Genomic DNA, 54,989 nt, shown 5'->3' on the forward strand with positions numbered 1-54,989 from the left:
CGACGTGGTCGACGCCATACCCATTGAGCTCCGGCGCATTGACGTTCTCGAAGGAGAGCTGGACGTGATAGTCCATGTCGAAGCCACGCTGGGCCTGCCGGATCAGGCCGAGATAGGAATTGTTCACGACGACGTGGATGTAGGGCAGATTGAACTGCGCCCCGACCGCGAGCTCCTCGATCAGGAACTGGAAGTCGTAGTCGCCGGAGAGCGCGACAATCTCACGATCCGGACACGCAGCACGGACGCCGAGCGCTGCGGGCAAGGTCCAGCCGAGCGGCCCGGCCTGCCCGGCATTGATCCAGTTGCGCGGCTTGTAAACACCGAGAAACTGCGCGCCGGCGATCTGCGACAGGCCGATCACCGTGACATAGGTGGTGTCGCGGCCGAACGCCTTGTTCATTTCCTCGTAGACGCGCTGCGGCTTGATCGGGACGTTGTCGAAATGGCTCTTGCGCAGCATCGTCTTCTTGCGGTCGCGGCAGGCAGCGGGCCACGCCTGGCGTTCGCGGAGCTTGCCTGAGCGGCGCCACTCCCTGGCCACGGTGACGAACAGCTCGAGCGCGGCCTTCGCGTCCGAGACGATGCCGAGATCGGGATTGAACACGCGCCCGATCTGGGTCGGCTCGATGTCGACATGCACGAAGGTGCGGCCCTTGGTGTAGGTCTCGACCGAGCCGGTGTGACGGTTGGCCCAGCGGTTGCCGATACCGAGCACGAAGTCGGATTCGAGCATTGTCGCATTGCCGTAACGATGGCTGGTCTGGAGACCGACCATGCCGGCCATCAGCACGTGGTCGTCGGGAATCGCGCCCCACCCCATCAACGTCGGCACGACGGGTATATTTGCGATCTCGGCGAATTCGACCAGCAGATCGGAAGCATCAGCGTTGATGATGCCGCCACCTGCGACGATCAGCGGACGCTCGGCAGCGTTGAGCATCTCCAGCGCCTTTTCGACCTGCTTGCGCGTGGCGGTGGGCTTGTAGACCGCCAGCGGCTCATAGGTCTCGTCGTCGAACTCGATTTCGGCGAGTTGCACGTCGAGCGGTATGTCGATCAGCACCGGCCCCGGCCGGCCGGAGCGCATCACATGAAAGGCCTGGCTGAACACGCGCGGCACCAGCGCCGGCTCGCGCACCGTCACCGCCCATTTCGTCACCGGCTTTGCGATCGATTCGATGTCGACAGCCTGGAAATCCTCCTTGTAGAGCCGCGCGCGCGGCGCCTGCCCGGTGATGCAGAGGATCGGAATGGAATCGGCGATCGCCGAATAGAGCCCGGTGATCATGTCGGTGCCGGCGGGCCCCGAGGTTCCGATGCAGACACCGATATTGCCGGCCTTGGCGCGGGTGTAGCCCTCAGCCATGTGCGAGGCGCCCTCGACATGCCGTGCCAGGATGTGCCGGATCGAGCCCCGCTTCTTCAGCGCCGAGTAAAGCGGATTGATCGCGGCCCCGGGAACTCCGAAGGCGGTCGAGATACCCTCCTTCTCCAGAATTCGCACGGCAGCATCGATAGCTCGCATCTTCGCCATATCGGACCTCGCTCAAATTGCGTCAGCGAGCGAGATCATCGGGCGTGGAAGCTATGATCTCAACGAGATCGATTTTATTTTCCACGATGCGGCAGCCGCAGGAAAAACGTGGCCGTCTCAATAGGTTAGATCGAGATGCACGTGAAAGCAGGTCACTCGAACAGCGGCGCCAGCTGCATCTGCGGGACCAGCACGAGGCCCTTGTCGGTGATGCGAATTTCCGGAATGACCGATAGGGGAATCAAATTGAAGCCCATGTAAGGGATGGTGCAGCCGGCCTCGGCCCATTCCTTCTTCAGCACCTTGACCTGTTCGGCCACCTCGGTGACGCGCTTGTCGGACAGCAGGCCCGCGATCGGCAGCGGGACGAGCGCCCTCACCTGGTCGTCGGCGACGACGCAGACGCCGCCCTGCTGTGCCTTGATGGCCGATATCGCCACCTGCATGTCGCCCTCGTTGGTGCCAGCGACGATGAGGTTGTGACTATCGTGTCCCACGCTGGAGGCGACCGCGCCGCGCTTGAGGCCAAAATCCTTCAGCAGGCCGTGGGCGACGTTGCCCGCCGATTTTCCGTGACGCTCGACCACCGTGACGAAGCACAGGCGGTAGCGTGCGAACAGCGACGGCCAGTCCTTTACCGGCTCGATCGCGACCTTCTCGTGGATCAGCGTGATGCCCGGCAGCGCCGTCTTGATCGCGTTGACCGTGCAGGCCTTTGACGGAAGCTCCGGCGTCAGCTTCATCTTCTCTGGCAGCTTGACCGTCGCATAAGCCGCCTTCGGATACTGATAGCGCTGCGACAGCGCCTGATCGAGCAGCGGCGTGATCTTGCCGCGCTCGACCACGAGCTCGCCGCCATACCAGGTGCATTGCGGCTTGAGCTGATCGTCCATCAGCACGAGATCGGCGCGGCGACCGCCGCCAAGCCCGCCGATGTCGCCATCCATGCCGAAGCGGGTGGCGCCGTGCAGCGAGCCCATTGACCAAGCCTGCTCCGGCGACATGCCGGCTTTCACGGCTTCACGCACCACCCAGTCGAGACCGAACAGCAGGAGATCGTCGGCATCGCGATCGTCGGTGCACACCGCCGTGCGCTTGTGCGAGGCCCCGAGCTCAGTGATCGTGCGGATCGCCTGCGGCAGCGAGTGCCAGGGCGTCGTCGGCGGACCGCCACGCAGAAACACCCAGACGCCGGCGTCGAGCAGGTCGTCGGCAATGTCGCGGTCGATCGCCTCATGGGTGTCGGTCACGCCGGATGCCGCATAGGCCGCAACAAATTCGCGGCCGTAGACGTGGCCAGAGACAGGACGGCCACGCTTCAGGGCGGCCGCAAGGATGGCGTGACTACGCTCGTCGCCCATCGCAACGGGCACAAAGTCCATCTTCTCGCCCAGCGCGACAGCCTCTGGCCAGCGATCGAACAGGCCGGCGATCTTGTCCGGCGTGAGGTCGCCCCCCGCCGTCTCCAGTTCCGCCGAGGTCGCCGGCACCGTGCTCGGCACCGTCAGGAAGATCGACAGCGGCGCTTGCCGCGCGTCCTCCAGCATTGCCTCAACGCCGGCGACGTCCATGACGTTGCCGATCTCGTGGCTGTCGCAGAAGATCGCGGTGGTGCCGTTGAGCAGCGCAGCTTCCGCGTAGGCGCAGGCCGTCACCATCGAGGATTCGATGTGGATGTGCGGATCGACGAGGCCGGGCGCGATGATGCCGCCGGCGGCGTCGTAAATCGCGACATCTTTCCAGGCCTTTTTCGCCGCGCCGGCAGGCTTCACCGCAGCGATGCGGCCGGCGGTGATCCATATTTCCCGACCGGGATGGATGCGCTCCGAATAGGTCGAGAGCACCCTCGCGCCCGTGACGACGAGATCGGGCGCGAGGCGCGCGGAGGCCACATCGGCCAGACGCCGGGTCATCGCGTGCAGCGGCTCGACGGCAAAGCGGGTAAGTCTGGTCATCGGGACCCTCCCGTGGCGTTGCGGCCCAGCGATGGTTACGCCGTGCGCCAGACCGGGCAAGCTCAAATATAGCAGCACGCCGTGCTTACGCTTTAGGCGTCGAACCGCCTGCTGTTGCTGCCCTCCTGCGCGAGTTCCGCGCTCTCGAAGTCGGTGCGGCAGCGGGCTTGACCCGAATCCGCATTGACCGCCCTTTTTGCTCATCAATCTCGAAGGAGTTTGTCTTCCGCACGAGATCGCTCAGCTTCCGGAAGCCGTAAGTCCTCGGATCGAAATCGGACGCGAGATTGGCAAGCTGCCGGCCGACTTCGCCGAGCGCGACCCAGCCGTCCTCGCTCTCCATCTGGGTGATGACCTTCTTGATGATGGGCGTGGCCGCATCGGGCGGCTGAAGCGGCGCCGACCTCGAGGTGGCGTCCTGCGTATTCGCCGCTCCGGCAAGGAGGTTCTCGGTGTAAACGAATCTGCGGCAGGCCTGGCGGAAGCTCTCCGGCGTCTTCTGTTCGCCGAACCCAAAGACGTCGATGCCCTGCTCCCGGATCCGGGCGGCGAGACGGGTAAAGTCGCTGTCGGACGACACCAGGCAAAATCCGTCGAACCGGCCGCTGTGAAGCAGGTCCATCGCATCGATGACCAGCGTGATGTCGGAGGCGTTCTTTCCCGTCGTGTAAGCGAACTGCTGCTGCGGGATGATGGCGTGCTTCGACAGGATGTCGGCCCAGCCCCTGGATCGCGCGTTGGAGAAGTCGCCATAGATGCGGCGGACGCTGGCCTCGCCGATCTTGGCAATCTCCTCGAACAGTCCGTCCGCGATCTTCGCGGAGGCATTGTCGGCATCGATCAGAACCGCGAGACGGGGCGAGCGGAGCTCAGAAGGCATGACAATTCCCCACCAGTGGACGCGACACGAGAAGACAAGTGCGTCGGGAGCGCTAGTCTAGTCCTCGTTCGCCTTGAAGCGTCCCATCCCCTTCAGCACAAAGGGGGCCAATAGCGCAACCAGCGCGATGCCGAGCAGCGTCGCCGAGATCGGGCTTTGGAGCAGCGTCATGGGATCGCCGAGGCTGATCGCCAGCGCGCGGCGCAACTGGCTCTCCGCGATCGGGCCGAGGATCAGGCCTACGACCACCGGCGCGATCGGAAAATCGAACCGGCGCATCAGGAACCCGAGCACGCCGAAGCCCGCCAGCATCGACAGCTCGACCACCGATGGCTTTGCGGCGATGGTGCCCATGGTCGCGAACACGAGGATGCCGGCGTAGAGCCACGGTTGCGGGATCGCGAGCAATTTCACCCACAGGCCGACCAGCGGCAGGTTGAGCACCAGCAGCATGACGTTGGCGATGAACAGGCTGGCGATCAGGCCCCACACGAGGTCAGGCCGTTCGGCGAACAGCAGCGGCCCCGGGTTGAGGCCGTATTGCTGAAAACCCGCCAGCATCATCGCGGCCGTCGCCGAGGTCGGCAGGCCGAGCGTGAGCAGCGGCACCAGCGTGCCGGCGGCGGAGGCGTTGTTGGCCGCTTCCGGCCCCGCCACGCCCTCGATCGCGCCTTTGCCGAACTCTTCGGGATATTTCGTCAGCCGCTTCTCGGTCGAATAGGACAGGAAGGTCGGGATCTCTGCGCCGCCGGCCGGCAGCGCGCCGATCGGAAAGCCGAACATCGTGCCGCGTAGCCACGGCTTCCACGAGCGCTTCCAGTCTTCCTTTGTCATCCATAGCGAGCCGCGCACCGGCTCGAGCTTCTCCTCGCTGTGGTGGCGGCGCGATGCGACGTAGAGCGCCTCGCCCAACGCGAACAGGCCGACTGCGAGCGTCGTCACCTCGACGCCGTCGAGCAGCTCGGGCACGCCGAACGCAAGCCGCGCCTGACCGGTCAGCTTGTCGATGCCGACGAGGCCGAGCGTCAGTCCGATGAACAGGCTGGTCAGGCCGCGGATAGGGGAATCCCCGAACGTCGCCGACACCGTGACGAAGGCGACGCACATCAGCGCGAAATAGTCCTCGGGGCCGAAGCGCACAGCGAAATCGACCAGCCAGGGCGCGAGAAAGGCGAGACCGATGGTGGCGATGGTGCCGGCGACGAAAGAGCCGATCGCGGATGTCGCCAGCGCCGGCCCGCCGCGGCCGGCCTTGGCCATCTTGTTGCCTTCCAGCGCGGTCGCCATCGAGGCGCTCTCGCCGGGCGTGTTGATCAGGATCGCGGTGGTCGAGCCGCCATACATGCCGCCATAGTAGATGCCGGCGAACATGATCAGCGAGCCGCCGGGGTCGAGCTTGTAGGTGACAGGCAATAGCAGCGCGACCGTCAGCGCCGGACCGATACCGGGCAGCACGCCCACGGCCGTACCGAGAAACACGCCGATCAGCGCGTAAAGCAGATTCATCGGCTGGATGGCGACAGCCATTCCGTGGGCCAGCGCCGCAAAAGTGTCCATCACAGCAGTCGCTCCAGAGGTCCGGCCGGAAGGCTCAGCGTCAGCAGGCGGTCGAATGCGAGATAGATCAGGGTCGACATCACCAGCGCGATGATGCTGTCGACAAGGACGGCACGTCGTCCGAACGCCGCCGACGTCGTCACGAACAGCGCCGACGTCGCCAGGATGAAGCCGCCGCCGAAGCCGATGATGGCAATCAGCAGCGCAAGACCAATCAAGATCAAGACCACCGGCACGGGATCGGAACTCTCGCGGGCGGGCAGATTGCCGCGCAGCGCATCGACGAAATTGCCGATCGCGAGCAGCGCCAGGCCGATGGCGATCACGACCGGCATCGCCTCCGGCCCCATGCCGTACATCGCGGTGGATTGCAGGCCGCGCGCGTCAAAGACCAGCACCGCGGCGAGCGCCGCGAGCAAGGCGGCGATGATGATGCCGGCGCGATCGACGCGCCGCGGCGGCTGGGCGGGATCGCCTGAGGTCATGATTTGACGAGGCCGACCGATTTCAGCACGTCGGTGACGCGCACCGTTTCCTTCTTCAGGAAGTCGGCGAAGGCGTCACCGCCGAGATAGGCATCCTCCCAGCCCTTCTGCTTGAGGATCTCCTTCCAGGCGTCCGACTTCACCATCTTCTCGACCGCATCGCTCAAGGTCTTGCGTTGCTCAGGCGTGATGCCGGGAGGCGCGACCACCGAGCGCCAATTGGCGATCACGAGGTCGATGCCCTGCTCCTTAAAGGTCGGGATGTCGCTCCCCGGGATGCGCTTCTCCGAAGTCACGCCGATCGCGCGCAGCTTGCCGGACTTGATCTGCCCTTCATATTCGCTGAGACCCGAAATGCCCGCGGTGACCTTGCCGCCGAGGATCGCGGCGAGCGACTCGCCGCCGCCGGAGAACGGGATGTAGTTGATCTTCTTGGCGTCGGCGCCGACGGCGCCAGCGAACAGCGCCGCCATCACATGGTCGACGCCGCCGGCCGAGCCTCCGGCGAAGGTCACCTTGGCGATATCGGCCTTCACCGCGGTGGCGAGATCTTGCGCGGTCTTGATCGGCGAATTCGCGGGAACCACGATCACCTGGATTTCCTCGGTGAGCCGCGCGATCGGCGTCACCTGCTCCAGCGTCACCGGCGACTTGTTCATGGCGAGCGCGCCCACCATGACGAAGCCGTTGACCATCATCTGGTTGCCATCGCCCTTGGCGCCGTTGACGAACTGCGCGATGCCGACGCTGCCGCCGGCGCCGGGTACGTTGGTGACCTGCACGCTGCGCGCAACGCCCGAAGCCACCAGCGCCTGCTGCATCGAGCGCGCGGTCTGGTCCCAGCCGCCGCCGGGCGCGGCCGGCGCCATCAGCTTGAGCTCCATCTGCTGGGCAAGGGAAGGCGTCGCTGCCGCAAGGGTCAGCGCGACGGCCGCGCCGACAAGGCGCGCGGGAAATCGATACATGGGCATCTCCAGGCTCATGCGGACGTTTGCCGCATTGTGTCGTTTGGTCGCATATCAGCCAAAACAGCCGATGCTGTCCAGTGACATCCCCGGGCTCGCGGCTAGCGCGGCGTCGGCATCGTCCCGCCAAGCGCAGCCGTCAGTTCGGCGGCGACGTCCCGCACGATTTGTCCGATTTCCGGCAATCGCTCGTCGGTGACCCGGCTGGTCATGCCGGATACGGAGATCGCGGCCAGCGGTTCGGCCAAGGCGTTGTATACCACGGCAGCCACGCAACGCAGGCCGATCTGTGCCTCCTCATCGTCGATCGCAAAGCCCTCCTTGCGGATCTTTCCAAGCTCCCTGAACAGATCGCTCGGCCGCACGATCGACTTCTCGGTCAACCTGGGCATGCCGTGGTGCCGGATGACGGCGCTGACGTCCTCGTCGGAATAGGTCGCGAGCACCGCCTTGCCGACGCCGGAGGTCACCATGGGCACGCGGCCGCCGACCTTGGTTAGCGAGCGCATGATCTCGCGGCTCTCCATCCGGGTCAGGACGATGATGAACTCGTCGTCGACGACGGCGAGATTGGCGGTCTCGCGGGTGAGATCCCGCAGCTTGCGCAAATAGGGAATGGCCTGTGCGGAGAAGTTACGCCGCCGGGCAAAGCTCGCGCCGACGGTGAAGCTGCGCACGCCGACATGCCATTTGGATTCGGCGCGGTCGAACTGCACGAACCGGCGGCTTTCCAGCGTTGCCAGCAGGCGGTGCACGGTCGAGGCCGACAGGCCGGTGCGGACGGCAAGATCGCTGAGGCGGTAGCCCTCGTCGTCCTCGGCCAGCGTTTCGAGGATCGACAGCGCGCGGTCGACAGACTGCACGCCGCCGTCACGCGCCTCGTGGTCGGCGTCCGATGCCGACCTAGGCTCGAGAGATTTACGCCGGATCACGTTCCTGCTCATCGCGGCCTGCCGCTTGTGCGTCCGTCATTCCGGATTGGTGCGCCGGGACTGCGCGTAGCGCGGGCCTGGCGTACCAGACCTCAGGTGCGCAATTGCGCACCGGGGAATCTCGAGATCCCGGGTTCGATGCTCCGGGCCGCGCTTGCGCGGTCCCGTTGCATCGCCCCGGGATGACAGGAGCGATAACGCTCAGAGCAGCCCTGCCCCGCGCGCCCACTTGTACTTGGCGCCGAGGACCTCGACCGGCAGTTCGGTCGAATAGGCATAGGCCGGGATGCCGTTCTGGTACAGATATTCGGCAGCCTCCTCGACCTCGACGTCGCCGGCCAGTGACGCCACGATCGGCTTCACAAAACCCTTGGCCTCCATCTCCTTCTTCACCTCGACCATATTGCGGGCGAACACCATCGGCGGGGTGACAATGGTGTGCCAGTAGCCGAGGATCAACGAATGGATGCGTTCGTCGGAGAGCCCGAGCTTCACCGTGTTGACGTAGGTGATCGGCGGCTCGCCGCCGGTGATATCCACAGGATTTCCGGCCGCTCCAAACGGCGGGATGAACTTGCGGAAAGCCGCATCCAGATCCGGCGGCATCGACATCAGCGACAGGCCGTTGTCGACGCAGGAATCCGACAGCAGCACGCCGGAGCCGCCGGCACCGGTGATGATCAGCACGTTCTCGCCCTTCGGCGTCGGCAGCACCGGCACGCCGCGGGCGAATTCGAGCAGCTGCCGCAGCGAGCGAGCCCGGATCACGCCGGACTGCGCCAGGACGTCCTCGTAGATCTTGTCGTTGCCGGCGAGCGCGCCGGTATGCGAGGACGCCGCCTTCGCGCCGGCAGAGGTGCGGCCGGCCTTGAGCACGACGACCGGCTTCTTCTTGGAGACGCGCTTTGCGGCTTCGGCAAAGGCGCGGCCGTCCTTGAGGTCTTCGCAATGCTGGGCAATGATCGAGGTGTTCGGGTCCTGCTCGAAGAAGGCGAGCAGATCGTCCTCATCGATGTCGGACTTGTTGCCGAGGCCGACGATCGCCGAGACGCCCATCTTTGCCGAGCGTGAGAAGCCGATGATCGCCATGCCGATGCCGCCCGACTGGGACGACAGCGCGGCCGAGCCCTTGACATCGTAAGCCGTGCAGAAGGTCGCGCAGAGATTGGCGGGCGTATAGTAGAAGCCGTAGATGTTCGGCCCCATCAGTCGGATGTCGTATTTCTTGCCGACTTCCACGATCTCGGCCTGCAGTTCGGGCGCACCGGCCTCGGCGAAGCCCGACGGAATCAGCACCGCGCCCGGGATTTTCTTCTCGCCGCATTCGGTCAGCGCTGAGGCCACGAACTTCGCAGGAATCGCGAACACCGCGGTGTCGATCACGCCCGGCACGTCCTTGACGCTCTTGTAGGCCTTGTAGCCGAGGATCTCGGCGGCCTTGGGATGGATCGGATAGATGTCGCCCTTGTAGCCGCCGTTGATGAGGTTCTTCATCACGGAGTTGCCGATCTTGCCGTCCTCGGCGGAGGCGCCGACCACGGCGACCGCCTTCGGCTGCATGATGCGGTTCATCGACGCGACGATCTCTTCAGTCGGGCGCGGCTTCGGCTTCGGCACGTAAGCGAAGTCGACGACGATGCGCACGTCAGCGGCGATCGCGCCCTTCGCCGTCGCGAACACCGGGTTGAGGTCGAGCTCGACGATTTCAGGGAAATCGGTGACGAGCTGCGAGACCTTCACGATGACATCCGCAAGCGCCGTGCGGTTCACGGGCTCGCCGCCGCGAACGCCCTTGAGGATCTCGTGCGCCTGGATGCCGTCGAGCATCGAGAGCGCGTCTTCCTTGGTCGCAGGCGCGAGGCGGAAGGTGATGTCCTTGAGAACTTCCACCAGAACGCCGCCGAGGCCGAAGGCGACCAGCTTGCCGAACGAGCCGTCGGTGATCGAGCCGACGATCACTTCGGTGCCGCCGGCCAGCATCTGCTGCACCTGAACGCCCTCGATCTTGGCGTCGGCCTTGTACTTCTTGGCATTGCCGAGGATGGTCTCGTAGGCCTTCTCGGCCTCGTCGACCGTCTTGAGGCCGACGATGACGCCGCCGGCTTCGGTCTTGTGGAGAATGTCAGGGGATACGATCTTCATCACGACGGGGAAGCCCATCGAGGAGGCCATCTTGCCGGCCTCGCCGGCCGACTTCGCCACGCCCTCCTTCGGCACCGGAATGCCGTAGGCGTCACAGACCAGCTTGCCTTCCGGCGCCGTCAGGCTGGTGCGGTTGTCCGCCTTGACCAGGTCAAGCACCTTGCGGACGGCATCTTTGGAATTGGACATGTGGGTTCTCCCTTGACCTCAGTTCGTTCTTTTCAAAGCGCGCGTGGTTGCGGCTGCCCGTGATGCTTGCCATTCGCGGCGCTCTGTTCCATTTGGCGGAACGGAGCGGCCTCAAGCCTGAGTTTACTCCGCCGTCTTGGATCAAAAATGGCTGGCGATGGCATTTGGTATGCCAGAAGCCAACTTGTCAAGCTGCTGCATGCCTTAGAACGCCGCAAAAAATAGCCAGCTTGACATTCTGGCATGTGGTATGCCAAAAACTTTCCCGTTAATATCCTGTAAAAGACGACTCCCACTGGAGGAGATTCGTCGTGTCACTGCGGAAACCAACCAAGGCGTTGCCGAACATGGCCGAGGCAGATATCGCAATCGTTCGTATTGCCCCGGAGAGCAGCTTCAAGAACAAGGCGTATGACGCCTTGAAAGAAGCCATCCTCAGGATGGACATCTATTCGACGCCCGAGCCGGTGATGCTCGACGAGCGCGCGCTATCCGAACGCCTGGGCGTCAGCCGCACCCCGATCCGCGAAGCCATCGCGATGCTCGAGCAGGACGGTTTCGTGAAGACCGTGCCACGCCGCGGCATCATGGTGGTGCGAAGGACCAAGAGCGAGATCGTCGACATGATCCGCGCCTGGGCGGCGCTGGAGAGCATGGCCGCACGGCTCATCACGACCACCGCGCGCAAGAAGGACATCACGGCGCTACGCGACTATTTCAAGGAGTTCAGCAAGGATCGCCTGCCCGAGGATCACGTCGAGGAATATTCGCGTGCCAACATCGCCTTTCATCAGGCGCTGATCTCGCTGTCGGAATCGCCGGTGCTGGTCGATCTCACCAACGACCTCCTGCTGCACGTGCGCGGCTATCGCCAGCTGACCATCGGCCGCAAGGACCGCACCGCGACCTCGCTGCCCGAGCATCTCGGCATGATCGAAGCACTGGAGGCGCGCGACACCGAGCTCGCGGAAAAGCGCGCCCGCGACCACACCCTCGGCCTTGCCGCTTACGTCGAAGCGCACGGTCAGGAACTCTTCACCTAGCAACGTTCACCAGAAGGGCGAAAAACTCGCCCCGCTATCTGAGACCAGGGAGACAAGGCCCATGCTGAATACCGCGACCAAGTCCGAGGCACCGGGCACCGAGCAGGAGCTGACGGACGGCTTTCATCTCGTCATCGACGCGCTCAAGCTGAACGGCATCAACACCATCTATAATGTGCCGGGCATCCCGATCACGGATTTGGGCCGCATGGCGCAGGCCGCCGGTATTCGCGTGATCTCCTTCCGCCACGAGCAGAACGCCGGTTATGCCGCGGGCATTGCCGGCTATCTCACCAAGAAGCCCGGCGTCTGCCTCACGGTTTCGGCGCCCGGCTTCCTCAACGGTCTCACCGCGCTCGCGCACGCCACCACCAACTGCTACCCGATGATCCTGGTCTCGGGCTCCTCCGAGCGCGAGATCGTCGACCTGCAGCAGGGCGACTATGAGGAAATGGACCAGCTCGCGATCGCCAAGCCGCTGTGCAAGGCGGCCTATCGCGTGCTGCACGCCCAGGACATCGGCATCGGTTTCGCCCGCGCGATCCGCGCCGCGGTCTCGGGTCGTCCCGGCGGCGTCTATCTCGACCTGCCGGCAAAGCTGTTCGGCCAGGTCATGAGCGCCGATGCCGGCCAGAAATCACTGGTCAAGGTGATCGACGCCGCTCCCGCCCAGATCCCCTCGCCCGCTTCGGTCAAGCGCGCGCTCGATGTTTTGAAGAGCGCAAAGCGTCCGCTCATCATCCTCGGCAAGGGCGCGGCCTACGCGCAGGCCGACGAGGAGATCAAGAGCTTCGTCGAGAAGAGCGGCGTGCCGTTCCTCCCGATGAGCATGGCCAAGGGCCTTCTCGCCGACACCCATCCGCAGTGCGCCGGCGCGGCCCGCTCGACGGTGCTGAAAGAATCCGACGTCGTCATGCTGATCGGCGCCCGGCTGAACTGGCTGCTCTCGCACGGCAAGGGAAAGAGCTGGGGTGAAGCGCCGAAGAAGTTCATCCAGGTCGACATCGAGCCGCGCGAGATGGACTCCAACGTGGAGATCGTCGCGCCCGTCGTCGGCGACATCGGCTCGGTCGTCTCCGCCTTCAACCAGGCGATGGCAACGGGCTGGACCGCTCCGCCCGCCGAATGGACCAAGGCGATTTCGTCCAAGCGCGAAGAGAACGTCGCCAAGATGGCGCCGAAGCTCATGAACAACAAGTCGCCGATGGACTATCACGGCGCACTCGGCGTGCTGAAGAATGTCATCAAGGAGTACCCCGAGGCGATCCTCGTCAACGAGGGCGCCAACACGCTCGACCTCGCCCGCGGCGTCATCGACATGTACAAGCCGCGCAAGCGTCTCGACGTCGGCACCTGGGGCGTGATGGGCATCGGCATGGGCCAGGCGATCGCAGCCGCGCTCGAGACCGGCCATCCCGTGCTGGCGGTGGAAGGCGACTCGGCCTTCGGCTTCTCCGGCATGGAGGTCGAGACCATCTGCCGCTACAATTTGCCGATCTGCGTCGTCATCTTCAACAATGACGGCATCTATCGCGGCACCGACGTCAACGGCGCCAACGCGGATCCGGCGACGACCGTATTCGTCAAGGGCGCGCGCTACGACAAGATGATGGAAGCCTTTGGCGGCGTCGGCGTCAATGCGACCTCGCCCGACGAGCTCAAGCGCGCCGTCAACGAAGCGATGACCTCCGGCAAGCCGACGCTCATCAACGCGGTGATCGATCCGGCCGCAGGCTCGGAGAGCGGCCGCATCGGCAACCTCAATCCGCAGAGCGTCCTGCAGAAGAAGAAGTAGGGCATGATCCGGAAAAGTGCGCAGCGGTTTTCCGGAAAGATCATGCCCAACAAAAAGAGCTAAGGCGCCAAACGCGCTTCAGCCTCCACTCCTCAACCCTTAATTCCCTGCGGCTTGCGGGGGCAGACACAGAGTACGGAGCAACACGATGACCAAAGCGCTCGCGGGCGTTCGCATTCTCGACTTCACCCACGTTCAATCAGGACCGACCTGCACGCAATTGCTGGCATGGTTCGGCGCCGACGTGATCAAGGTGGAACGTCCGGGCGTGGGTGACATCACCCGCGGTCAGCTGCAGGACATCCCGAACGTGGACAGCCTGTATTTCACCATGCTCAACCACAACAAGCGCTCGATCACGCTCGACACCAAGAATCCCAAGGGCAAGGAAGTCCTCACCGAGCTGATCAAGAAGTGCGACGTGCTGGTCGAGAATTTCGGCCCCGGCGTGCTCGATCGCATGGGCTTCCCCTGGGAGAAGATCCAGGCGATCAACCCGAAGATGATCGTCGCCTCGATCAAGGGCTTTGGCCCGGGGCCGTACGAAGATTGCAAGGTGTATGAGAACGTCGCGCAGTGCACCGGCGGCGCCGCCTCGACCACCGGCTTCCGCGACGGCCTGCCGCTCGTCACCGGCGCGCAGATCGGCGATTCCGGCACCGGCCTGCACCTGGCGCTCGGCATCGTCACCGCGCTCTATCAGCGCACGCATTCGGGCAAGGGCCAGCGCGTCACGGCCGCAATGCAGGACGGCGTGCTCAACCTCGCCCGCGTCAAGCTGCGCGACCAGCAGCGTCTCGCCCACGGCCCGCTCAAGGAGTACAGCCAGTTCGGCGAAGGCATTCCGTTCGGCGATGCCGTGCCGCGCGCTGGCAACGACTCCGGCGGCGGCCAGCCCGGCCGCATCCTGAAGTGCAAAGGCTGGGAGACCGATCCCAACGCCTACATCTACTTCATCACCCAGGCTCCGGTCTGGGAGAAGATCTGCGACGTGATCGGCGAGCCCACCTGGAAGACCGATCCGAACTACGCCAAGCCTGCCGCCCGCCTGCCGCGCCTGAACGAGATCTTTGGCCGCATCGAGCAGTGGACGATGACCAAGACCAAGTTCGAGGCGATGGAAATCCTCAACAAGGACGACATCCCCTGCGGCCCGATCCTGTCGATGAAGGAAATCGCCGAGGACCAGTCGCTGCGCGCGACCGGCACCGTGGTCGAGGTCGACCACCCCACCCGCGGCAAGTACATCTCGGTCGGCAACCCGATCAAGCTATCGGATAGCCCGAGCGAGGTGGAGCGCTCCCCGCTGCTCGGCGAGCACACCGACGAGATCCTGCGCTCCGTGCTCGGCTTCAGCGACCACCAGGTCGCCGAGATCCACAAGTCCGGCGCCCTCGACCCGCCGCAGAAGCAGGCCGCCGAGTAAGCGGAGTGATCAAAGAAAGAGGAAGGGCCGCCGGTTTCGGCGGCCTTTTTTGTTGCCGCCGAGATGGACTGTGTCCCAAATCCGCACGCTTGCGGCCTCGAAACAGCTAAGGCGGAATAAAGACCGGCTTTTGGGAACCGATGCGGCAACCAGCTATTGTCATCTCGACCGGCGTGCCGTCAAATACGGGCATGCTACGACGACAGCGAGCAACTGAACGCCTCGCAAAAGACCTGCCCAATGCTGAAGAAGTCGGCGCCTCCTCCCTGGCGGGCGAGGCCTATGCGCGCAGCATGCGAAAGGAAAGGCGTCGCGTCCCGCTGGGACCACGAACGTTCATGAAAGTGAGGGCAAAATGTTGAAAGATCAATCATCTGATCGCGCCAAGCGTGAAGCCAATAAGGCATTCAAGCCTGCCAAACCTCAGAAACCGATCAACGACTATGCGAAGGACCAGAACTCCTTCAATGAGAATCGGGAGCGGTTGAAAGCGGAGCGATTGGCCCGCGAAGCCAAGCCGGGAAACCGCTCCGACTAGGACGCGCTGACCAGCTTCCGATCGCAACCGCACTGGAAGCCTGGCATCGAACTCAATACCTCTTCGACCTAGAGCATCGAAAGCACGACGATCCCGTCTTCGAGCTCGCCCGAGGCCAGCCGAGTCCGCGCGATGCGCTCGAATTCCGTTCGGTTCTTTTGAAGATAGCTGAAGGCCTGCTTCTGCGTCAGGAACGTAGTGGCAAGTCGGCACATTTGCCGTCCCGCGCCAAGCGCGAGAAAGAACGTGATTGTGCCACCGTTGTCCGGCTTGATTCTAGGCACGACCCGCACTCTTGGGCATGTGACCGGCCCTCTGCAGATTTTGTCGGCGCTATTGGCGCCTATGGCGGCAGCTTCTTCTTGCGCTTCGCCGGGGTCGGCGCCGGCAACGATGCGCGAAGATTTGCATCGGCCGCCTCCTTGGCTTCGCGCAGCTCTCGAAGCCGCGCCATGTTCTTGCGAACGTCGATCGCCCGCTTTGCCGCGTCCGCCGTAGCGCGCGCGCCCTCTTCGGCCGCCAGTCGCTGGCGGTTGGACCGCGCGATGCTTTCGGGTGACGGTTCTGCCGATTTCCTGGCGCTCATCCTTCACCCTGTATCGCAACGGACAAAACCCGCTCAATCCGGGGATCGAGCGGGCAGCGTGGCCGTTTCAGTACATCCGTGAAACGGCGCCAGGAGCTCAAGCCAGCGAGAGATTCTCGGCGCTGACCTTGCCCCGCATCTTATCGGTCTTGGCCTCGAAATTGACCTTCTGGCCTTCCGCGAGACCCGCAAGACCAGCCCGTTCGACCGCGCTGATGTGAACGAACACATCGCTGCCGCCGTCGTCGGGTTGAATGAATCCAAAGCCCTTTTGGCCGTTGAACCACTTTACAGTACCTGTCGTCATAGTCTTCTCCAAAGCGCATGCGCGCACGTTCCGCGTGATCGTCACGCAGGAAAAATTCAATTCGTCGATGTCTTCGGAAAAGGAGCCCGCGGGCGCATTCAACAAGGCACAGCGGCTGAACGAACGGATTCAAGGTACACCTCACCATCCTCACATGCAAGGCTCGGTGAGCGTTAATTGCGCTTGCGACCCCGGTGGAACATTTTCCAGGTCTGAGGCGACATCAACTGCGCGAATTCACCTCCCGCGAAACACTCAGCGACCACCGCCAGCAAGCTGCTCGCCAAAGTACTTCACCACCGCCGCGTTGAAGTCGCGGTGGAAGGCCACCCTGTCAAAGCCCGCCGGCACATCGGTGCAGATGCGCGGGACGGCCGCCGCAAGCTCTACCGAACAAGGCGCAAGGAAAGCATAGTGGCCAGCCGCAACAACGTGGATGTCGGGCTTGCCCGGCAGACTGTCCGCGACACGCGCGGTACCCGCGCCGTCGCCGACACCCGGACCGCCGAATTGCGACCGCCAGAACTGGAAAGGGATCTGGATGGCGGCGAGATTCTCCCGCGTGAGGACGGTCGGTGGAGGGTCGACGATTACTGCGGCGCGGATCCGTGCATCCGGCCGTGCGTCGGGCGGCATCTCTCCGTTGTGAAGCTCTGCGCAAGCGCCAGTCGTTTCCTTGCAAAAGCTGGCGACCCGCGCGAAATCCGGCTTGGTCCCCATCAACACAAGGCCGGTTGAGGCGCCGAGCGAAAAGCCGAAGAAGCCGACCTTGGCAGGATCGACCACCGACCTGTCCTTCCAGTCCGTCAGTACGAAATCGAGCAAACGCACGACGTCCGCCGGACGCGATGCCCAAACCGAGAGAGTGTCGCGCCTGGATGAGTCGCTATAGGTGTCGCCGGGATGATTGATGGCGGCGACGACGAAGCCGGCGTCGGCCAGTGTCTCCACGGTGTCATGGTGTTGGCCAAACCACCCGCCCCGGCCATGCGAGAAGATCACCAGCGGCAGCTTTGCGCCGGTGACGGGACAGTCCTTCGCGCCCTTCAGGTCGAAATCGGCGCCGACCGAAAGACTGCCAAGCGCCACATGCGTCGGCTCGGCCGCGCACGGATACCAGATCGCGCCCGACAGCGCCGGGCCGGATTCAAGGAGTTGAATGCCCGCAGCCTCCGCGGGCGAAGCAAGACAGCACAGAATGACGGCAAAAGCCCAAAGCGCGCTGCGCACCGGAGGTCCTCTAATTTCGCGCAGGAGTTGAACGAAGAACGGCAGCGGAATTGTGGCTTCCGTTGTGCGGCGTACGCATTGGGGGCTGATCCTGCTAACCGGGATGGAGGTCACCAAGTCACGACTGACAAGGCCGCCTTCGCGATGTGGAGCGTTCGCCCCGAGCAGCGCAGCGAGTTCGGCGATTGGATTTCACGCCGACGCCGCAGGATATCCGAGCCGTCTAAATAACCGGCCAGACAAACGTCCAACAAAATAATTCGACACTCCTGTCGGATCGGCGCGACCCCGGTCGTCCTCGTGACATGAATGGGCCATAGACGCGCATCTCGGGCCCATCGATCACTGAGGATAACAACCATGCCCAGCACTGTCCGCCTGCACCGCGTTCTCGCCACCAGCCCGGAGAAGGTCTATCGCGCCTTCCTGGAGGCCGATGCTATGGCGAAATGGCTTCCGCCGAACGGCTTCACCTGCACCGTGCACCATTTCGAGCCCAAGGTGGGCGGCACATTCAAGATGTCGTTCCGGAATTTCACGACGGGCAACAGCCATTCGTTCGGCGGCGAATATCTCGAGCTCGTGCCGGGCGAACGTCTTCGCTACACCGACAAGTTCGAGGATCCCAATCTGCCGGGTGAGATCCAGGTCACCGTGATCCTGAAGAAGGTCTCGGTCGGCACCGAGATCGACATCACGCAGGCCGGCATCCCCGACGTCATCCCGCCGGAGGCCTGTTATCTCGGCTGGCAGGAATCGCTGCGCAATCTGGCGAAGCTCGTCGAGCCCGAGATCAACCAATAGCGAGGAAGAAGCGCGGCCCGATGACAGGCTCCGCGAAGCAATCCAGGAGACCTCCGGGCAATAGCCTGGATTGCTTCGTCGCAAGAGCTCGTCACAATGGCAGAGAATGAGGACCGCTCCGGGAGACAACTCACTTCGAGGCTCTTGAGGCCTGTGCAGCCGAACGAATGCAGGTACAAGCGAGGCCGACACGAGTGGTTTGCAACGTCTGTTACGCCCCCGCCTTTGGCGTGATCCCCCCGCCTGCGGTCCATCTGTCCGGATCCGGGCTGTGTCCGATCAGCGCTAGGCCATAGGCGATCGACTCGAACTGGTCGCCCGACATCAGGCGCTCGTTGCCGAACCGCTCGGCGAACAATTTCCGGACGGCTGGCACAAAAGAAGTGCCACCGGTCAAGAACACCTTCTCCACCTCGCGCGCGGTGATGCCGGCCTCGCCGAGCACCTTGTCGACGGTGGCGCCCAGCCGGGCGATGTCGTCGGCGATCCAGGATTCGAAATTCTTCCGTGTGATGGCCGCGCCGATCTCGACCCCGCCGCCTCTGAAGCGAAAGTCGACTTCCTCCTGCGCCGACAGCGCCACCTTGGCATCGGATACCGCGCGGTACAGCGAGAAGCCGAGATCGAGATCGACGATGGTGATGAAATCCTCGAGCCGCTCCGGCTTCAGCGCGGTGCGCGCAAGCTCCCGCAGCTCGCGCAGATCGCCATTGCTCTTCATCATCGCCAACTGATGCCAGCGAGCGAGGTTGGTGTAATGGCCGCTGGGGATCGGCAGCACCTTGTCGAACGAGCGAAAGCTGGAACCTTTGCCGAGCCGCGGCGAGACCACGTGATCGACGATGCGATAATCGAACGTGTCGCCGGCGATGCCGATGCCGGCGTGGCCGAGCGGCTCGGCCCGCAGATGGCCGCCCGCGCGGGAAAAACGCATCACCGAGAAATCGCTGGTGCCGCCGCCGAAATCCGCGACCAGCACGGTGGCATCGCGCTCGAGCCTTCGGGCAAAGGAGAACGCCGCGCCCACGGGCTCGTAGACATAGCGGGCGTGGCCGGCACCCAAGCGCTCGAACGCGGCGCGGTAGCGCTGCATCGCCAGCGCCTCGTCGGGATTGCCGCCGGCAAAGCGCACGGGGCGGCCGACCGTGATGGTCGACGTCTCAAAGCCGAATTTGTCGCCGCCATGGCGCGCCAGCGTCCGCAGGAACGCCGCCAGGATGTCCTCGAACTTGAAACGCTGCCGGAAAACCTGCGTGGTGTTGAAGCTGCTGCTCGCAGCAAACGTCTTGAACGACTGGAGGAAGCGGTAGACGTGGCGGCCTTCGAGGAACTGCTCGATCGCCCACGGGCCGCCCTCGGCCTGGGCGCCGGCGCCCGGCCGATCCTCCCAGAAGCACAGCGCAGACACGTAGACGCTGTGGCGCTGTCCGCCATGGTCGAAACGGATGGCTTCGACCCGGCGGTCGTCCGCCGCGATGGCGACGACGGTATTGCTGGTCCCAAAATCGATGCCGATCGAGACGGCGGGCGAGGCGCTCGACATGAACCACTCTGATGGTTGATTGGATGAGGGGGCGGACCACTAGCGGCTTTGCATGTGCGTGCCAAGACCGCGCTTAGCGGTGCGGCCAGAACTGGGTCTTCCCCTGCGAAATTCTCGCATGGTGCAGCCCGCCTTCTGCGCTCTCGGGAAAGAAAGACCCGGCCAAGCCGCGGGGACGGGCAACTTTATGTCCGGAATGGCCCTTTAACCTAATATTTATGCTGCAATGCGAGAGGCTTAATGCTGCTATGCAAACAAGATCGTAGACATTGGCATCTGGCATACATAGGTTGCCCTCAGAAATGAGACAGCAAGGCTGACCGTCTCAAGAAAGGGATTCCCGATGTCCAAGACCGCTTCCGTTTTTCTCGCCCCGTCCTCCTCGCTGTTCGCCCGGCTGATGGCGACGATCGATAGCCTGCTGATGGCGAGCGCCGAAATTTCGAACCACAACGGCGATCTGCCGCGTTTCGGCCTATAAGCCGCACTTTGCCGCGGCCACCGCGCCGCGCGGCGGTTTCAGAACGATCCACATGCTACTTTTGATGAATGGCCCCGCAGGACGGGGCCATTTCTACTCGTGCTGTCCGAGTCACAGTTGCCGCTGAAGAAGGCTGCGACATTTGCGCACGGTGATCGGACAGCGCTTGAAGCTTGGCATAATGCATACAAGAATGCCTCTCCAGCGCTCGCGAAAATTAGAGGCGCCACGGGAGGCTTTATGACGGACATGGTGCAGGCAACGGCCCCTACAGCCGCGCGCGTTAGCGACACGTATCGCTGGGCGCAATTGGCGGTCGGTGTAGCGGCGATGGTGATGATCGCCAACTATCAATACGGCTGGACGTTCTTCGTCCCCGACATCCAGAAGAAATTCGGCTGGGATCGCGCGTCGATCCAATGGGCCTTTACGCTGTTCGTGCTGTTCGAGACCTGGCTCGTGCCGATCGAAGGATGGTTCGTCGACAAATACGGTCCGCGCATCGTCGTGCTGGTCGGCGGCGTGCTCTGCGCCATCGGCTGGGCGATCAACGCGCAGGCGACCACGCTAAACGGCTACTATCTCGGCATGATCGTCGCGGGCATCGGTGCCGGCGGCGTCTACGGCACCTGCGTTGGCAACGCGCTGAAGTGGTTTCCAGACAAGCGCGGTCTTGCCGCCGGCATCACGGCCGCCGGCTTCGGCGCAGGCTCCGCGCTGACCGTCGCGCCGATCCAGGCCATGATCAAGGACAGTGGCTTCCAGACCACCTTCCTCTATTTCGGCCTCGGCCAAGGCATCATCATCTGCATCCTCGCCTTCTTCCTGCTGGCGCCGAAAGCCGGCCAGGTGCCGAGCGTCGTGGCGAACGCAAATCTGCAGCAGACCCGCCGCAACTATCAGCCGACCGAGGTGCTGCGTCAGCCGATCTTCTGGCTGATGTACTTCATGTTTGTGATCGTCGGCGCCGGCGGCCTGATGGTGACGGCCAACCTGAAGCCGATCGCGGCCGACTGGAAGATCGACAATGTCCCCGTGACGCTGATGGCGGTGACGATGACCGCGGTGACCTTCGCCGCCACGATCGACCGCGTGCTCAACGGTCTGACGCGTCCGTTCTTCGGCTGGATCTCCGACATGATCGGCCGCGAGAACACCATGTTCATCGCCTTCGGCATGGAAGGTTTCGGCATCTGGATGCTCTACCTCTGGGGCCAGGATCCGCTCTGGTTCGTGCTGCTGTCGGGCTTCGTGTTCTTCGCCTGGGGTGAGATCTACTCGCTGTTCCCCTCGACCTGCACCGACACGTTCGGCTCCAAGTTCGCGACCACCAATGCCGGCCTGCTCTACACCGCGAAGGGCACGGCCGCGCTGCTGGTCCCGATCGGCAACTACATGCAGCAATCGTCGGGCAGTTGGGACAATGTGTTCATCATCGCGGCGGGCGCCAACATCCTGGCTTCGCTGCTGGCGATCGCGGTGCTGAAACCCTGGCGCAAGGTCGTGGTCGCGAATTCGAGCCTCTGACACGCGCCAACCAGTTCACCAAGCCAAACGCCCGGCCTTACGGCCGGGCGTTTTCGTCTGCGCCGGCCTTTGACCGACACGGGGAACCGCAGATTTACTGGAGGGAGCACCGAGTTAGGGCTTGCTTTCTGGAATATGGTATACCAAGCTCCGCGCCGCGCTTGCGACGATAAGCCACAACACTTGCGACACTGGCTCATCTTGCAATCCCAAGTCGCAATCAGTCAGGCGCGTTGGGAGGTTCTGATGATTTCCAGCACGGACGGCGCCGTCACGGCGGCGCCTCTTCGCTCCGGTTTCCGCTGGCTCCAGCTCGGCATGGGCATCGTCTGCATGGCCATGATCGCCAATCTGCAATATGGCTGGACGCTGTTCGTCGATCCGATCGATGCGGCCCATCATTGGGGACGCGCCGCGATCCAGCTCGCTTTCACCATCTTTGTCGTCACCGAGACCTGGCTGGTGCCGGTCGAGGCCTGGTTCGTCGACAAATATGGCCCGCGTATCGTCATCATGTTCGGCGGCGTGATGATCGCGCTGTCCTGGATCCTCAACTCCTACGCCGACTCGCTCACTTTGCTCTACACAGCCGCGATTATCGGCGGCATGGGCGCGGGCGCCGTGTACGGCACCTGCGTCGGTAACGCGCTGAAATGGTTTCCGGATCGCCGCGGCCTCGCAGCGGGCGCGACCGCCGCCGGTTTCGGCGCCGGTGCCGCGCTCACCATCGTGCCGATCGCGAGCATGATCGCATCGAGCGGCTATCAGCACGCCTTCCTCACCTTCGGCATCGGCCAGGGCGTGATCGTGTTCGCACTCGCCTTCTTCATCCAGCCGCCGCGGCTGTCGATCCCGCCGAGAAAGAAGCAGCTCAATCTGCCGCAGACCAAGATCGACTTCACTCCGCCGCAGGTGCTGCGCACCCCCATTTTCTGGGTCATGTACCTCGTCTTCGTCATGGTCGCCTCGGGCGGCCTGATGACGGCGGCACAGATCGGCCCGATCGCGCACGACTTCAAGATCGCCGACACGCCGGTCACGCTCGCGGGCTTCCAGATGGCTGCACTGACCTTCGCGATCTCGCTCGACCGCATCCTCGATGGCTTCGGCCGCCCGTTCTTCGGCTTCGTCTCCGACACGATCGGCCGCGAGCACACCATGTTCATCGCGTTCGGCACCGCTGCGCTGATGCTCTTGACGCTGTCGGCCTACGGTCACATTCCGGTGGTCTTCGTGCTGGCAACCGCGGTTTATTTCGGCGTGTTCGGCGAGATCTACTCGCTATTCCCCGCGACATGCGGCGACACCTTCGGCTCGAAGTTCGCAACCACGAACAACGGCATGCTCTACACCGCCAAGGGCACCGCCTCCCTGCTCGTTCCGCTCGCGAGCGTGATCTCGGCGGCCTATGGCTGGAAAGCCGTGTTCGTGGTCGCGGTGGCCTTGAACGCGACGGCGGCGCTGCTGGCGCTGTTCGTGATCAAGCCGCTGCGCCGCTCCTTCATCCTCGGCAAGGAAGCCGAGCGCGCTGAGGCCGCGACCGGCGGCGCCAAGACCGAGACGGCGTAACAGCCCGCACGCTTTCGCACGACGAGAGAGGGGCGCAGCGATGCGCCCCTTCTTTTTGTCTCGATGACAACCGTCAGGATCGCTGTCGCAAGATTTTTCGGGTCGCCCAAATCCAGTGCTTGACGATTGGCATTATGTATACCACACTTCCATCAACATTCACCCAGGGAGGTTGCAATGCTGGTCGGAGACATTCTGCGCAAGAAGACGCCGCGCGTCGTCACGCTGCGAATGAACGAAACGGTGGGTATCGCCGCCAAGCTGATGCGCGCCAACAACATCAGTGCTCTCGTCGTCAAGGACGTCGTCCGCTCCGAGGGCAACACCGCGGTCGGCATGTTCACCGAGCGCGACGTGGTGCGCGCCGTCGCCGAGCACGGCACGAATGCCGTCAACGTCAAGGTCTCGCAACTCGTCTCGGTCCAGCAGCTCGTGTCCTGCACCTCGAACGACACGATCGAGCACGTCCGCCATCTGATGAACATTCATCACGTCCGCCATTTGCCTGTGATCGACGATTACAGCCTCGTCTCCGTCATCAGCATGCGCGACATCGCAGCTGCCATGGACGAGGCCATCAACGGCAAGCCGCAAGCAGCCGCCTAGCGATACGACCCTTCCCCTGTGACTACCGGCCCCGGCTCGGATCCTTCCGAGCCGGACCGGATCTTTCGTCCCAAATTCCGGCTTCGGCTCCTTCGCGAGGACTTCATGAAGATCTGCATCTACGGCGCCGGCGCGATCGGCGGATATCTCGGGGTTCAGCTCGCTCGGACGGGCGCCGATGTCAGCCTCATCGCACGCGGCGCCCACCTTGCCGCGATGCGCGAGGGCGGCCTGACGCTGCTCGCGGGCGAGGAGAAGCACACCGTACATCCGCGCTGCACCGACGATCCCGCCGAGCTCGGCGTGCAGGACTACATCATCATCACGCTGAAGGCGCATTCGATCACCGGCGTGATCGAGAGGATGCAGCCGCTGCTCGGGCCACACACCCGCATCGTCACCGCCGTCAACGGCATCCCCTATTGGTACTTCTACAAGCACGGCGGCCAATACGAGAATTCGACGCTGGAGAGCATCGACCCCGGTGGGCGGCAGTGGCGCGAACTCGGCGCGGAACGCGCCATCGGCTGCATCGTGTATCCCGCCACCGAGATAGAGGCGCCCGGCGTGATCCGCCACATCTACGGCAACAATTTCCCCCTCGGCGAGCCCTCGGGCGAGATCACTCCGGACGTGCAGCGCCTCGCTGATCTCTTCGTCGCCGCCGGGCTGAAGGCCCCGGTGCTCGACCGCATCCGCGACGAGATCTGGCTGAAGCTCTGGGGCAATGTCTGCTTCAACCCGATCAGCGCGCTCACGCATGCAACCCTCGACGTGATCTGCACCGATCCGGCGACGCGCTCGTTGTCGCGCGCGATCATGGTGGAGACGCAAGGGGTTGCCGAGACCTTCGGAGTCAAATTCCGCGTTGACGTCGAGCGCCGCATCGAGGGTGCCCGCAAGGTCGGAGCCCACAAGACCTCGATGCTGCAGGATCTCGAACGCGGCCGTCCCATGGAGATCGACCCGCTCGTCACCGTGGTGCAGGAGATGGGCCGCCTCACCGGCATCGCTACGCCCGCGCTCGACTCGGTGCTGGCGATGGTGACCCAGCGCGCCCGCATCGCCGGTCTCTATGACGGCGTCTCGACGCCATCAGATCCCCGCGCATTGGCGGTGGCGTGATGACGACCGAGGTGAAAAACTGGCTGCGCTTCCGGAACAAGGGCACGACCGGTTTCGGCACGCTGACGCCATCGGGGATCAGCGTGCACGAGGGCGAGATGTTCGGCCGCAACACCGCGACCGGCAAGACTCTGGCGCTCTCGGACGTCGAGCTGCTCGCCCCGTGCGCGCCCAGCAAGATCGTCGCGCTCTGGAATAATTTTCACGCGCTCGCGGCCAAGCTCAACCAGCCCGAGCCGTCGGAGCCGCTCTATCTCCTGAAAGCCACCACCAGCATCACGACGCCCGGCGCCGTGATCCGCCGTCCCTCTTATTACGACGGCAAGACCACCTACGAGGGCGAGCTCGGCATCGTCATCGGCAAGACCTGCGCGCGTGTCTCCCCCGGCGAGGCCGACAGCTTCATCTTCGGCTATACCTGCGTCAACGACATCACCGCCAACGACATCCTGACCAGCGACCCCACCTTTCCGCAATGGGCCCGCGCCAAGGGCATCGACGATTACGGTCCGTTCGGCCCCGTCATCGCAACCGGCCTCGATCCCGCAAAACTCATCGTCCGCACCATCCTCAACGGCGCGGAGCGGCAGAACTACCCGATCTCCGACATGATCTTCTCGGCGCAGGAGCTGGTCAGCAAAATCTCTCACGACATGACCCTGCTCCCGGGCGACCTGATCGCCGTCGGCACCTCGGTCGGTGTCGGCGTGATGAAGGAGCCGGTGAACATCGTGACCGTCGCGATTGACGGCATCGGCGAGCTCACCAACGAGTTTCGGTTGTAGGTCTCCGTCCCGGCCCGAAGCAGTCGCGGACCCGGAATGAAGCTCTGTCGCCTTTTTTGCTCCGCACCGCAGCAAAATTGATCCTGCGCAAATCGGCGGCCGCGGCCGCCGCTATCCTTCCCGGCAAGACATCGATTTCCGATGCAAGGGAGGACGCCATGACGAATGCCACCAACGCACTTCTGTGGACGGCCCTGTACTTCGCTCTCTCGTTCGCCGCGATCTTCGCGGTCTGGTTCGCGGACAAGATGCGGTCGAATTTGCTGAGGAAACCCTAGCCGGAGGCAAGCTCGTTCGTCCTTGACGTTGGGCGGATGGTCTTGGTCCAAGCAAGCGGACCCAGCATACGCGCACGTCACCTGGCATGGCTCCGCTGCGCCTGGCCCTGACGGATCCCGGCGCTGCCCGCCCGGAACGTCGGCGAAACCCGGCTATGACCAAGCCGAATCCGGATGGGTCCGGCTCTTCCCGCACGCCCCTTAGCCAGCCGGCTCACGCGGCCGGCTGTGGATCGTCCGGCCGCAAACGCGCGGGGTCCCCGGCGCCCCTTGATCTCCGGTCCGCTCTTCAATAGCAACACAGGGATATCATGCGCCGGCGTGAGGAATTCACGATGTGGCTGTTTTTCCTGATTGCGTGGTTTGCCCTGCTCGCCGTCATTGGGATCGTCGCCCAGCAGGCGTTTGGTTATGACATCGCCCACCTGACTGCCTGGTTCGCGGGCCTGTCCCCGCCGCAGCGCATCGCGACCGGCGCGATCCTGGCCATCGGGTTTAGCCTGATCGGCGCCTCCGCCTGGCGGCTGTCCCGCCAGGACCGGCGCCTCGACACCCTGCGCGAGCGCCTCAAGAAGACCCGCGAGGACGTCGTCGTCGCCCATGCCCTGCAAAGCCACCTCGATGCCACTGTCCAACACCTGATCGAGAGCGATCCCAGAGAGGCCGTCTCCGCCCTCCACGACAAGCTGGGGGAGACCGAGCAGCGCGCGCGGCTCCAGCAGGGCCGCAACGAATCCACCGACATGCACGACCAACTCGCCGAGATCCGCCGCCGCCAGCAGACGCTGCGCGAGATGGTCGGCAAGGTCGCCGATCAGCGCCGCGCGGTCGAGCCTGTCTTCACCGAGATCCGCGACCGCCAGAACCAGCTCGAACGCTCGCTGCACGACCTCGAGACCGACGACCGCAAGAACAATCTCGCCGACCGGCAGAGGGACATCGCGCGCGACGTGTCGGCCCTGCTCGGACGGGTTAACGCGGTCCAGGAAACATTTGCGGCCCTGAACCAATACAAGGAAGATCTGGCGAAATCCCACGCCGAACTGGTGCCGCTGCGATCAACGGATGCCGGCATCAACGCCCTGATCAGCGAGCTCAGCCTCAGCCATGAGCGCCTTGCCAAGACCATCGACGAGCTCGATACCAGCGGCGAGGTGCCGCTCGGTACCCGCGTGGAAACGCTGTCGAAGAACAAGATCGGGATCGAGCAGCGCCTCGCCCGCATCGACGACAGCTTCAACATTCTCAACGCGATCCGGCTCGACTTCGAGGAGCTCGGCCAGCGCCGGGCCCAACTCGAACGCTCGCTCGTCGATGTCGAGACGGACGCCGACGGCAAGACCCTCACGGAGCGCGAGAACGCGCTGAACGATTTCATCCTCCAGTCGCGCCAGCGGCTCGGCGCGCTGCAGGAGACACTGGCGACGCTGAACGCCTTCAAGGCGGAACTGTCGAAGTCGCAGGCCGATCTCGTCCCGCTGAAGGCCCCTGTGTTCGGTATCGAGGCCCTGATCGCTGATGTCGGCACCACCCGCGATCTCCTCGCCAAAACCGTCGGCGAGATCGAGGCGAACGGCGACGTCACTCTCGCCTCGCGCGTCGAGACGCTGACCAAAAGCAAGCGCGAGGTCGAAGACCGCCTCGCCCGCATCTTCGACAATTTCAACGCGCTCGATGCCCTGCGCAAGGACATCGGCGGCATCTTCTCGACAATTAGGAACAGTTTGAACCGGATCGGGTGAATTGCAGCGTAGGATGGGTAGAGCGCAGCGAAACCCATCCTACAGACCGCCACCACGCCCATCTGAAACATCCGTACACATCACATCTGCGCGCGCCTGATCAATGCCGCCAACATGTCCCGGGTGCGCCGCAACTTGGTCGCATTCCGCCGCCCTTCTGTGAGGCGTGTCTGGGGGCACGGCATGGCCGTGTTTGGGCCAAACCTTCTAGGGGTATCACTGTGAAGAAGATTGTATTTGCTCTGGGTGCGACGCTTGCTCTGGTGACGGCTGCGAACGCTGCGGATCTGCCGCGCCGCCAGCCCGTGCCGGTCTATCCGGCCGAGCAGGCGCCGATCGGCAAGATGCCGATTGGCAAGAGCCCGGTTGGAAAGGCCCCGATCGGCAAGGCGCCGGGCCCGGTCGCAGCGCGCTACTGACGCGCGCAACACCAGCGTAAGCGGCCGACAGTCGAGGGGCACAGCGTGACGAACAAACCTGATCGATCGGGATCCTGCATCCTTGCGGGGCTTGCCCTCGCAGCGATGATCGCATGCCTGATGCCCTCGGCTTCGGCGCACGAAGCCAACAAGCGCGTTGCCGACGCCAATGCGCTTGCCACGACCGACTCCGCATCACGGCCGGCGCCGCAATCGACGCGGCGCTCGGTCGCGCGCGTGGAGAAAGGTCCCTATTACGTCGACTTCCGCGCCCGCACGGCCGCGAGCTGGGGTCACGCCTTCGTCTGGTACGGCAAGACCAGCGAGCGCGCCGTGGAGGTCGCAGGGCTGACGCCCGCCGGCGACACGCTCGCTTACGTGCTCGGTCACATCACCTTTGTGCCGTCCGAGACCGGCGCGAGCTACGGCGATCTCGATCCGGACTATCTGACCGCGAGCTATCGCGTCTATCTGAACGAGGCCGACGCCAAGCGCGTGTTTGCCTATATCAAGAAATTGCAGGCGAGCTCGCCGGTCTGGAACGCCGAGACCACCAACTGCACCGGCTTCATCGGCGACATCGCCGAGTTCATGGGCCTAGCGGTCCCCAATCGCTGGCAGCGTCCGGAAAATTTCGTCAACCGCCTCAAGGAAATGAACGGCGGCCGCCAGATGGTGCGGCTGTCGGCGGAGTAGGCGAATTCTTGTAGCCTCGGCCGCATAGCTGTAGCCGCCTTGTAGCCCGGATGGATCGCAGCGAAATCCGGGACCACCTCCCTTGTCGCACCAACCCGCGTTGCACTTCGCTCCATCGGGGCTGCGAACCTCGATCATCTTCCATCGCCGTCATTGCTGAAGCAATGGCGCATACCGGCCACACCGTCGTCCCGGCGAAAGTCGTGGCTGCGCCGGGAACGGGGACACTGCTCTCAATTATCCGCCCGGCGGAATCCCCTCACCTCCCGCATGATCGCCCCGCCCCCACCGCAAGCCGACGCAATAGACATTTCCCGACCCGGGCGGCATCCTGCGGCCATCAACGGATAACAGAGCGCCACGAGGCGGGGGAAACACATCATGTTGCAGACGCGGTTCACCAAACTCGTCGGCGTCGAGCACCCGATCGTCCAGGGGGGCATGCAATGGGTCGGCCGTGCCGAGCTGGTCGCCGCGGTCGCCAATGCCGGCGCGCTCGGCTTCATCACGGCACTGACCCAGCCGACGCCTGAGGACCTCAGGAAGGAAATCGCGCGCTGCCGCGACCTCACCGACAAGCCGTTCGGCGTCAATCTCACCATCCTGCCCGCGATCAAGCCGCCGCCTTACGCCGAATATCGCGCCGCCATCATCGAGAGCGGCATCAAGGTGGTCGAAACCGCCGGCAACAAGCCGCAGGAGCATGTCGACGAGTTCAGGAAGCACGGCGTCAAGGTCGTGCACAAATGCACCAGCGTGCGCCACGCGCTCTCGGCCGAGCGGATGGGCGTCGACGCCATCTCGATCGACGGCTTCGAATGCGCCGGCCATCCCGGCGAGGACGACACGCCCGGCCTGATCCTGATCCCGGCCGCCGCCAACAAGATCAAGATCCCGATGATCGCCTCGGGCGGCTTCGCCGATGCCCGCGGCCTCGTCGCCGCGCTGGCGCTGGGAGCCGACGGCATCAACATGGGCACGCGCTTCATGGCCACCAAGGAGAGCCCGATCCATCAGCTCATCAAAGAAAAGATCGTCGCCAATGACGAACGCGAGACGGAGCTGATCTTCCGCACCATGCGCAACACCTCGCGCGTCGCCAAGAACGAGATCTCGACCAAGGTCGTCGCGATGGAGAAGGAAGGCGCCAAGTTCGAGGACATCCGCGAGCTCGTTGCGGGTGCCCGCGGCAAGATGGTTTACGCGACTGGGAATTCCGACGAAGGCATCTGGTCGGCTGGCCAGGTGCAGGGCCTGATCCAGGACATCCCGACCTGCGCCGAGCTCGTCTCCCGCATCGTACGCGAGGCGGAGGCGATCATCCGGAGCCGGCTGGAAGGCATGATCGTTCAGCCGCAACGCGAAGCGGCGGAATAGTAACTGCAGGAAGCGGGAGCAATCCATGAAGGCCTACGTCTACGGTCCCAACGGCGCGACGATCTCCGACGTCGCGCAACCAAAACCCAAGGGCGCGCAGGTGCTGGTGCGCGTGCGCGCCTGCGGCCTCAACCGCGCCGACACCGGCATGCGCAGGGGTCACGCCCATGGCGCGGCGGGCGGCGTCGGTGCCGTGCTCGGCATGGAATGGGCCGGCGAGGTCGCCGAGCTCGGGCCCGACGCGAAGGGCATCAAGATCGGCGACCGCATCATGGGATCGGGCGGCGCGGCGTTTGCGGAGTACACGCTAGCCGATCACGGCCGGCTGTTCCGCGCGCCTTCCAACATGAACTTCGAGGAGGCGGCCACCCTGCCTGTCGCGCTCGCGACCATGCACAACGCCGTCGTCACCGTCGGCGGCGTGCAGCCGGGCCAGAGCGTGCTGATCCAGGGCGCCAGCTCCGGCGTCGGCCTGATGGCGATGCAGATCGCAAGGCTCAAGGGCGCAAAGCTCGTGATCGGCTCATCGACGGACGCCACCCGCCGCGGCCGGCTGAAGGAGTATGGCGCAGACCTTGCGGTCGACAGCTCCGATCCGGAATGGGTTGACGAGGTCCTGAAGGCGACGAACGGCGAAGGCGTCGATCTCATCGTCGATCAGGTCTCGGGCACGGTCGCCAATCAGAACCTCGCCGCAACCAGGGTGAAGGGCCGCATTGTCAATGTCGGCCGACTCGGCGGCACCCATGCCGATTTCAACTTCGACCTGCATGCAGCGCGCCGCGTCGACTATGTCGGCGTCACCTTCCGCACCCGCACCATCGAGGAGGTCCGCGAAATCTTCGAGGAGGTCCGCAAGGATATCTGGGGCGCGGTCGAATCGCGCAAACTGCAGCTTCCGATCGACAAGGTGTTCGCGTTCGACGACATCGACAAGGCGTTCGAGCACATGGAGGCGAACAAGCACCTGGGGAAGATCGTGGTGACGGTGTGAGGGCGATGCCCGGTCTCGTAGGTTGGGCAAAGGCGCAAAGCGCCGTGCCCCCGAGTCATTCGCGAGGGATAGAGATCGTGGGCACGCTCCGCTTTGCCCACCCTACGAGACCGTGCCCGTGGCAGGAGCGTGCATTCAATTCGGAGGCATTCGCAAACAGCTCCGCTCCTGCAAGTCACTAGCGACTACTCCTGTGGATCATCGCTTGATGTTCACCCACGCCCTGCTAAATCCCCGCCATGACTTCCCAGCATGACAAAACCTCGGTCGCCGCGATCTCGATCTTCGCCAGCGGCGGCATGGCGGCGGCCAAGTTGGCGGTCGGGATCGCGATCGGCTCACTTGCACTGATCTCCGAGGCGCTGCACTCCGCGATCGACCTGGTCGCGACCATCATCACCTGGGCGGTGGTGCGGGTGTCCGACAAGCCGGCGGACGAGGAGCATCATTACGGCCACGGCAAGCTGGAGAGCGTCTCGGCGCTCGGTGTCACTGCCCTGCTCTACGTCCTCGCCGGTGGCATCCTGGTCGAGGCCTATAGCCGATTGCGCGAGGGAACCCCGCCGCCGACCATTTCGGCCGTGCCGTTCGTGGTGCTGGTGATCGACATCATCGTCAATCTTTGGCGCGCTCGCGCCCTGCACCGGGCGGCGCGGGAGACGCGGAGCCAGGCGCTCGCCGCCGACGCGCTGCATTTCGCCTCCGACGTGATGGGCTCATTTGCCGTCATCGTCGGTCTGATCCTGTCCGCCCTGGGCTTCTGGTGGGGCGATGCGGCCGCAGCCGCCGCAGTCGCCGTGATGATCGCCCTGCTCGGCCTGCGCATGGCCGGCTCGACGGTGCAGACGCTGGTCGACCGCGCCCCCGAGGGCGCGCACGAGAAGGCCACAGCCGCGATCCGCAGCGTGGCAGGCGTGATCGATATCGAGCGGCTGCGGGTGCGCATGGTCGGAGCGACCACGTTCATCGACACCATCGCAAAGGTGCCGCGGACCTATCCGATCGACCGGGTCGAGGACATCAAGCGCAACGCGCAGGCCGCCGTCACCAAGGCGTTCGGCGATGCCGACCTCACTTTCGCCGCGGTGCCTGTCGCGCGCGACAACGAGACCGTGCGCGACCGCATCATGGTGATCGCGCACAATTCCGGGCTCGCCATCCACCATGTCACGGTGCACGATCTCGGCGCCAAGCTGATCGTCAGCATCGACCTCGAGGTCGACGGCGGAATGCAGCTCGACGCCGCCCATGACGTCGCCAACACCCTGGAGCGCAACATCCAGGTGGAGTTCGGCGAGGACGTCGAGGTCGACGTCCATATCGAGCCATTGGAACCGGAACTGCCGTTAGGAATCGATGCCACGCCGGAACGGGTGCAGACCATCGCCGCGGCCCTGACGGAATATGCCGCCGGCGGCGAGATTCACGACATCCATAATGTCCGCGTCCGCAACACCGATGCCGGCGAGATCGTCAACTTCCACTGCCGCGCCGCGCCGTCGATGAGCGTCATCAAGGTGCACGAGCATGTCGACGCGGTCGAGCGCGCGCTGCGGCGCGCGTTCCCGAGCGTGAAGCGCGTCATCAGTCACGCCGAGCCGCCGCGCGCGTGACGAGGCGCACGAGACGAAGAACGCGCGAGGATGCACACGTTCTCGTTTCGGACTCCTCGCGTTCGTGCGTTTGCGGACGGGCGACGCGCAAACCGGCCATTGGATAAGAATAATTTCGCATTAACGATTCGTTGACTCTCGACAGCCCGCGAAAACTGGATTCAAATCGCTGTGATTCGGAAGCCATGTGGGGCTGCTTCCGGACTTCAGTTGCAAGCTGGTTTCAGGGGGCCGAAGGCATGGCGCGTGCAGACGCCGCGAACGCGTGCGTCCAATCCGATTCGATCAAAGGATTGGCGCAATCGATCGCGAAACCTGCCTATCATCGGCTCTTGATCGCAGAGCCGGCGCTTCGTCGCGCCGTGCCGACGCTAATCATCGCTTTCCTGATCACGATCTGCCTCGGCGCGTTCGTGCAGGTCGTCGATCAGACGCGCCAGAAGCGATTGGTGATCCGCCACGACATCTCGGCGCTTGCCGATCTGCTCGCCGAGCGCATCGACCGCCTCACTTCCGTGCGGCAGGAGCGCATCAGGAACATTGAGAGCCTGCCGACGCTGCTGCCCGATCTGATCCCGTCATGGGGCACGGCCTCTGGCCGCCACGTCATCGTCACCTCGGCCGGCGTCGACCGCCGCGTCCTCGCCCGCATCCCGATCGACAACGACCCCCTTGGCAGCGACCGCCTGCTCGATGCGATCACGACGGCGCAACTGCTTGCGTCGCCGACGCGTGACGGCAACATCTCCGATATGACGCTGCCGAACGGCAACGCCGCGATGGCGACCTCGCGGCAGATCAAGTCGATGCCCGGCTTCGTCACCGTGATCCAGGAGCGCAACGAGCCGATCTGGGGCTCGGACGCCGCGCTCTCGGTGACGCTGTCGGCGACCACGGGCTTCGTCGTCCTGATCCTCGGCTTCGCCTTCCATTGGCAGTCCACCCGCGCCCGCGAGGGCGATCTCATCAACGACGCCGTGCGCGGCCGCATCGACACCGCGCTCAACCGCGGCCGCTGCGGCCTGTGGGACTGGGACCTGTCGCGCGGCCGGATCTTCTGGTCGCAGTCGATGTTCTCGATGCTAGGCCTCGACGGCCGCAACGAGCTCCTCACCTTCGGCGAGGTCAACGCCCTGGTGAAGTCCGACGACATCGACCTGTTCGCGATCGCCGATCAGCTCATCTCCGAGAAGATCGACCACATCGACCAGACCTTCCGCATGCAGCATGTCGACGGCCACTGGATCTGGCTCCGCGTCCGCTGCGAGAAGACGCGCGGGGCCACCGATTCCAGCGTGCACCTGATCGGGATCGCCGTCGACATCACCGAGCAGAAGAGCCTCGCCGAGAGGACCGTGGAAGCCGACCTCCGCCTCCGCGACGCCATCGAGACCATTCCGGAAGCCTTCGTGCTGTGGGATGCGAGTGACCGTCTGGTGCTCTGCAACTCGCACTTCCAGCGCCTGCACAAGCTGCCCGACAGCGCCGTCATTCCGGGCACCTCCTACGAGACCGTGCTCGAGGTCGGTCGCATGCCGGAGGTGCGCACCCGCCACAACGAGACCGCGGCCCAAGGCCCTGGCGCGCGCACCTTCGAGGCGCAGCTCGACGACGGCAGCTGGCTGCACATCAGCGAGCGCCGCACCAAGGACGGCGGCTACGTCTCGGTCGGCACCGACATCACCCGCATCAAGGAGCACGAGCAGAAGCTGGTCGACAACGATCTGCGCCTGCGGGCCACCGTCATCGACCTGAAGCGTTCGCAGGCCGCGCTGGAGCGCCAGGCGGTCGAGCTCGCCGATCTCGCCGAGAAGTACCAGCGTGAGAAGACCCGCGCCGAGGAAGCCAACCAGACCAAGTCGAAATTCCTCGCCAATATGAGCCACGAGCTGCGCACGCCGCTCAATGCCATCATCGGCTTCTCCGAGATCATGGGCTCGGGCATGTTCGGCGAACTCGGAAGCGAAAAGTACCAGGAATATTGCCAGGACATCCTGACCAGCGGCCACTATCTGCTCGAGGTCATCAACGACATCCTCGACATGTCCAAGATCGAGGCCGGCCGCATGAAACTCGACATGGAAGAGCTCGACCTGGCCCAGACGCTGGCGGAATCGCTGCGGGTCGTCACCGGCCGGGCCCAGGACAAGCACCTGACGCTCGACGCCGATATCGCAAAATCCATCTCCGTCGTTGCCGACCGCCGCGCTACCAAGCAGATCATCGTCAATCTACTCTCCAACGCGGTGAAGTTCACGCCCGACGGCGGACGCATCGTGGTACGCAGCCGGCAGCTCGACGACAGGATCGTGCTGATGATCGCCGACACCGGCATCGGCATCGCGCCGCATTCACTGACACGGCTTGGCCGCCCGTTCGAGCAGGTGGAGAGCCAGCTCACAAAGACCTATCACGGCTCCGGCCTCGGCCTCGCGATCGCCCGCTCGCTGGCGCAGCTTCATGGCGGCTCGATGCGGCTGCGGTCCAAGCTTGAAGTGGGCACCGTCGTGCGCGTGACCCTGCCGCGTGACGCCGTCAAGGCGGCGCCGGGGATATCGGCTGCGGCTTGATCCTAAAGCGCGATGCGATTAGGATCAATCGCCATTGCGCTTTAGGTTGTTGTTTAAGCATGATCTTTTCGGAAAAGCGCTGCGCACTTTTCCGGATCATGCTTTAGGATTGCAGCGACGGCGCGACTTCCCGCGCCACATTGACCAGCGCTGCGATCAGCGGCGTCATCGGATCGCGCTGCGGGATCACCATGCCGATGCTGTAGTTGACGTCGGGATCGACGATCGGGATCGAGCGCACCGTATCGGAAAGGCCGAGCGTCTCGGCAAGCTTGGCCGGCATCACGCTGGCCCAGCGCCCCGTCTTCACATGCGTGAACAGCACCAGCAGCGAATTCGAGGTCAAGGTCGGCGTCGCCTCGGCGCCGACCGAACGTAACGCGCGGTCGATGATGCGGCGGTTCTGCATGTCGGGCGTCAGCAGGCACAGCGGCACCTGCCCGACTTCCGTCCAGGTCACCGTCTCGCGGTCACCGAACATCGCATCCGGCGCGGTCAGGAGACGATAGCTCTCGTTGTAGAGCGGAATGGTGCGCACCTTGCCGATCGGCTCGTTCTCGATATAGGTCAGCCCCGCATCGACCTCGAGATTTTCGAGCAGCCCCAGCACCTCGGACGAGGTGGTGGACTGGATCCGGAAGCGCACCTCGGGATGCCGGGCGCGGAACGGCGTCGTCAGCGCGGCGACCATGCCGAGCACGGTCGGGATCGCGGCGATGCGGATCTCGCCGGAGAGCTGATGTTTCAGCCCGTTGATCTCGTCGCGCATCGCGCGGGCATCGCCGACGATCCGGCGCGCCCAGTCCAGCGCCCGCTCTCCTTCCGGCGTAAAGCCCTGGAACCGTGACCCGCGCTGGACCAGCATCACGCCGAGGATCTCCTCGAGCTGCTTGAGCCCGGTCGACATCGTCGGCTGCGTCACGCCGCAGACCTCCGCCGCGCGTCCAAAATGACGCTCCTTCGCCAGCGCCAGCAGCAGTTCAAGCTTGTCGAGCAACCGTCATCCCCTCGAATTGTGTGGTGGCATGCAAGCTAGCACGCCCTGCTCCTCCCAACACGCAAAAACCGCCCGGCGAGGCACTACCTCGTTGAAGGCTACGCCCCTTCCAGCAGCGCCCTGAACACGCGCCGCACCTCGCTCTGGGTCTCCTTCACGCGCGCCTCCAGCGACGAGAAGTCCGGCGCATCGCCGGCCCGCGCCATCACCCGCTGCAGATCGGTGCCGGCAGTTTCCGGCTTGAAACGGTCGCTGACGCAGAGCCGCAGGATCTGCGTGAGGTCGTGATAGAGCCGGGCTGCGGCACGCAGGATCTCGGTCTCCGACTGCGGGAGTACGCCGAGCCTGCATGCGTTCTCCAGCACCTGCATGGTGCTGACGTCGAGGATCCCAGGCTTGTCGTGAGCGTGCACGAGCTGGAGGTATTGCGCGATGAAGTCGATGTCGACCATGCCGCCGGCGGCGTATTTGAGATCCCAGCAATCGGCCTCGCCCTTCTCCTGAGCAATCGCCCGCCGCATGTCGGCGACGTCGTTAGCGGTGATGGCGGGATCGCGGCGGCGGGTCAGGACGTCGCGGATGACGCGCTCGATCCGTTCCCAAAATTCGGGCGACGCCGACACCACGCGCGCGCGCGTCAACGCCATGTGCTCCCAGGTCCAGGCCTCGTTGGCTTGGTAGTCCGCGAATGAGACGAGGCTCGAGGCCACGGGGCCCGCACGCCCCGAAGGCCGCAGCCGCATGTCGATCTCGTAGAGCACACCGTAATTGGTGCGCGTCGTAAACGCGCTGATCAGGCGCTGGGTCAGCCGCGCAAAGTAATGCGCGCCCTGAAGCGATTTCGGCCCATCGGAGTCCGGATTGTCGCTGTCGAAATCGTAGAGCAGGATCAGGTCGAGATCGGACGAGGCGGTCATCTCGCGGCTGCCGAGCCGACCCATCGCGATGATCGCGGTCTCCTGGCCCTCGATCCGGCCGTGCTGGGCGGCGAAGCGCTCCGCAACGAGGCCATGCACGGTGTGGACGATGCCTTCGGCGACATCGGCAAAGGCCGTGCTCGCCTGCTGCGCCGAGACGGTGCCGGAGAGGATCCGCGTGCCGATCAGGAACAGGCTCTCCTGCCCGAACAGGCGCAGGCGATCGAGAAACTCTTCGTATGAACCGGCATCCTGCACGGTCGCAGCTAATCGTCCCGACAATTCCTGCCGGTCCGGCATGGCGCCGAAGAAGCGCGGATCGATCAGGCCATCCATCAGCTGCGGCTGCCGCGCCAGCATCTCGCCCAGCCGCGGCGCTGCGCCCAGCACCAGCGCCACCAGCGCGACGAGATCGCGGTTTTGGCCGAGCAGCGTGATCAGCCGGGCGCCGCGCTGGAGCGCACCGAGGAAATGATCGAACGCCACGACGGCGCCATCCGGCTCCTCGGCGTGAGCAAGGCCGTCGATCAGGGCCGGCACGAATTCGACGAAGGCGTTGCGCGTCGCCTCAACGCGGAACACGCGATAGTCGCCGGTGACCCAGTCGCGTACCGTCTGCGCGAGGGCGGCAGGCTTCTTGAAGCCGAGCGTCGCAAGGTGCTGGAGCAGCCGCGGATCGTCCGGACCTGCACTGTAGTCGAGCGCCGGCAGCTTGGCCGTCCCGGTCGGATCGTCACCCTCGAACAGCTTTTCGTAGTGCCCCTGCACGATATTGAGCTGCCGCAGCAGGTCGCTCGCAAAGGCTTCGCGATCCGGATAGCCGAAGAAGCGCGCGAAACGCTCGACCGCGTCCTTGTCTTCGGGCAGCGTATGGGTCTGCTCGTCGGCGATCATCTGGATGCGATGCTCGACGCGGCGCAGGAATTCGTACGCAATGGTCAGCTCGTCGCGCGCAGTGGAGGTGATCCAGTTGCTGGAGGCGAGAATGTCGAGCGCTTCGAGCGTCGGCCGCACCCGCAATTCCGGATGACGGCCGCCCGCGATCAATTGCTGGGTCTGGGCAAAGAACTCGATCTCGCGGATGCCGCCGCGGCCAACCTTGACGTTGTGCCCCTCCACCGCGACCTCGCTCTGGCCGCGATAGGTCTGCATCCGCCGCTTCATGTCGTGGACGTCGGCGAGCGCAGCGAAGTCGAGATGCTTGCGCCAGACGAAGGGCGCGATGTCGGCGAGCAATGCCTCGCCCGCCCTGGAATCGCCGGCGCAGGCACGCGCCTTGATCATCGCGGCGCGCTCCCAGGTGCGTCCTTCCCGTTCATAGTAGTTCAGCGCCGCGTCCCGCGAGATCGCCACCTGGGTCGAGGACGGATCGGGCCGCAGGCGCAGATCGACGCGAAAGACGTAGCCGTCATAGGTGCGTTGCTGGAGGATGCGCGCCATGCCTTGCGTGAGCCGGACGAAGAACGGCTGCGGCTCGATGTCCGGCGCCAGCGTCGTCGCGTCGGGATCGAAGAACACGATGAGGTCGATGTCGCTGGAATAGTTCAGCTCGCCCGCGCCCATCTTTCCCATGGCGAGCACGATCAGCCCGCAGCCCTCTTCGGGCGCCTCGGGATTGGGCGGCGAGAGCCTGCCGCGCGCGGCTTCCTGCCGCAGCAGATATTGCAGCGCCGCCTGCACCGAGGACACAGCGACATCGGTCAGCGCCGCCGTCACCCGCATCACCGGCCACACCCCGCCAATGTCGCACAACGCGGTCAGCAGCGCGGCCTCCGCTTTCATGCGGCGAAGCAGCCGCATCACCTCGGCTTCATCCGCCGCCGCGAGCACCGCGCCCCTCGCCTCCGCGATCAGCGCCGCTAGATGCGAATCCGGATCGCATTCGAGCAGCCGGATCAGGCGCAAGGCGTCGGCGCGCACCAGATCGAAGAGATAGGGCGAGAATTCCGCGATACCGGCCAGGATATCTCTCGCGAAGGGATGGGCCAGCAGCACTTCGAGATGGGCCGATTGGGCCGGCTCGAGCTCGCTCAGCCAGCTTTCGAAACGACGTTCATCGGTTGTGGAAGCGGCAGTATGGGGAGCTTCCGCAAAGCGCGCGGCCAGCATCTCACCATGCTTGTCCGCGTTTCCCGGCGCGGAGTGGTTCATGCCACCTTCTGTGGCACATCCGGCATTGGCGGAGCAACCCTGTCGCCGGCACCGGCGCGCGCCGGCAGCACCAGCGTGGCGACGAGACCAGGCTGGGCATCGTCCAGCCGCAATTCGCCGCCGTGCAACGTCGCAACGGCGGAGGCGAGGCTTAGGCCGAGGCCGGAGCCCGGCAGCGTGCGACTGGCTTCTAGCCGCACGAATCGCTCGACGGCATGTTTGCGGTCGGCTTCGGGGATGCCGGGGCCGCGATCGGTGACGCTGAGCAGCACCTGGTCGCCGTCCCGCCTCGCCTCGATCGTGATCGGCCTGGAATCCATGCTGACGACGGTTCCGCCGGTCTGCGCGACCGGCTTGCCATATTTGATCGCATTCTCGACCAGATTGGCGAGCGCCTGGCTGATCAATTCGCGGTTGGCGTGGACCGGTGCCGGCTCGGCCCTGACCTTCAAGGTCATGCCGTCGTCCTCGGCGAGCGGCTCGTAGAGTTCATGGATGCCACCCGCGACCTCGGCCGCGTCGAAATCGTCCATGTTGCCGCGCGCCTGTCCGGATTCGGCGCGCGCGATCATCAGAAGCGCGTTGAAAGTGCGGATCAGACCGTCGGATTCCTCGATGGTCCGCTCCAGCGCCGCCCGGTAATCGGCCTCGCAGCCGGATTTCGCCAGCGCCTCCTCGGCGCGGTTGCGCAGGCGCGTCAGCGGCGTCTTGAGATCGTGGGCGATGTTGTCTGAGACTTCCTTCAGTCCCACCATCAGCGCCTCGATCCGCTCCAGCATGGCATTGAGGTTTTCGGCGAGGCGATCGAGCTCGTCGCCGCTGCGTCCCACCGGGAGGCGCTCGCTGAGATCGCCGGTCATGATGCGCTGCGCGGTTCCCGTCATCGCATCGATGCGCCTGAGCACCCTGCGCGCGACGAAGACGCCGCCGCCGAGGCCGAGCACCACGACGATCAGCACCGACCATTGCGCGGCCTTGGCGACGATGTGGAACAGTCGCCGCCGCTCGGCAAGGTCGCGGCCGATCAGGAGCCGGAAGCCGTTCTCCAGTTCGGTGACGCGCACCAGCGCACGATGATCGCGGTCATCCGCATCCTCCATCCGCCGGTAGGCGGTCTCCGACCAGCCGCGCGTCGCCATCACGCCGGGCGCCAGCGAGCCGACATTGCCGGCGATCGCCTGCCCGGTCGGCGTGGTCACGAGGTAGAGGTTGGCGCCGGGCCGCAACGCCCGATACTCGATCGCCAGCACGAGGGCGCGCAGGCCGCGCCGGCCGTAGATCTCGCTGATCTCCGAGGTCTCGGCATTGACCGTCTGCGTGATCTCTTCCGTGATCAGGCGCCGCGTATTCCAGGCGAAATAGGCCAGCAGCGAGGCCGCGAACATCGCGAACAGCAGCAGATAGACCAGCGTGAGCCGGAACGCCGTGGTGCGGACGAGTTTACCGAATGCCGTCACGGATCATGTACCCGGCGCCGCGGATCGTATGCAGCAGCGGCCGCTCAAAACCCTTGTCGATCTTGGAGCGCAGCCGCGAAATGTGCACGTCGATCACGTTGGTCTGCGGATCGAAATGATAGTCCCAGACGTTTTCCAGCAGCATCGTGCGCGTCACCACCTGTCCGGCATGCTTCATGAGGTATTCGAGCAGGCGGAATTCGCGCGGCTGCAGCGTCAGCTCGTCCTTGCCGCGGGCGACACGATGGGAGAGCCGGTCCAGCTCGAGATCGCCGACACGGTAGAGCGTGTCCTCGGCGGGACCGCCGCGACGGCGCGACAGCACCTCGACCCGGGCCAGCAACTCGGCGAACGAATAGGGCTTTGGCAGATAGTCGTCGCCGCCGGCACGCAGGCCCTTGATGCGGTCGTCGACCTGTCCGAGCGCGGAGAGAATCAGCACCGGCGTCGTGTTGTCCTTGTCGCGCAGCGCGCCGATCAGCGACAGGCCGTCACGCTTGGGCAGCATGCGGTCGACCACCAGCACGTCGTAATCGCCGTTCTCGGCCATGGCGAGGCCCTCCTCGCCGTCGGCGGCGTGGTCGGCAATGTGTCCGACCTCGCGAAACGCCTTCACGAGGTAGTCGGCGGATTCGCGGTCGTCTTCGATGATGAGGAGGCGCATCGTGCGTTCGGCGGCGGTCAAGGAGGTCAACCTTCTCTAAACATGGCGCGAGCGGCAATCGCATGCAAGCCGAGGGGGGAGACTCTGGCATCTAGAAAAAGGCGGGCGGTGGAGCTGGGGGGACTCCACCGCCCTAGGCCTTCCGACGGAGGGGGGCGTAATTCCACCGGAAGGTAGACAGGGAAAGCGAACGTTACGCTGCTTCCCCGAAGGGCGCCGTCGGCGGGGGCGACTGATGCCGGCGACACCCTTCATCTCAAGGCATCCTGAGGCTTACCCTTTGGCGATGGGTACGGCGACGAAGCGCGACTGGCCGCCGCTCTTCACGCGCATCAGGACGCTGTTCTTGTTGTCGGTCCGCGCCGTATTGATGGCATCGCGGACTTCGCCGGCGGTGGCGACGCTCTTGCCGCCGACTTCGAGAATCACGTCGCCTTCCTTGAAGCCGCGTTCGGCCGCGGCGCTCTTCGGATCGACTTCGGTGACCACGACGCCTTCCTTGCCGGCGCCGGCCACGGAGTTCGCAGGGGCAACGGTCATGCCGAGCTTCGGCACGTCAGTGCCCTTGCTTGCACCCTTGCCGCTGTCCTGGTCGACGTCGGCCTTGGCCTCCACCGTGTTCGGCAGCTGGCCGAGGGTGAGGTTGATGACCTTGTCCTGGCCCTTGTGCAGCACGTTGAGCTTCACGGTCGCGCCGGGCGCCATGCCGCCGATGGTACGGGCAAGCTCGCGGGCGTCCTTGACGGATTCGCCGTTCACCGACGTGATCACGTCGCCGGACTCGATGCCCGCCTTCGCGGCCGGACCGTTGGCCTGCGGCTCCGCCACCAGCGCGCCTTCGGCCTTCTTCATGCCGAGGCTGTCGGCGATGTCGGAGGTGACGGGCTGAATCTGCACGCCGATCCAGCCGCGGCTGACCGAGCCCTTGTCCTTGAGCTGGGCGACCACGCTCTTCACGGTGCCCGCCGGGATCGAGAACGCGATGCCGACACTGCCGCCGGAGGGCGAGTAGATCGCGGTGTTGACGCCCATCACCTCGCCGTTGGTATCGAAGGCCGGACCGCCGGAATTGCCCTTGTTCACGGGCGCGTCGATCTGGATGAAATCGTCATAGGGACCGTTGCCGATGTCGCGGCCGCTCGCCGAAACGATGCCCGCGGTCACGGTGCCGCCGAGGCCGAAGGGATTGCCGACCGCGAGCACCCAGTCGCCGATCCGCGGCTTGCTGTCGGCGAGCTTGGCGAACGGGAAGTTCGAGCTGCCCTCGACCTTGATCAAAGCAAGGTCAGTGCGCTGGTCGGTACCGATCACTTTGGCGGTGTAGGTCTTACCGTCGTCGGTGGTGACCTCGACCTTGTCGGCGCCGTCGACCACGTGGTTGTTGGTCACGGCAAAGCCGTCGGCCGAGATGAAGAAGCCGGAGCCCTGCCCCTGCACCACGCGACCACGACCACCACCCTTCAGACCGGGGACGCCGTCGGGACCGCCGAAGCGGCGGAAGAAGCGCTCCATCGGCGAGCCCGGCTGGAACGGCGAGGAGGAATCATCACCGTCATCATTGCCCGCGGTCTTCTCCTTCATGTTGACCTTCACCGAGATCACCGACGGCTTCACGCGCTCGACAATGTCGGCGAATCCGACCGGACGTTCGACCTTTCGGACCTCGTTGTTGACCTGCGCATGCGCCGGACTCGAGAACAGGTCGGCGGGCAAGGTCGAAGGGCTGAAGCCATACACCGCCGCGCCGAGACCGGCGACGACCGAGGCCATCAGCGCGATCTTGCGCGCAGGGAAGACCGAGCGGGGCTGCCGGTTGAAGGGAAGTTTCGAGAGGTCGGGACGGTCGGTCATGCAGAGATCTCCAGGGCCTTGAAATCCATTTGGTGCCTGATGGCGGCACCTTACGAACCTCAAGATGGGGACTCCCGCCTTACCGCGCGCTGGCGGCGGGGTTAAACTTTTGTAATGGAGGGGGAATGCGGATGCGGCAGTTTAGCACAGGCCGAAAATCGTTGCCTTACAGGAACTTAATCGAGTTCCGCAACGGCGTGGAAGCACGCTTTTTTGACGTTTTCACGTGCGTGACGCTGAGATGAACTCATCGTCTTCGGGCTAGCTTCGGTCTGCTGCGACAGGTTAGCGCGATGTGACGTCGTCCGACATCAAAGCGGCGAGGCGCGCCTGTTCATCCGCCGTGAGCGGCGGAGCCGGCAGATCTGCACCGCTTCGCGAGCGACGCCGGATTTGCAGCCACAGCGCAAGGCCACCGCCGATCAGCAGCACCGGCCCGAGCAGCCACAACAACAGGGTCTGCCGCTCGAAGCGCGGTTTCAGCAGCACGAACTCGCCGTAGCGCGCGACCAGGAAGTCGAGCACCTGCGCGTTGCTGTCGCCGGCGCCGATGCGCTCGCGCACCAAAAGCCGCAGATCACGCGCCAGCGGCGCATCGGAATCGTCGATCGACTGGTTCTGGCAAACCATGCAGCGCAGCTCGCGCGACAGCTCCCGCGCGCGGGCTTCCTTGGCGGGATCCGACATGATCTCATCGGGCTGCACCGCGTGCGCCGCAGGCAAAACCAGCAGCATCAGCAGGGCGAACGCGGCCATCATCCGGCGCATCGGATCACTCCGCCGGTTGAAGGCGCTGCTTGGCCCGCGCCGGTTTCGGCGCGCCGACCCGCAGGCGCCGGTCGGACAGCGACAGCACGCCGCCCAACGCCATCAGCACCGGCCCCCACCAGATCAGGAGCACCAGCGGCTTATGATAGATGCGCACGGCGATGGCGCCCTCGGCGGTGGCATCGCCAAGCGAAATGTAGAGCTGGCTCGCGCCGCTGGTCAGCAGCGCGGCCTCGGTGGTGGACGAGCCTCGGGTGGTGAAGCTGCGCTTGGACGGCGTCATGACGCTGAGGGTCTCGCCGTCGTGGCTGACATTGAATTCGGCGATCATCTCGCGGAAGTTTGGACCTTGACGCTGAAACAAACCGTCGAGCTTCACGTCGAAGCCGGCGATGTGGACAACGTCGCTCTGTTTCATCGTCGCGATATGTTCGCTGTTCCAGGTGGTCTCGCAGACGATCCCGATCAGCGCGATGCCGAGGCCGGCATGCGCAAACGCGGAGCCCCAGGCCGAGCGCGGCAGGCCGCGGGCCCGGTGCAGCGCCGTTGCGAACGGTAGCCGCACGAGGCCGGTCCGCTCGACGATGTCAGTGACGGCACCGGCGATGACGAAGATGCCAAGCCCGATCGCGAGCGGCGCCAGCGCACTGCCGCCGCGCGCCCAGCCCCAGGCGATGGCGACGGCAACGAGCCCGGCCACGCCCGCCGCGAGCAGGCGTTGCGTCACGCCGAGCAGATCGCCGCGCTTCCACGCCAGCATCGGCCCGAACGGCACGGCGAGCAGCAAAAGGGTGAATAGCGGCGCGAAGGTGAGATTGTAGAAGGGCGCACCGACCGACATCTTGAAGTCGGCCAGCATCTCCATCGCCAGCGGATAGAGCGTTCCGAACAGCACGACCGCGCAGCCGACTGTGAGCAGCAGATTGTTCAGGACCAGCGCGCCTTCACGCGAAATCGGCGCGAACAGGCCGCCCTGCTTGAGCGAAGTGGCGCGGCCCGCGAACAGCGCCAGGCTGCCGCCGATGAACAGGCAGAGGATCAGCAGAATGAACACGCCGCGGGTGGGATCGGTGGCGAAGGCGTGCACCGAGGTGATGACGCCCGAGCGCACCAGGAAGGTGCCGAGCAGCGACAGCGAGAAGGTCAGGATCGACAACAGGATGGTCCAGACCTTCAGCGCGTTGCGCTTCTCCATCACCACGGCGGAATGCAGCAGCGCGGTGCCGGAGAGCCACGGCATCAGCGAGGCGTTCTCGACCGGATCCCAGAACCACCAGCCGCCCCAGCCGAGCTCGTAATACGCCCAGTACGAACCCATGGCGATGCCGAGCGTGAGGAATATCCAGGCGACCAGCGTCCACGGCCGCACCCAGCGCGCCCAGGCCGCGTCGATCCGTCCCTCCATCAGAGCCGCGATCGCGAAGGAGAACGAGATCGAGAAACCGACATAGCCGAGATAGAGCATCGGCGGATGCACGGCGAGCCCGATGTCCTGCAGCACCGGATTGAGATCGCGTCCCTCGATCGGCGGATTAGCGATCCGCAGGAACGGATTCGAGGTCACGAGGATGAAGAGGTAGAAGGCGCTGGCGACCCAGGCCTGCACGGCCAGCACATGCGCACGCAGCGACAACGGCAGATTGTTGCCGAAGGCCGCAACCAGCCCTCCGAACAACGCGAGGATCGACACCCACAACAGCATCGAGCCTTCATGGTTTCCCCACACGCCCGTGATCTTGTAGAGCAGCGGCTTCATCGAGTGGGAATTCTCGTAGACGTTGGCGACGGAGAAATCCGAGTTCACGTGCAGCATCACGAGAGCTACGAACGAGGCGCCGACGAACAGCAGCTGCGCCAGCGCGGCGGAGCGCGCCACGTTCATTAGCGCCACATCGCGCAGGCGCGCCCCGATCAGAGGTATGACGGACTGGATCAGTGCGAGCCCAAGTGCCAGCACCAGCGCGTAATGTCCTGACTCCGCGATCACCGCACCGCTCCCTGCGGATTGCCCTGCGCCGTCGTGGCCGCGGGCTTGCTGGCGCCCGAAGCCCTCGCATCAGAAGCCTTGCCGTCGTAATCGTCCTTCCAATGCCCCTGTTTCTTCAGGGCATCGGCGACATCCTTGGGCATGTAGGTCTCGTCATGCTTGGCGAGCACCGTGTCGGCCTTGAACACGCCATTGGCATCGAGCGCGCCTTCGGCCACGACGCCCTGCCCTTCGCGGAACAGGTCGGGCAGGATGCCCTTGTAGGCCACCGGAAGCTTGGCGCCACCGTCGGCAACCTCGAAGGTCACCGCGAGATTGTCGCCGCGATGCAGCGAGCCGGGCTGCACCAGCCCACCGAGGCGAAACCGCTTGCCGGGCTCGACGTGCTTCTCGGCGACCATGGTCGGGGTCGAGAAGAACACGATGGAGTCGCGCAATGCGTTGAGCACCAGCGCGGCCGCGAGCGCGAGCACGGCGAGCGAGCCGCCGATGATGGTCATACGTCGCTGCTTGCGCGTCATGGCGTATCTGTTCTCCGCTCGTCTCGTCCCGACATCGTCATCCGCCAAGCCCGAGAGTCCTGAGGCCTTCGTTGAGCTGGCGAAGCCGCTCGGCGTCGCTGGCAACCGCCTGCCGGGCATCAGCCGATGCCCCCACGGCCTTGTCCCGTTCGCCCATCACGAGATAAGCGCGCACCAGGCGCAGCCAACTCTCGACGTCGTCGCCGTTCTGCTTCAACCGGGTGGCCAGACGTTCGACCATGCCGCGCACCATCGCGTTGCGATCGCCTTCGGCCATTTCCTTGGAAGCAGCAATCGTTTCATCTGACAGTGCCGGCATCGTGCTGCCGCCACCGACTCGCGCCAGCGAGGACTGCACCAGGACACGCCACGGCGCATCCGCGGGCGCTTTCGCAAGCAGCCCGCGCCAGATCGTGGCGGCATCGTCCTTACGGCCGTCCTGCTCGGCGGCGAGCCCGAGGAAGTAGTTCGCCTTGGGATCGTCAGCGTTCAGGGCGTGTGCACGCTCGAATTCAGTCTTGGCCTCGGCGGTCACCACACCCCCGGCGGCAGCCGCCATCGCTTCGCCGAGATCGGACCGGCGCTCCGCATTCTCGCCATTGTAGGTCAGCGAGTTGCGATAGGCGCGCACCGCGTCGTCGAAACGGCCGAGCCGCTCCAGCACCGGCGCGAGCACGTTCCAGCCGCGCCCGTCGGTCGGATTCTTCTCCAGATGGTCCTGGACCTGCGCCACGAGGTTCTCGAGCGACTGCGCCATGCCGGACCCGGATCCGCGCTCCCGCTCCGCCAACGGAAAGTCCTGAAGCCGGGGCGAGCCGAGCGGAATGTAGACGCCGATCGCAACGAGCGGCAGGCCGGCCAGCGCCAGCACGGCCGCCACCCGGCGCCATGTGAGGCTCGAGGTCGGCGCCGCAGCGGGTTCGCTGGCGGCGGCGGCGAGCAGCCTGCGGCTGATCTCGACGCGCGCCGCCTCGGCTTCCGGCGCGGGGATCAAGCCTGCGGCGAGATCACGCTCGATCTCGGCCAACTGGTCCTTGTAAACTGCGACCTCGCTGCCCTGGTCTTGCGCATGTCCGTTGCGGCCAAGCGGCAAGAGCACGGCGAAAATCGCCGCGACCGTCATCAGCGCGAACACGAACCACAGCGTCATCTGGCAAGCTTCCGGCAGCGCACGAACCGCGCCCATAGGTGGCTTTACACCACGGCCGGACGATGCGGCAATTGACAATTGTCAATTGGCGTGACCGCATACAGTCCGTAAACGTTGAAAACCCAACGGCTTAGCTGATCTCGAACTCCGCGCTTTGCGCGGCGTCCTCGCCGTGCCCGTTGAAGGCCTTCAAGAAGTACGTTCCAGGCCTGACCGCATCCGGCAATCTGATGCGCAGCGCACCGACCGGAACCGGAGATGCAACCCTCGTGATCGTCTCGGACAGTTGGCGACCGCTAGCCTTCTCGACCACCACCACCTTGGCGCCGACCATCAGTCTTTGATACTTGGCAACAACGACGCGGCTCTCGATTTCGATGGAGCTGATAACAGGTTTCATGCGCCCACAAATAGAAGTTCCCCGGACTTGCACGGGGACCGTAGGGCGCGCGAGCGGCATGGTCAACTACAAATTGTGATTCCGAAAATATGCGCTTGGGTCAGCTTGCGCGCGACGATTTGCGCTCGCCGGTAGCCGCGTTCTCCGCGGCCCGGCTCATCAGCGAGGCGTAATCATCGCCGAACAGCACTTGGCAGAAGCGGATCGCGGCCTGCACCTGCTGTTGCCGATAGGTGCGAACCTTTTGATCGGCGGCGCGCAGCGACTGCACCAATTGCTCGGTCGAGCGTTCGACATATTGCTGGAGGTCGGAATAGGTGCGTAGCGTCACTTCGTTGATCGCAAGCTCGCTCGCATAGTTGCGGCAGGTCGCGACGAAATCGATCAGCGCCACGGTTTCCTCGACCTCAGTGCTGTCGATCCGCGCGCCCGGCGGAATGTCCTTCTCCGGGCGCTGCCGCAGGATGCGGCGAACGCGGCCGGGAACGCTGTCGATCTCGGACTGCAGTGCATTGGAGATGTCGGCCCGGATCGAGGTCAACTGCTTGCCCCAGGCGGAATCGTTGCGCAGGTCGAGCTCGGTGCGCAGGCCGCGCGCGCCGTCATGCAGCGCCTTGAGATTGCCGGCAATGTTGTCGAAATGGCCGCGCTTGATGTCCATGCGCAAGGTGGCGGCCACACAGGACAGATCGTGCAGCGCGATCGTGACGGCGACGCCATAGGGCGTTGCCGCGACGCGGATCTCGTCGTCGGACGCGGCAATCTTGATGGCGAGGCGAATGATCTGCCACGGGGCGGTCATCCGCTGCACCACGATCGACAGCGCAAAGGGCAGCATCTGCGGGGTCTGGAGCACCGGAATGTTGAGCGCCGACGTGACCGAGGCGATCTGGGAATCGCCGAAAGCACGCAGGGCGCGCGGCAGTTTCTCGTTCAGGCTGGCGATGGCCTCCCGGACCTGAAGCACCGCTCCGATCGAATAGAGGTCCTCGATCACGTTGGGCGGGCCGACCCGGGCCAGCGCGCGCGACTTGTCGCCGCCGCCGGGACCCGTCAGCTCGAAAATAGCGTCCGCGGCCACCGCTTGGAGCCTCGAGGCCAGCGCCTCGACCTGCCCTGCACTGTCTGCCGGCATGCGGGCCAGTGCGGCGTGGAATTCGTTCACCTTGTCAGGTGCGCCATCGCGGCCGAGCCATTGCCAGATCGGATGCAGCGAGGAGCGGCGGATCTGCCCGACCCGCGTCGGCACCCCCGCCTCGACCAGGAACGGTTCTAGCGCCTGGAACAGCAGCCGCGACAGATCGTCGGTGCGCGGCGGCGCGGACTCGTCGGCCTCGGTCCTGCGGACGATCTTGCGCAATTGCTCGAGCACGAGGGTTGCGACAGCGGTGTCCTGGCCACGCTCCAGCGCACGCTCGAACTCCCGCATCAGCAGGGCCTGCGCCTGCGGCGGGAGCTGCGCGAGATATTCCCTCAGCCGCTCGATCGATGTCTGGCTCATGCGCCCGGGTATGCACGGTAAAGTGGCGGACATGGAATGCGTCCGGGCGCGATCATAGGAGGGCCCCACTTAAGAAGCCGTTTAGGAAGTCGGACGGAATCCCTCCGGTTGGCGTCGGCCGGAGCTTGGCGAGGACAAAAAACAACGTCGGAACAAGGGATTATACTCCCGGAAGGACCAGGTCGGCCCGCAGGCCGCCGGTCGGCGCGCCGCCGAGCGAGAGGCTGCCGCCATAGAGCGCGGCAAGGTCGGTCACGATCGACAGCCCCAGTCCCGAGCCGGGCTTGGATTCGTCGAGCCGCTGGCCGCGCCGGGAGACCTGGGCGCGCTCGGCCTCCGACAGGCCGCGGCCGTCGTCGTCGACGACGATCCGCAGACGCGGGCCCGCCCCCGGCTTGTGCGGCGCCTCCACCAGGACCGCGATGAAGACGCGCGAGGCCGCCCATTTACAGGCATTGTCGACGAGATTGCCGACCATCTCCTCCAGATCCTGGCGTTCGCCGCGAAATTTTGCCGACGGATCGGCCTTGGCTTCGACCACGATGCCGCGATCGCGATGGATCTTCTCCATGGTCCGCCGCAGCGCCTCGATGGCCGGCGCCACCTCCGTCACAGTGGAGACCACCGAGACCCGCGCCGCGATGCGCGCACGCTCCAGATGGTGGGCGACCTGGTCGCGCATCACGTCGGCCTGCTCCATCACCTTGGCCGCGAAGGGATCGGCGAGGTGGGCGCCGGCCTCGTTGACGATGACCGAGAGCGGCGTCTTGATCGCATGGGCGAGATTGCCGACATGGGTGCGCGCGCGCTCGACGATCTCCCTGTTGGCATCGATCAAGGCGTTGGTCTCGCGCGCCAATGGCGCGATCTCGACCGGGAATTCGCCCTCGAGCCGCTCCGCCCGCCCGGAGCGAATGTCGGCGATCGATTCGGAGATGCGTTTGAGCGGCGCCAGGCCGAAGCGGACCTGGAACACGGTCGTCAGCAGCAGCACGATGCCGAGCGCGGTGAAGGTGCCGCCGAGATAGTAGTCGAAGCTGCGCGTCTCGTCGAAAATCTCGGTGTCGTCGCCGGCGACGCTGACGAGATATTTGCCGTCGGCGCCGAGATCGACCGGCCGTTCGACCATTCGCAGGTTCTGCCCCTCGGGCCCGTCGACATAGGCAAGGCGAATGCCGGCGGCGGTGAGTTCGCCGTGCTCCTCAAGCTTCGGCAGCTTCTTGTCCCAGAGCGAGCGCGAGGAACGCACTTCCGGCTTTTCGGTGTCGGTCCGCGTGATCTGCCAATACCAGCCGGACAGCGGCAGTTCGAACAGGGGCTCGCCAAGCGACTGGAACTGACGGTCGGGCGGCTCGTCGGGGGTCGCGACCTCGGCGATGAGGGTGCGCAGATAGAGATTGAGCCGACGGTCGAAGGCGCGCTCGGTGGCGCTCTTGTAGACCGACGACAGCACCACTCCGGTGATGGCCAGGATCACCACGAGCCAAGCGGTTGCCGACAGGAACAGGCGGTTTGCAAGCGAACTAGCGCGCATCGGAACGATCCCGGAAGGCGCAGGATGGCAGGGCGTCAGAGCTCATGTCGGGACCAAGGCCCCTGTCGGGCTGCCCGTCAAGCCCGAACGCGTCAGGCGGCCGGCGGGGTCAGGAGATAGCCGAGGCCGCGGACGGTCTGGATGATGTCGACGTCGAGCTTCTTGCGGATGCGGCCGACGAAGACTTCGATGGTGTTAGAGTCGCGGTCGAAATCCTGGTCGTAGAGGTGCTCGACCAGCTCGGTGCGCGAAACCACCCGCCCCGAGTGGTGCATCAGGTAGGCCAGAAGCCGATATTCGTGCGAGGTCATCTTGACGGGATTACCGGAGACGCTGACCCTGCCGGTCCTTGTGTCGAGGGTAACAGGACCGCAGCTGAGTTCGCTCTGGGCATGGCCGGTGGAGCGGCGCAGCAGGGCGCGGATGCGCGCCAGCACCTCCTCGAGGTGGAACGGTTTGGGGACATAGTCGTCGGCGCCGGCGTCGAACCCCTGCACCTTGTCGCTCCAGCGGTCGCGTGCGGTGAGGATCAGGACCGGCATGGTGCGGCCGTTGCGGCGCCAGGCCTCCAGCACCGAAATGCCGTCCTTCTTCGGCAGGCCGATGTCGAGCACGACGGCATCATACGGCTCGTTGTCGCCGAGATAATGCCCCTCCTCCCCATCGAAGGCGCGGTCGACGACGTAACCGGCGTCGGTCAGCGCCTTGGTGAGCTGGCGATTGAGATCGGGGTCGTCCTCAACAACGAGCAGGCGCACGCTTCTCTCCAGACACAGGCCGCATCAACACCGCACCAGATGAGCAATTCCGGCGTGAACCCAATATGAACGCCGGGAACCGGCCGCGTTACATTTTGGTCATATACGGTGTGTGTTTGCTGCCAACGCGACTGCGCCCGCCCTGCGGGCCGGACAAGCCGGCAGCATGGCGGGCGCAATGTGCCGCGTAGCGCGGCGCGCCGGAAGGTCCGCCCTTCCCGTAAATTCGGCCGTCAGGTCCGGAAGAACACGAACCAGACGACGGCGAGGATCAGGATCGCAAGCCCGGTTGAAATGGCGAGCAGCGCCGCCACCGATGGCCCAGGCTCGCCCTGACGCGCCTCGGTCGGAGTTTCCACGATCTGATGCCGCTCTCGCGTGGTTGCCATGATGCCCTCAATCTCTGGATGTCGCTTCCGATAGCCGCGACCTCCTCGCAGCCGATGTCCAAAGCCAACGCGTCATTGGATGTGATGTTCCGGCTATTGCGCTCGGATCAGGCAGCGAGGGCATGGCCAAGCGGCCGGTTAACGCAGTTGGAAGATTCAGCAACCGAGCTTGCTTTGATTCGTTGTTCCCCGATGGTATCCTGACCGTCTGTCCTTGTTGCGTTTGGAGTAGCCCATGGCCCCCCGCGCCAATTGGAAGGGTTTTCTGCGTCTGTCGCTCGTGACCTGTCCGGTCGCGCTCTATCCGGCCACTTCGGACACCGAGAAGGTCTCCTTCAACCAGATCAACCGCAAGACCGGCCACCGGATCAAGTACCTCAAGGTCGACGCCGAGACCGGCGACGAGGTGACCTCCGAGGACATCGTCAAGGGCTACAAGGTCGACACCGACACCTATATCGAGGTCACCAAGGACGAGCTCGACGACATCGCGCTCGACTCCACCCACACCATCGACATCGACGAATTCGTGCCGAAGGCCGACATCGACAACCGCTATCTGATCCGCCCCTATTATCTCGTGCCGGACGGCAAGGTCGGCCACGATGCCTATGCCGTGATCCGCGAGACCATTCGCAGCATGAACAAGGTCGCGATCGGCCGTGTCGTGCTGACCAACCGCGAGCACATCATCGCGCTCGAGCCGCTCGGGAGCGGGCTGATGGGCACGCTGCTGCGCTACCCCTACGAGGTCCGCAGCGAGCAGGAATATTTCGACGACATCCAGGACGTGAAGCTGACCCGCGACATGCTCGACCTCGCCAAGCACATCGTCGAGAAGAAGTCCGGCGCGTTCGAGCCCGAGCTGTTCGAGGACCATTACGAGACCGCCCTGATCGATCTCATCAACAAGAAGCGCAGCGGCATGCCGATCGCAGCCAAGGCCACGCCGAAGAGCGGCGGCAACGTCATCAATTTGATGGACGCGCTGAAGAAGAGCATCGCGAACGAAAAAGACGCCGCACCTGCGGCGAAGGTGGCCAAGGAGACTGCCAAGGAGACCGCCAAAGCAAAGAAGCCGAAGAAGCGCGTCGAGGGCCAGCGCGAGATGCTGCTCCCCATCGCCGGCAAGGGCGGCAAGGACGCTGCGGCGAAGACGGCGCCCAAGGAAGCGACGAAGAAGGCCGACAAACCGGTGCGCGCGCCAGCGCGGGCGAAGAAGGCGGGCTGACAGCGTCGCACCTGCAATCACGCCGTGATATCTCCCCTCGCCGCTCGGCCGGCCTGACATGCCCTGGTCGACGGCGTTCGACGATCCCGTTCGCGTTGACAACAAGCGCGAGCTGCGCACGCTTCAACAGGCTGCGGACTACATCATGCGGCTGCCCGAGGACGCCCAGCACGAGGCGCACTGGCAGACCGCCATCGAGACCTTGATCGAGGCGGCCGAGACGGGCGGCGGCTGGGTGATGTTCGCCCGCATCGCCGTGTTGCGGGCGCTGAACGGGGATGGCCGGCGCGAATGAGCGCGATGGCTCGACGAACAGCCTCAACAATCCGTTAAGCGGCACTCCCCTCCCCGCTAAGACCGACGTCCTGGACCCCACCAGGGTCTGCGCGGGCGCGCTTCACCACCTTAGCCGGCCCGGGGTCTGCCGATTTGAATCCATTTGGACGCACCGATGGAACCTTAACTTAAGGGATGCCATCGTATGAGCGGAGGCGCGCCTCGCCCGGGCTTAATACTTTTGGCCGCATAAAGACATATTCGATCTGTTGACGAGTTCGATGACGACGCGACCCTACGTTGGATCGGATGAACAGGAGTTGGCAATGCGTTTGCTTAGGTCGTTCCTTGCCGATGAGAATGGTGCAACCGCGATCGAGTACGGCCTGATCGCCGCGGGGATCGCGCTCGCGATCGTCACCATCGTGAACAGCACGGGCGGCGCGCTGCTCAACAACAAGTTCAACTCGATCGACGCCGCCATGAAGTAACCGGCCGACCCGGCCGGATGCGGCCATCCGGAGAGGCCGCCTTCTAACGGTTCGCATGGTCATCCGCGGACACACCTTCACCTTCTCGCGGCGTTGTTGCCCGAGCTTTGCTGTCTTCTTCCGCCCTCTTCGAGAGCAAGGGCGCAGGGAAGGCCGGGCGCCGGCTGGCACCCGAAGTCCCGCGTGTGCGAGTAAACGCGCACGGGGTGGACGACAGGTGACGCCGGAACGTCCCGGCCTTCCCTGCGCG

The 54,989-nt window shown here is 64.7% G+C and carries 48 protein-coding genes (1 of these 48 only partly in view); 21 read left to right on the forward strand and 27 right to left on the reverse strand.

The genetic code is table 11. The features are described from left to right. The 8 genes from gcl to IVB28_RS20310 form a co-directional block, all read right to left on the reverse strand. Positions 1–1,537: the 5' portion of a glyoxylate carboligase gene (gene gcl / locus IVB28_RS20275; protein WP_247528421.1), read on the reverse strand. 248 nt of this gene lie to the left of the window's left edge; the window shows 1,537 of its 1,785 coding nt (coding positions 1–1,537); its start codon is at positions 1,535–1,537; the stop codon falls past the left edge of the window. A gap of 152 nt (positions 1,538–1,689) precedes the next feature. Next, positions 1,690–3,492 carry an adenine deaminase C-terminal domain-containing protein gene (locus tag IVB28_RS20280; RefSeq protein ID WP_247528422.1) on the reverse strand — a complete coding sequence of 601 codons (1,803 nt, stop codon included), beginning with the start codon at positions 3,490–3,492 and terminating at the stop codon, positions 1,690–1,692. A gap of 85 nt (positions 3,493–3,577) precedes the next feature. Continuing rightward, positions 3,578–4,372, reverse strand: a complete 795-nt coding sequence (locus IVB28_RS20285) for an NYN domain-containing protein (RefSeq protein WP_247528423.1) — start codon at positions 4,370–4,372, stop codon at positions 3,578–3,580. Positions 4,373–4,429: 57 nt separating this feature from the next. Next, the gene (locus IVB28_RS20290; protein WP_247528424.1) at positions 4,430–5,929 is read right to left on the reverse strand and encodes a tripartite tricarboxylate transporter permease; all 1,500 of its coding nucleotides are present in this window, start codon (positions 5,927–5,929) and stop codon (positions 4,430–4,432) included. Beyond that, on the reverse strand, positions 5,929–6,414 hold the full coding sequence (locus IVB28_RS20295; RefSeq protein WP_247528425.1) for a tripartite tricarboxylate transporter TctB family protein: 486 nt from the start codon (positions 6,412–6,414) through the stop codon (positions 5,929–5,931). The genes IVB28_RS20290 and IVB28_RS20295 overlap by 1 nt, the downstream gene beginning before the upstream one ends. Beyond that, entirely contained in the window at positions 6,411–7,379 is a 969-nt protein-coding gene (locus IVB28_RS20300; RefSeq protein ID WP_247528426.1) for a tripartite tricarboxylate transporter substrate-binding protein, read from the reverse strand. Before IVB28_RS20300 ends, IVB28_RS20295 begins: the two co-directional genes overlap by 4 nt. Before the next feature lie 101 nt (positions 7,380–7,480). After that, positions 7,481–8,323 (reverse strand): IclR family transcriptional regulator, encoded by an 843-nt coding sequence (locus IVB28_RS20305; protein ID WP_247528427.1) that lies wholly within the window; start codon positions 8,321–8,323, stop codon positions 7,481–7,483. 189 nt (positions 8,324–8,512) lie between these two features. Then, positions 8,513–10,642, reverse strand: a complete 2,130-nt coding sequence (locus IVB28_RS20310) for an acetate--CoA ligase family protein (protein ID WP_247528429.1) — start codon at positions 10,640–10,642, stop codon at positions 8,513–8,515. Between the two features lie 347 nt (positions 10,643–10,989). On the opposite strand from IVB28_RS20310, the gene IVB28_RS20315 reads away from it, so the two are divergent. The 4 genes from IVB28_RS20315 to IVB28_RS20330 all read left to right on the forward strand — a co-directional run bounded on the left by IVB28_RS20315 (position 10,990) and on the right by IVB28_RS20330 (position 15,444). Then, positions 10,990–11,685 (forward strand): GntR family transcriptional regulator, encoded by a 696-nt coding sequence (locus tag IVB28_RS20315; protein WP_247528616.1) that lies wholly within the window; start codon positions 10,990–10,992, stop codon positions 11,683–11,685. A 61-nt stretch (positions 11,686–11,746) separates the two neighbouring features. Beyond that, positions 11,747–13,480 (forward strand): oxalyl-CoA decarboxylase, encoded by a 1,734-nt coding sequence (oxc, locus tag IVB28_RS20320; RefSeq protein ID WP_247528431.1) that lies wholly within the window; start codon positions 11,747–11,749, stop codon positions 13,478–13,480. A 148-nt stretch (positions 13,481–13,628) separates the two neighbouring features. Further along, positions 13,629–14,906, forward strand: coding sequence for a formyl-CoA transferase (frc, locus tag IVB28_RS20325; RefSeq protein ID WP_247528432.1), 1,278 nt, complete (start codon positions 13,629–13,631; stop codon positions 14,904–14,906). Positions 14,907–15,261: 355 nt separating this feature from the next. Then, complete coding sequence (locus IVB28_RS20330; RefSeq protein ID WP_247528434.1) at positions 15,262–15,444, forward strand: hypothetical protein; 183 nt, start codon at positions 15,262–15,264, stop codon at positions 15,442–15,444. A gap of 68 nt (positions 15,445–15,512) precedes the next feature. Here IVB28_RS20330 and IVB28_RS20335 read toward each other — a convergent pair whose 3' ends face one another. The 4 genes from IVB28_RS20335 to IVB28_RS20350 all read right to left on the reverse strand — a co-directional run bounded on the left by IVB28_RS20335 (position 15,513) and on the right by IVB28_RS20350 (position 17,681). Then, positions 15,513–15,737, reverse strand: coding sequence for a hypothetical protein (locus IVB28_RS20335; RefSeq protein WP_247528436.1), 225 nt, complete (start codon positions 15,735–15,737; stop codon positions 15,513–15,515). A gap of 50 nt (positions 15,738–15,787) precedes the next feature. After that, the gene (locus tag IVB28_RS20340; protein ID WP_247528438.1) at positions 15,788–16,030 is read right to left on the reverse strand and encodes a transcriptional regulator; all 243 of its coding nucleotides are present in this window, start codon (positions 16,028–16,030) and stop codon (positions 15,788–15,790) included. 97 nt (positions 16,031–16,127) lie between these two features. Further along, complete coding sequence (locus IVB28_RS20345) at positions 16,128–16,337, reverse strand: cold-shock protein (protein WP_091953905.1); 210 nt, start codon at positions 16,335–16,337, stop codon at positions 16,128–16,130. 255 nt (positions 16,338–16,592) lie between these two features. Beyond that, a complete protein-coding gene (locus IVB28_RS20350; RefSeq protein WP_247528617.1) occupies positions 16,593–17,681 on the reverse strand; it encodes an alpha/beta fold hydrolase in 1,089 nt (362 codons plus the stop codon). Between the two features lie 246 nt (positions 17,682–17,927). Between IVB28_RS20350 and IVB28_RS20355 the strand changes: the two genes are divergently transcribed. Next, positions 17,928–18,371, forward strand: coding sequence for an SRPBCC family protein (locus tag IVB28_RS20355; RefSeq protein ID WP_247528440.1), 444 nt, complete (start codon positions 17,928–17,930; stop codon positions 18,369–18,371). A gap of 211 nt (positions 18,372–18,582) precedes the next feature. On the opposite strand, the gene IVB28_RS20360 is transcribed toward IVB28_RS20355, so the two are convergent. Then, positions 18,583–19,914, reverse strand: a complete 1,332-nt coding sequence (locus IVB28_RS20360; RefSeq protein WP_247528442.1) for an Hsp70 family protein — start codon at positions 19,912–19,914, stop codon at positions 18,583–18,585. A gap of 343 nt (positions 19,915–20,257) precedes the next feature. On the opposite strand from IVB28_RS20360, the gene IVB28_RS20365 reads away from it, so the two are divergent. From IVB28_RS20365 to IVB28_RS20425, 13 genes are all read left to right on the forward strand, one after another. Then, a complete protein-coding gene (locus tag IVB28_RS20365; RefSeq protein WP_247528444.1) occupies positions 20,258–20,395 on the forward strand; it encodes a hypothetical protein in 138 nt (45 codons plus the stop codon). A gap of 240 nt (positions 20,396–20,635) precedes the next feature. Then, complete coding sequence (oxlT, locus tag IVB28_RS20370) at positions 20,636–21,922, forward strand: oxalate/formate MFS antiporter (RefSeq protein ID WP_247528446.1); 1,287 nt, start codon at positions 20,636–20,638, stop codon at positions 21,920–21,922. Between the two features lie 246 nt (positions 21,923–22,168). Next, the gene (gene oxlT / locus IVB28_RS20375; protein WP_247528447.1) at positions 22,169–23,491 is read left to right on the forward strand and encodes an oxalate/formate MFS antiporter; all 1,323 of its coding nucleotides are present in this window, start codon (positions 22,169–22,171) and stop codon (positions 23,489–23,491) included. A gap of 177 nt (positions 23,492–23,668) precedes the next feature. Beyond that, the gene (locus IVB28_RS20380; protein WP_247528449.1) at positions 23,669–24,097 is read left to right on the forward strand and encodes a CBS domain-containing protein; all 429 of its coding nucleotides are present in this window, start codon (positions 23,669–23,671) and stop codon (positions 24,095–24,097) included. Positions 24,098–24,202: 105 nt separating this feature from the next. After that, positions 24,203–25,222 (forward strand): 2-dehydropantoate 2-reductase, encoded by a 1,020-nt coding sequence (locus tag IVB28_RS20385; protein ID WP_247528453.1) that lies wholly within the window; start codon positions 24,203–24,205, stop codon positions 25,220–25,222. Further along, positions 25,222–26,007 (forward strand): fumarylacetoacetate hydrolase family protein, encoded by a 786-nt coding sequence (locus IVB28_RS20390; RefSeq protein ID WP_247528457.1) that lies wholly within the window; start codon positions 25,222–25,224, stop codon positions 26,005–26,007. Before IVB28_RS20385 ends, IVB28_RS20390 begins: the two co-directional genes overlap by 1 nt. Before the next feature lie 613 nt (positions 26,008–26,620). Further along, positions 26,621–28,027, forward strand: coding sequence for a hypothetical protein (locus IVB28_RS20395; RefSeq protein ID WP_247528458.1), 1,407 nt, complete (start codon positions 26,621–26,623; stop codon positions 28,025–28,027). Between the two features lie 215 nt (positions 28,028–28,242). Then, a complete protein-coding gene (locus IVB28_RS20400; RefSeq protein ID WP_209965301.1) occupies positions 28,243–28,446 on the forward strand; it encodes a hypothetical protein in 204 nt (67 codons plus the stop codon). A 45-nt stretch (positions 28,447–28,491) separates the two neighbouring features. After that, on the forward strand, positions 28,492–29,142 hold the full coding sequence (locus IVB28_RS20405; protein ID WP_247528459.1) for a hypothetical protein: 651 nt from the start codon (positions 28,492–28,494) through the stop codon (positions 29,140–29,142). A gap of 381 nt (positions 29,143–29,523) precedes the next feature. Next, entirely contained in the window at positions 29,524–30,519 is a 996-nt protein-coding gene (locus tag IVB28_RS20410) for a nitronate monooxygenase family protein (RefSeq protein WP_247528460.1), read from the forward strand. A gap of 25 nt (positions 30,520–30,544) precedes the next feature. After that, positions 30,545–31,513 (forward strand): zinc-binding dehydrogenase, encoded by a 969-nt coding sequence (locus IVB28_RS20415; protein WP_247528461.1) that lies wholly within the window; start codon positions 30,545–30,547, stop codon positions 31,511–31,513. Between the two features lie 239 nt (positions 31,514–31,752). Beyond that, on the forward strand, positions 31,753–33,126 hold the full coding sequence (locus IVB28_RS20420; protein WP_247528462.1) for a cation-efflux pump: 1,374 nt from the start codon (positions 31,753–31,755) through the stop codon (positions 33,124–33,126). A gap of 239 nt (positions 33,127–33,365) precedes the next feature. Next, complete coding sequence (locus tag IVB28_RS20425) at positions 33,366–35,696, forward strand: PAS domain-containing sensor histidine kinase (protein ID WP_247528463.1); 2,331 nt, start codon at positions 33,366–33,368, stop codon at positions 35,694–35,696. A 103-nt stretch (positions 35,697–35,799) separates the two neighbouring features. On the opposite strand, the gene IVB28_RS20430 is transcribed toward IVB28_RS20425, so the two are convergent. The 14 genes from IVB28_RS20430 to IVB28_RS20495 all read right to left on the reverse strand — a co-directional run bounded on the left by IVB28_RS20430 (position 35,800) and on the right by IVB28_RS20495 (position 52,741). After that, entirely contained in the window at positions 35,800–36,693 is an 894-nt protein-coding gene (locus IVB28_RS20430; RefSeq protein ID WP_247528464.1) for a LysR family transcriptional regulator, read from the reverse strand. Between the two features lie 98 nt (positions 36,694–36,791). Then, complete coding sequence (locus tag IVB28_RS20435; RefSeq protein ID WP_247528466.1) at positions 36,792–39,761, reverse strand: bifunctional [glutamine synthetase] adenylyltransferase/[glutamine synthetase]-adenylyl-L-tyrosine phosphorylase; 2,970 nt, start codon at positions 39,759–39,761, stop codon at positions 36,792–36,794. Then, entirely contained in the window at positions 39,758–41,218 is a 1,461-nt protein-coding gene (locus tag IVB28_RS20440) for an ATP-binding protein (RefSeq protein WP_247528467.1), read from the reverse strand. The genes IVB28_RS20435 and IVB28_RS20440 overlap by 4 nt, the downstream gene beginning before the upstream one ends. Continuing rightward, positions 41,202–41,882: a response regulator transcription factor gene (locus IVB28_RS20445; RefSeq protein WP_035731438.1), complete on the reverse strand. Its 681-nt coding sequence runs from the start codon at positions 41,880–41,882 to the stop codon at positions 41,202–41,204. Before IVB28_RS20445 ends, IVB28_RS20440 begins: the two co-directional genes overlap by 17 nt. Positions 41,883–42,155: 273 nt before the next feature. After that, complete coding sequence (locus IVB28_RS20450) at positions 42,156–43,733, reverse strand: Do family serine endopeptidase (protein WP_247528468.1); 1,578 nt, start codon at positions 43,731–43,733, stop codon at positions 42,156–42,158. A 285-nt stretch (positions 43,734–44,018) separates the two neighbouring features. Next, on the reverse strand, positions 44,019–44,501 hold the full coding sequence (locus IVB28_RS20455) for a cytochrome c-type biogenesis protein (RefSeq protein ID WP_247528469.1): 483 nt from the start codon (positions 44,499–44,501) through the stop codon (positions 44,019–44,021). Between the two features lie 4 nt (positions 44,502–44,505). Next, positions 44,506–46,488 (reverse strand): heme lyase CcmF/NrfE family subunit, encoded by a 1,983-nt coding sequence (locus tag IVB28_RS20460; protein ID WP_247528470.1) that lies wholly within the window; start codon positions 46,486–46,488, stop codon positions 44,506–44,508. Next, positions 46,485–47,009: a cytochrome c maturation protein CcmE gene (ccmE, locus tag IVB28_RS20465; protein ID WP_247528471.1), complete on the reverse strand. Its 525-nt coding sequence runs from the start codon at positions 47,007–47,009 to the stop codon at positions 46,485–46,487. The genes IVB28_RS20460 and ccmE overlap by 4 nt, the downstream gene beginning before the upstream one ends. 37 nt (positions 47,010–47,046) lie before the next feature. Continuing rightward, a complete protein-coding gene (gene ccmI / locus IVB28_RS20470) occupies positions 47,047–48,159 on the reverse strand; it encodes a c-type cytochrome biogenesis protein CcmI (protein WP_247528618.1) in 1,113 nt (370 codons plus the stop codon). A gap of 130 nt (positions 48,160–48,289) precedes the next feature. Continuing rightward, a complete protein-coding gene (locus tag IVB28_RS20475; protein ID WP_247528472.1) occupies positions 48,290–48,559 on the reverse strand; it encodes a hypothetical protein in 270 nt (89 codons plus the stop codon). Between the two features lie 100 nt (positions 48,560–48,659). Continuing rightward, complete coding sequence (locus IVB28_RS20480; protein ID WP_247528473.1) at positions 48,660–50,060, reverse strand: hypothetical protein; 1,401 nt, start codon at positions 50,058–50,060, stop codon at positions 48,660–48,662. Positions 50,061–50,220: 160 nt separating this feature from the next. Next, positions 50,221–51,594 (reverse strand): sensor histidine kinase, encoded by a 1,374-nt coding sequence (locus IVB28_RS20485; protein ID WP_247528474.1) that lies wholly within the window; start codon positions 51,592–51,594, stop codon positions 50,221–50,223. Between the two features lie 92 nt (positions 51,595–51,686). Then, positions 51,687–52,352 carry a response regulator transcription factor gene (locus IVB28_RS20490; RefSeq protein ID WP_063195961.1) on the reverse strand — a complete coding sequence of 222 codons (666 nt, stop codon included), beginning with the start codon at positions 52,350–52,352 and terminating at the stop codon, positions 51,687–51,689. Between the two features lie 233 nt (positions 52,353–52,585). Beyond that, positions 52,586–52,741 (reverse strand): hypothetical protein, encoded by a 156-nt coding sequence (locus IVB28_RS20495; RefSeq protein ID WP_247528476.1) that lies wholly within the window; start codon positions 52,739–52,741, stop codon positions 52,586–52,588. Positions 52,742–52,976: 235 nt separating this feature from the next. On the opposite strand from IVB28_RS20495, the gene IVB28_RS20500 reads away from it, so the two are divergent. The 3 genes from IVB28_RS20500 (at position 52,977) to IVB28_RS20510 (ending at position 54,739) form a co-directional block, all read left to right on the forward strand. Continuing rightward, the gene (locus IVB28_RS20500) at positions 52,977–53,972 is read left to right on the forward strand and encodes a Ku protein (protein WP_247528478.1); all 996 of its coding nucleotides are present in this window, start codon (positions 52,977–52,979) and stop codon (positions 53,970–53,972) included. Positions 53,973–54,030: 58 nt separating this feature from the next. Next, complete coding sequence (locus IVB28_RS20505; RefSeq protein ID WP_247528480.1) at positions 54,031–54,267, forward strand: hypothetical protein; 237 nt, start codon at positions 54,031–54,033, stop codon at positions 54,265–54,267. Between the two features lie 307 nt (positions 54,268–54,574). After that, positions 54,575–54,739 (forward strand): Flp family type IVb pilin, encoded by a 165-nt coding sequence (locus tag IVB28_RS20510; protein WP_247528482.1) that lies wholly within the window; start codon positions 54,575–54,577, stop codon positions 54,737–54,739. Positions 54,740–54,989: the final 250 nt, after the last annotated feature.

The sequence above is a fragment of the Bradyrhizobium sp. 199 genome (genome assembly GCF_023073355.1).
Lineage (GTDB): Bacteria > Pseudomonadota > Alphaproteobacteria > Rhizobiales > Xanthobacteraceae > Bradyrhizobium.

What these genes read in the sequence shown, in the direction of transcription:
- IVB28_RS20330 (WP_247528434.1), top strand. Translation starts at nt 15,262, where the DNA reads ATGTTGAAAGATCAATCATCTGATCGCGCCAAGCGTGAAGCCAATAAG.
- IVB28_RS20380 (WP_247528449.1), top strand. Translation starts at nt 23,669, where the DNA reads ATGCTGGTCGGAGACATTCTGCGCAAGAAGACGCCGCGCGTCGTCACG.
- IVB28_RS20510 (WP_247528482.1), top strand. Translation starts at nt 54,575, where the DNA reads ATGCGTTTGCTTAGGTCGTTCCTTGCCGATGAGAATGGTGCAACCGCG.
- IVB28_RS20315 (WP_247528616.1), top strand. Translation starts at nt 10,990, where the DNA reads ATGGCCGAGGCAGATATCGCAATCGTTCGTATTGCCCCGGAGAGCAGC.
- IVB28_RS20310 (WP_247528429.1), bottom strand. Translation starts at nt 10,642, where the DNA reads ATGTCCAATTCCAAAGATGCCGTCCGCAAGGTGCTTGACCTGGTCAAG.
- ccmE (WP_247528471.1), bottom strand. Translation starts at nt 47,009, where the DNA reads ATGACGCGCAAGCAGCGACGTATGACCATCATCGGCGGCTCGCTCGCC.
- IVB28_RS20450 (WP_247528468.1), bottom strand. Translation starts at nt 43,733, where the DNA reads ATGACCGACCGTCCCGACCTCTCGAAACTTCCCTTCAACCGGCAGCCC.
- IVB28_RS20360 (WP_247528442.1), bottom strand. Translation starts at nt 19,914, where the DNA reads ATGTCGAGCGCCTCGCCCGCCGTCTCGATCGGCATCGATTTTGGGACC.
- IVB28_RS20435 (WP_247528466.1), bottom strand. Translation starts at nt 39,761, where the DNA reads ATGAACCACTCCGCGCCGGGAAACGCGGACAAGCATGGTGAGATGCTG.
- IVB28_RS20455 (WP_247528469.1), bottom strand. Translation starts at nt 44,501, where the DNA reads ATGCGCCGGATGATGGCCGCGTTCGCCCTGCTGATGCTGCTGGTTTTG.
- IVB28_RS20300 (WP_247528426.1), bottom strand. Translation starts at nt 7,379, where the DNA reads ATGTATCGATTTCCCGCGCGCCTTGTCGGCGCGGCCGTCGCGCTGACC.
- IVB28_RS20485 (WP_247528474.1), bottom strand. Translation starts at nt 51,594, where the DNA reads ATGCGCGCTAGTTCGCTTGCAAACCGCCTGTTCCTGTCGGCAACCGCT.
- IVB28_RS20295 (WP_247528425.1), bottom strand. Translation starts at nt 6,414, where the DNA reads ATGACCTCAGGCGATCCCGCCCAGCCGCCGCGGCGCGTCGATCGCGCC.
- ccmI (WP_247528618.1), bottom strand. Translation starts at nt 48,159, where the DNA reads ATGACGCTGTGGTTCGTGTTCGCGCTGATGACGGTCGCGGCGATTTTC.
- IVB28_RS20445 (WP_035731438.1), bottom strand. Translation starts at nt 41,882, where the DNA reads ATGCGCCTCCTCATCATCGAAGACGACCGCGAATCCGCCGACTACCTC.
- IVB28_RS20390 (WP_247528457.1), top strand. Translation starts at nt 25,222, where the DNA reads ATGACGACCGAGGTGAAAAACTGGCTGCGCTTCCGGAACAAGGGCACG.
- IVB28_RS20505 (WP_247528480.1), top strand. Translation starts at nt 54,031, where the DNA reads ATGCCCTGGTCGACGGCGTTCGACGATCCCGTTCGCGTTGACAACAAG.
- IVB28_RS20345 (WP_091953905.1), bottom strand. Translation starts at nt 16,337, where the DNA reads ATGACGACAGGTACTGTAAAGTGGTTCAACGGCCAAAAGGGCTTTGGA.
- IVB28_RS20385 (WP_247528453.1), top strand. Translation starts at nt 24,203, where the DNA reads ATGAAGATCTGCATCTACGGCGCCGGCGCGATCGGCGGATATCTCGGG.
- IVB28_RS20305 (WP_247528427.1), bottom strand. Translation starts at nt 8,323, where the DNA reads ATGAGCAGGAACGTGATCCGGCGTAAATCTCTCGAGCCTAGGTCGGCA.
- IVB28_RS20415 (WP_247528461.1), top strand. Translation starts at nt 30,545, where the DNA reads ATGAAGGCCTACGTCTACGGTCCCAACGGCGCGACGATCTCCGACGTC.
- IVB28_RS20280 (WP_247528422.1), bottom strand. Translation starts at nt 3,492, where the DNA reads ATGACCAGACTTACCCGCTTTGCCGTCGAGCCGCTGCACGCGATGACC.
- frc (WP_247528432.1), top strand. Translation starts at nt 13,629, where the DNA reads ATGACCAAAGCGCTCGCGGGCGTTCGCATTCTCGACTTCACCCACGTT.
- IVB28_RS20365 (WP_247528444.1), top strand. Translation starts at nt 20,258, where the DNA reads ATGTCCAAGACCGCTTCCGTTTTTCTCGCCCCGTCCTCCTCGCTGTTC.
- IVB28_RS20495 (WP_247528476.1), bottom strand. Translation starts at nt 52,741, where the DNA reads ATGGCAACCACGCGAGAGCGGCATCAGATCGTGGAAACTCCGACCGAG.
- IVB28_RS20410 (WP_247528460.1), top strand. Translation starts at nt 29,524, where the DNA reads ATGTTGCAGACGCGGTTCACCAAACTCGTCGGCGTCGAGCACCCGATC.
- IVB28_RS20355 (WP_247528440.1), top strand. Translation starts at nt 17,928, where the DNA reads ATGCCCAGCACTGTCCGCCTGCACCGCGTTCTCGCCACCAGCCCGGAG.
- IVB28_RS20340 (WP_247528438.1), bottom strand. Translation starts at nt 16,030, where the DNA reads ATGAGCGCCAGGAAATCGGCAGAACCGTCACCCGAAAGCATCGCGCGG.
- IVB28_RS20475 (WP_247528472.1), bottom strand. Translation starts at nt 48,559, where the DNA reads ATGAAACCTGTTATCAGCTCCATCGAAATCGAGAGCCGCGTCGTTGTT.
- IVB28_RS20395 (WP_247528458.1), top strand. Translation starts at nt 26,621, where the DNA reads ATGTGGCTGTTTTTCCTGATTGCGTGGTTTGCCCTGCTCGCCGTCATT.
- IVB28_RS20425 (WP_247528463.1), top strand. Translation starts at nt 33,366, where the DNA reads ATGGCGCGTGCAGACGCCGCGAACGCGTGCGTCCAATCCGATTCGATC.
- oxc (WP_247528431.1), top strand. Translation starts at nt 11,747, where the DNA reads ATGCTGAATACCGCGACCAAGTCCGAGGCACCGGGCACCGAGCAGGAG.
- IVB28_RS20500 (WP_247528478.1), top strand. Translation starts at nt 52,977, where the DNA reads ATGGCCCCCCGCGCCAATTGGAAGGGTTTTCTGCGTCTGTCGCTCGTG.
- IVB28_RS20480 (WP_247528473.1), bottom strand. Translation starts at nt 50,060, where the DNA reads ATGAGCCAGACATCGATCGAGCGGCTGAGGGAATATCTCGCGCAGCTC.
- oxlT (WP_247528446.1), top strand. Translation starts at nt 20,636, where the DNA reads ATGACGGACATGGTGCAGGCAACGGCCCCTACAGCCGCGCGCGTTAGC.
- IVB28_RS20290 (WP_247528424.1), bottom strand. Translation starts at nt 5,929, where the DNA reads ATGGACACTTTTGCGGCGCTGGCCCACGGAATGGCTGTCGCCATCCAG.
- IVB28_RS20285 (WP_247528423.1), bottom strand. Translation starts at nt 4,372, where the DNA reads ATGCCTTCTGAGCTCCGCTCGCCCCGTCTCGCGGTTCTGATCGATGCC.
- oxlT (WP_247528447.1), top strand. Translation starts at nt 22,169, where the DNA reads ATGATTTCCAGCACGGACGGCGCCGTCACGGCGGCGCCTCTTCGCTCC.
- IVB28_RS20420 (WP_247528462.1), top strand. Translation starts at nt 31,753, where the DNA reads ATGACTTCCCAGCATGACAAAACCTCGGTCGCCGCGATCTCGATCTTC.